The sequence below is a fragment of the Ochrovirga pacifica genome, assembly GCF_000220525.1.
GTDB classification, from domain to species: Bacteria; Bacteroidota; Bacteroidia; order Flavobacteriales; family Flavobacteriaceae; genus Ochrovirga; species Ochrovirga pacifica.
The window spans coordinates 1-55,741 of the sequence record NZ_AFPK01000074.1; the positions used below are offsets into that span (position 1 = coordinate 1).

General features: G+C 34.1%; 71 protein-coding genes and 2 tRNA genes (1 of these 73 cut by a window edge). 13 read left to right on the forward strand and 60 right to left on the reverse strand.

The window, feature by feature from the left end:
* Positions 1–566 (forward strand): glycosyltransferase family 4 protein (locus tag FS85_RS0114260; RefSeq protein WP_010137053.1); only part of this gene is annotated, 566 nt, incomplete at its 5' end.
* A 43-nt stretch (positions 567–609) separates the two neighbouring features.
* A complete protein-coding gene (locus tag FS85_RS0114265) occupies positions 610–1,170 on the forward strand; it encodes an acyl-CoA thioesterase (RefSeq protein WP_010137054.1) in 561 nt (186 codons plus the stop codon).
* 53 nt (positions 1,171–1,223) lie between these two features.
* On the opposite strand, the gene carA is transcribed toward FS85_RS0114265, so the two are convergent.
* The 33 genes from carA to rpsL form a co-directional block, all read right to left on the reverse strand.
* Complete coding sequence (carA, locus tag FS85_RS0114270; RefSeq protein WP_010137055.1) at positions 1,224–2,324, reverse strand: glutamine-hydrolyzing carbamoyl-phosphate synthase small subunit; 1,101 nt, start codon at positions 2,322–2,324, stop codon at positions 1,224–1,226.
* A 145-nt stretch (positions 2,325–2,469) separates the two neighbouring features.
* Positions 2,470–2,967, reverse strand: a complete 498-nt coding sequence (gene rplQ / locus FS85_RS0114280) for a 50S ribosomal protein L17 (RefSeq protein ID WP_010137056.1) — start codon at positions 2,965–2,967, stop codon at positions 2,470–2,472.
* 128 nt (positions 2,968–3,095) lie between these two features.
* The gene (locus FS85_RS0114290) at positions 3,096–4,088 is read right to left on the reverse strand and encodes a DNA-directed RNA polymerase subunit alpha (RefSeq protein ID WP_010137057.1); all 993 of its coding nucleotides are present in this window, start codon (positions 4,086–4,088) and stop codon (positions 3,096–3,098) included.
* 20 nt (positions 4,089–4,108) lie between these two features.
* Positions 4,109–4,714 (reverse strand): 30S ribosomal protein S4, encoded by a 606-nt coding sequence (rpsD, locus tag FS85_RS0114295; protein WP_010137058.1) that lies wholly within the window; start codon positions 4,712–4,714, stop codon positions 4,109–4,111.
* Between the two features lie 89 nt (positions 4,715–4,803).
* The gene (gene rpsK, locus FS85_RS0114300) at positions 4,804–5,196 is read right to left on the reverse strand and encodes a 30S ribosomal protein S11 (RefSeq protein ID WP_010137059.1); all 393 of its coding nucleotides are present in this window, start codon (positions 5,194–5,196) and stop codon (positions 4,804–4,806) included.
* 7 nt (positions 5,197–5,203) lie between these two features.
* Positions 5,204–5,569, reverse strand: a complete 366-nt coding sequence (rpsM, locus tag FS85_RS0114305) for a 30S ribosomal protein S13 (RefSeq protein ID WP_010137060.1) — start codon at positions 5,567–5,569, stop codon at positions 5,204–5,206.
* Between the two features lie 2 nt (positions 5,570–5,571).
* Positions 5,572–5,688 carry a type B 50S ribosomal protein L36 gene (ykgO, locus tag FS85_RS15870; protein ID WP_010137061.1) on the reverse strand — a complete coding sequence of 39 codons (117 nt, stop codon included), beginning with the start codon at positions 5,686–5,688 and terminating at the stop codon, positions 5,572–5,574.
* A gap of 88 nt (positions 5,689–5,776) precedes the next feature.
* A complete protein-coding gene (gene infA, locus FS85_RS0114310) occupies positions 5,777–5,992 on the reverse strand; it encodes a translation initiation factor IF-1 (protein ID WP_010137062.1) in 216 nt (71 codons plus the stop codon).
* Positions 5,993–5,994: 2 nt separating this feature from the next.
* Entirely contained in the window at positions 5,995–7,332 is a 1,338-nt protein-coding gene (gene secY / locus FS85_RS0114315) for a preprotein translocase subunit SecY (RefSeq protein ID WP_010137063.1), read from the reverse strand.
* A gap of 12 nt (positions 7,333–7,344) precedes the next feature.
* Positions 7,345–7,794, reverse strand: coding sequence for a 50S ribosomal protein L15 (gene rplO / locus FS85_RS0114320; protein WP_010137064.1), 450 nt, complete (start codon positions 7,792–7,794; stop codon positions 7,345–7,347).
* Between the two features lie 13 nt (positions 7,795–7,807).
* Positions 7,808–7,990: a 50S ribosomal protein L30 gene (gene rpmD / locus FS85_RS0114325; protein ID WP_010137065.1), complete on the reverse strand. Its 183-nt coding sequence runs from the start codon at positions 7,988–7,990 to the stop codon at positions 7,808–7,810.
* Positions 7,991–8,001: 11 nt separating this feature from the next.
* Positions 8,002–8,526, reverse strand: coding sequence for a 30S ribosomal protein S5 (gene rpsE / locus FS85_RS0114330; RefSeq protein WP_139062231.1), 525 nt, complete (start codon positions 8,524–8,526; stop codon positions 8,002–8,004).
* A gap of 9 nt (positions 8,527–8,535) precedes the next feature.
* Positions 8,536–8,889, reverse strand: a complete 354-nt coding sequence (rplR, locus tag FS85_RS0114335) for a 50S ribosomal protein L18 (protein WP_010137067.1) — start codon at positions 8,887–8,889, stop codon at positions 8,536–8,538.
* 112 nt (positions 8,890–9,001) lie between these two features.
* A complete protein-coding gene (gene rplF, locus FS85_RS0114340; protein ID WP_010137068.1) occupies positions 9,002–9,547 on the reverse strand; it encodes a 50S ribosomal protein L6 in 546 nt (181 codons plus the stop codon).
* 12 nt (positions 9,548–9,559) lie between these two features.
* The gene (gene rpsH / locus FS85_RS0114345; RefSeq protein ID WP_010137069.1) at positions 9,560–9,958 is read right to left on the reverse strand and encodes a 30S ribosomal protein S8; all 399 of its coding nucleotides are present in this window, start codon (positions 9,956–9,958) and stop codon (positions 9,560–9,562) included.
* Between the two features lie 136 nt (positions 9,959–10,094).
* Positions 10,095–10,364 carry a 30S ribosomal protein S14 gene (gene rpsN / locus FS85_RS0114350; RefSeq protein ID WP_010137070.1) on the reverse strand — a complete coding sequence of 90 codons (270 nt, stop codon included), beginning with the start codon at positions 10,362–10,364 and terminating at the stop codon, positions 10,095–10,097.
* 2 nt (positions 10,365–10,366) lie between these two features.
* Positions 10,367–10,918, reverse strand: coding sequence for a 50S ribosomal protein L5 (rplE, locus tag FS85_RS0114355; RefSeq protein ID WP_010137071.1), 552 nt, complete (start codon positions 10,916–10,918; stop codon positions 10,367–10,369).
* Between the two features lie 2 nt (positions 10,919–10,920).
* Positions 10,921–11,229, reverse strand: coding sequence for a 50S ribosomal protein L24 (rplX, locus tag FS85_RS0114360; protein WP_010137073.1), 309 nt, complete (start codon positions 11,227–11,229; stop codon positions 10,921–10,923).
* A 14-nt stretch (positions 11,230–11,243) separates the two neighbouring features.
* Positions 11,244–11,612, reverse strand: coding sequence for a 50S ribosomal protein L14 (gene rplN / locus FS85_RS0114365; RefSeq protein WP_010137074.1), 369 nt, complete (start codon positions 11,610–11,612; stop codon positions 11,244–11,246).
* A 1-nt stretch (position 11,613) separates the two neighbouring features.
* Entirely contained in the window at positions 11,614–11,871 is a 258-nt protein-coding gene (gene rpsQ / locus FS85_RS0114370; RefSeq protein ID WP_010137075.1) for a 30S ribosomal protein S17, read from the reverse strand.
* A 14-nt stretch (positions 11,872–11,885) separates the two neighbouring features.
* Entirely contained in the window at positions 11,886–12,071 is a 186-nt protein-coding gene (gene rpmC, locus FS85_RS0114375) for a 50S ribosomal protein L29 (RefSeq protein WP_010137076.1), read from the reverse strand.
* Between the two features lie 14 nt (positions 12,072–12,085).
* Complete coding sequence (gene rplP, locus FS85_RS0114380; RefSeq protein WP_010137077.1) at positions 12,086–12,514, reverse strand: 50S ribosomal protein L16; 429 nt, start codon at positions 12,512–12,514, stop codon at positions 12,086–12,088.
* Positions 12,515–12,540: 26 nt separating this feature from the next.
* A complete protein-coding gene (gene rpsC, locus FS85_RS0114385; RefSeq protein ID WP_010137078.1) occupies positions 12,541–13,260 on the reverse strand; it encodes a 30S ribosomal protein S3 in 720 nt (239 codons plus the stop codon).
* Between the two features lie 12 nt (positions 13,261–13,272).
* Positions 13,273–13,683 (reverse strand): 50S ribosomal protein L22, encoded by a 411-nt coding sequence (gene rplV / locus FS85_RS0114390; protein ID WP_010137080.1) that lies wholly within the window; start codon positions 13,681–13,683, stop codon positions 13,273–13,275.
* Positions 13,684–13,689: 6 nt separating this feature from the next.
* On the reverse strand, positions 13,690–13,971 hold the full coding sequence (rpsS, locus tag FS85_RS0114395; protein ID WP_010137082.1) for a 30S ribosomal protein S19: 282 nt from the start codon (positions 13,969–13,971) through the stop codon (positions 13,690–13,692).
* Positions 13,972–13,977: 6 nt separating this feature from the next.
* Positions 13,978–14,805: a 50S ribosomal protein L2 gene (rplB, locus tag FS85_RS0114400; protein WP_010137084.1), complete on the reverse strand. Its 828-nt coding sequence runs from the start codon at positions 14,803–14,805 to the stop codon at positions 13,978–13,980.
* Positions 14,806–14,831: 26 nt separating this feature from the next.
* Complete coding sequence (rplW, locus tag FS85_RS0114405) at positions 14,832–15,122, reverse strand: 50S ribosomal protein L23 (protein WP_010137085.1); 291 nt, start codon at positions 15,120–15,122, stop codon at positions 14,832–14,834.
* An 11-nt stretch (positions 15,123–15,133) separates the two neighbouring features.
* The gene (gene rplD / locus FS85_RS0114410) at positions 15,134–15,763 is read right to left on the reverse strand and encodes a 50S ribosomal protein L4 (RefSeq protein ID WP_010137086.1); all 630 of its coding nucleotides are present in this window, start codon (positions 15,761–15,763) and stop codon (positions 15,134–15,136) included.
* A complete protein-coding gene (gene rplC, locus FS85_RS0114415) occupies positions 15,763–16,380 on the reverse strand; it encodes a 50S ribosomal protein L3 (protein ID WP_010137087.1) in 618 nt (205 codons plus the stop codon). Before rplC ends, rplD begins: the two co-directional genes overlap by 1 nt.
* 475 nt (positions 16,381–16,855) lie before the next feature.
* Entirely contained in the window at positions 16,856–17,161 is a 306-nt protein-coding gene (gene rpsJ, locus FS85_RS0114425; protein ID WP_010137088.1) for a 30S ribosomal protein S10, read from the reverse strand.
* 17 nt (positions 17,162–17,178) lie between these two features.
* A complete protein-coding gene (gene fusA, locus FS85_RS0114430; protein ID WP_010137089.1) occupies positions 17,179–19,302 on the reverse strand; it encodes an elongation factor G in 2,124 nt (707 codons plus the stop codon).
* Between the two features lie 5 nt (positions 19,303–19,307).
* The gene (gene rpsG / locus FS85_RS0114435; RefSeq protein WP_010137090.1) at positions 19,308–19,787 is read right to left on the reverse strand and encodes a 30S ribosomal protein S7; all 480 of its coding nucleotides are present in this window, start codon (positions 19,785–19,787) and stop codon (positions 19,308–19,310) included.
* A 28-nt stretch (positions 19,788–19,815) separates the two neighbouring features.
* On the reverse strand, positions 19,816–20,190 hold the full coding sequence (gene rpsL / locus FS85_RS0114440; protein ID WP_010137091.1) for a 30S ribosomal protein S12: 375 nt from the start codon (positions 20,188–20,190) through the stop codon (positions 19,816–19,818).
* Positions 20,191–20,369: 179 nt separating this feature from the next.
* On the opposite strand from rpsL, the gene FS85_RS0114445 reads away from it, so the two are divergent.
* The 5 genes from FS85_RS0114445 to FS85_RS0114465 all read left to right on the forward strand — a co-directional run bounded on the left by FS85_RS0114445 (position 20,370) and on the right by FS85_RS0114465 (position 25,458).
* On the forward strand, positions 20,370–21,962 hold the full coding sequence (locus tag FS85_RS0114445) for a BamA/TamA family outer membrane protein (RefSeq protein ID WP_010137092.1): 1,593 nt from the start codon (positions 20,370–20,372) through the stop codon (positions 21,960–21,962).
* A 90-nt stretch (positions 21,963–22,052) separates the two neighbouring features.
* Positions 22,053–22,802: a 23S rRNA (guanosine(2251)-2'-O)-methyltransferase RlmB gene (gene rlmB, locus FS85_RS0114450; protein WP_010137093.1), complete on the forward strand. Its 750-nt coding sequence runs from the start codon at positions 22,053–22,055 to the stop codon at positions 22,800–22,802.
* Between the two features lie 102 nt (positions 22,803–22,904).
* Positions 22,905–23,504, forward strand: coding sequence for a PhnA domain-containing protein (locus FS85_RS0114455; protein WP_010137094.1), 600 nt, complete (start codon positions 22,905–22,907; stop codon positions 23,502–23,504).
* Positions 23,505–23,550: 46 nt separating this feature from the next.
* A complete protein-coding gene (locus tag FS85_RS0114460; protein WP_010137095.1) occupies positions 23,551–24,504 on the forward strand; it encodes an RluA family pseudouridine synthase in 954 nt (317 codons plus the stop codon).
* Positions 24,505–24,588: 84 nt separating this feature from the next.
* A complete protein-coding gene (locus FS85_RS0114465) occupies positions 24,589–25,458 on the forward strand; it encodes a cupin-like domain-containing protein (protein WP_010137096.1) in 870 nt (289 codons plus the stop codon).
* A gap of 21 nt (positions 25,459–25,479) precedes the next feature.
* Here FS85_RS0114465 and FS85_RS0114470 read toward each other — a convergent pair whose 3' ends face one another.
* The 8 genes from FS85_RS0114470 to purH all read right to left on the reverse strand — a co-directional run bounded on the left by FS85_RS0114470 (position 25,480) and on the right by purH (position 34,284).
* A complete protein-coding gene (locus tag FS85_RS0114470) occupies positions 25,480–26,286 on the reverse strand; it encodes an ABC transporter substrate-binding protein (RefSeq protein WP_010137097.1) in 807 nt (268 codons plus the stop codon).
* Complete coding sequence (pyrF, locus tag FS85_RS0114475) at positions 26,286–27,119, reverse strand: orotidine-5'-phosphate decarboxylase (RefSeq protein WP_010137098.1); 834 nt, start codon at positions 27,117–27,119, stop codon at positions 26,286–26,288. Before pyrF ends, FS85_RS0114470 begins: the two co-directional genes overlap by 1 nt.
* A gap of 64 nt (positions 27,120–27,183) precedes the next feature.
* Positions 27,184–28,461 carry a rod shape-determining protein RodA gene (gene rodA, locus FS85_RS0114480; protein WP_010137099.1) on the reverse strand — a complete coding sequence of 426 codons (1,278 nt, stop codon included), beginning with the start codon at positions 28,459–28,461 and terminating at the stop codon, positions 27,184–27,186.
* Between the two features lie 3 nt (positions 28,462–28,464).
* Positions 28,465–30,333 carry a penicillin-binding protein 2 gene (gene mrdA, locus FS85_RS0114485; protein ID WP_010137100.1) on the reverse strand — a complete coding sequence of 623 codons (1,869 nt, stop codon included), beginning with the start codon at positions 30,331–30,333 and terminating at the stop codon, positions 28,465–28,467.
* Positions 30,330–30,836, reverse strand: a complete 507-nt coding sequence (gene mreD / locus FS85_RS16285; RefSeq protein ID WP_010137101.1) for a rod shape-determining protein MreD — start codon at positions 30,834–30,836, stop codon at positions 30,330–30,332. The genes mrdA and mreD overlap by 4 nt, the downstream gene beginning before the upstream one ends.
* Complete coding sequence (mreC, locus tag FS85_RS0114495; protein WP_029489506.1) at positions 30,829–31,668, reverse strand: rod shape-determining protein MreC; 840 nt, start codon at positions 31,666–31,668, stop codon at positions 30,829–30,831. Before mreC ends, mreD begins: the two co-directional genes overlap by 8 nt.
* A gap of 12 nt (positions 31,669–31,680) precedes the next feature.
* Positions 31,681–32,709: a rod shape-determining protein gene (locus tag FS85_RS0114500; RefSeq protein ID WP_010137103.1), complete on the reverse strand. Its 1,029-nt coding sequence runs from the start codon at positions 32,707–32,709 to the stop codon at positions 31,681–31,683.
* Between the two features lie 48 nt (positions 32,710–32,757).
* Positions 32,758–34,284 (reverse strand): bifunctional phosphoribosylaminoimidazolecarboxamide formyltransferase/IMP cyclohydrolase, encoded by a 1,527-nt coding sequence (gene purH / locus FS85_RS0114505; protein ID WP_010137104.1) that lies wholly within the window; start codon positions 34,282–34,284, stop codon positions 32,758–32,760.
* 122 nt (positions 34,285–34,406) lie between these two features.
* On the opposite strand from purH, the gene FS85_RS0114510 reads away from it, so the two are divergent.
* The gene (locus FS85_RS0114510) at positions 34,407–35,309 is read left to right on the forward strand and encodes an EamA family transporter (protein ID WP_010137105.1); all 903 of its coding nucleotides are present in this window, start codon (positions 34,407–34,409) and stop codon (positions 35,307–35,309) included.
* A gap of 129 nt (positions 35,310–35,438) precedes the next feature.
* A protein-coding gene (locus FS85_RS0114520) for an IS3 family transposase (protein WP_139062232.1) occupies positions 35,439–36,613 on the forward strand; the annotation gives its coding sequence in 2 pieces (ribosomal slippage) (positions 35,439–35,682 and positions 35,682–36,613; 1,176 coding nt in all).
* Between the two features lie 59 nt (positions 36,614–36,672).
* On the opposite strand, the gene FS85_RS0114525 is transcribed toward FS85_RS0114520, so the two are convergent.
* From FS85_RS0114525 to FS85_RS16775, 4 genes are all read right to left on the reverse strand, one after another.
* A complete protein-coding gene (locus FS85_RS0114525) occupies positions 36,673–37,035 on the reverse strand; it encodes a cysteine peptidase family C39 domain-containing protein (RefSeq protein ID WP_010137109.1) in 363 nt (120 codons plus the stop codon).
* Positions 37,019–37,252: a hypothetical protein gene (locus tag FS85_RS0114530; protein WP_010137110.1), complete on the reverse strand. Its 234-nt coding sequence runs from the start codon at positions 37,250–37,252 to the stop codon at positions 37,019–37,021. Before FS85_RS0114530 ends, FS85_RS0114525 begins: the two co-directional genes overlap by 17 nt.
* A 4-nt stretch (positions 37,253–37,256) precedes the next feature.
* Positions 37,257–38,048 (reverse strand): CPBP family intramembrane glutamic endopeptidase, encoded by a 792-nt coding sequence (locus FS85_RS16290; RefSeq protein WP_160162402.1) that lies wholly within the window; start codon positions 38,046–38,048, stop codon positions 37,257–37,259.
* Positions 38,049–38,196: 148 nt separating this feature from the next.
* Positions 38,197–38,358 carry a hypothetical protein gene (locus tag FS85_RS16775; RefSeq protein WP_160162403.1) on the reverse strand — a complete coding sequence of 54 codons (162 nt, stop codon included), beginning with the start codon at positions 38,356–38,358 and terminating at the stop codon, positions 38,197–38,199.
* 325 nt (positions 38,359–38,683) lie between these two features.
* On the opposite strand from FS85_RS16775, the gene FS85_RS0114545 reads away from it, so the two are divergent.
* A complete protein-coding gene (locus FS85_RS0114545; protein WP_010137112.1) occupies positions 38,684–39,589 on the forward strand; it encodes a DMT family transporter in 906 nt (301 codons plus the stop codon).
* Between the two features lie 183 nt (positions 39,590–39,772).
* On the opposite strand, the gene FS85_RS16295 is transcribed toward FS85_RS0114545, so the two are convergent.
* From FS85_RS16295 to cyoE, 11 genes are all read right to left on the reverse strand, one after another.
* Positions 39,773–40,171, reverse strand: coding sequence for an EamA family transporter (locus FS85_RS16295; protein ID WP_010137113.1), 399 nt, complete (start codon positions 40,169–40,171; stop codon positions 39,773–39,775).
* Positions 40,172–40,181: 10 nt separating this feature from the next.
* On the reverse strand, positions 40,182–41,531 hold the full coding sequence (gene mgtE, locus FS85_RS0114555) for a magnesium transporter (RefSeq protein WP_010137114.1): 1,350 nt from the start codon (positions 41,529–41,531) through the stop codon (positions 40,182–40,184).
* On the reverse strand, positions 41,512–42,297 hold the full coding sequence (rsmA, locus tag FS85_RS0114560; RefSeq protein WP_010137116.1) for a 16S rRNA (adenine(1518)-N(6)/adenine(1519)-N(6))-dimethyltransferase RsmA: 786 nt from the start codon (positions 42,295–42,297) through the stop codon (positions 41,512–41,514). The genes mgtE and rsmA overlap by 20 nt, the downstream gene beginning before the upstream one ends.
* Before the next feature lie 52 nt (positions 42,298–42,349).
* Positions 42,350–42,568 (reverse strand): hypothetical protein, encoded by a 219-nt coding sequence (locus FS85_RS0114565; protein ID WP_010137118.1) that lies wholly within the window; start codon positions 42,566–42,568, stop codon positions 42,350–42,352.
* 35 nt (positions 42,569–42,603) lie between these two features.
* Positions 42,604–43,119: a DUF420 domain-containing protein gene (locus FS85_RS0114570; RefSeq protein WP_010137120.1), complete on the reverse strand. Its 516-nt coding sequence runs from the start codon at positions 43,117–43,119 to the stop codon at positions 42,604–42,606.
* 13 nt (positions 43,120–43,132) lie between these two features.
* A complete protein-coding gene (locus tag FS85_RS0114575; RefSeq protein WP_010137121.1) occupies positions 43,133–43,828 on the reverse strand; it encodes an SCO family protein in 696 nt (231 codons plus the stop codon).
* Complete coding sequence (locus FS85_RS0114580; RefSeq protein ID WP_010137122.1) at positions 43,818–44,507, reverse strand: hypothetical protein; 690 nt, start codon at positions 44,505–44,507, stop codon at positions 43,818–43,820. The genes FS85_RS0114575 and FS85_RS0114580 overlap by 11 nt, the downstream gene beginning before the upstream one ends.
* A 68-nt stretch (positions 44,508–44,575) precedes the next feature.
* On the reverse strand, positions 44,576–44,920 hold the full coding sequence (locus FS85_RS0114585; protein WP_010137123.1) for a cytochrome C oxidase subunit IV family protein: 345 nt from the start codon (positions 44,918–44,920) through the stop codon (positions 44,576–44,578).
* A 35-nt stretch (positions 44,921–44,955) separates the two neighbouring features.
* A complete protein-coding gene (locus tag FS85_RS0114590) occupies positions 44,956–45,930 on the reverse strand; it encodes a cytochrome c oxidase subunit 3 (protein ID WP_010137124.1) in 975 nt (324 codons plus the stop codon).
* 61 nt (positions 45,931–45,991) lie between these two features.
* Positions 45,992–46,579, reverse strand: a complete 588-nt coding sequence (locus FS85_RS0114595; protein WP_010137125.1) for a cytochrome c oxidase subunit 3 — start codon at positions 46,577–46,579, stop codon at positions 45,992–45,994.
* A gap of 2 nt (positions 46,580–46,581) precedes the next feature.
* Positions 46,582–47,481 (reverse strand): heme o synthase, encoded by a 900-nt coding sequence (gene cyoE / locus FS85_RS0114600; RefSeq protein WP_050809662.1) that lies wholly within the window; start codon positions 47,479–47,481, stop codon positions 46,582–46,584.
* 247 nt (positions 47,482–47,728) lie between these two features.
* Here cyoE and FS85_RS0114605 point away from each other — a divergent pair.
* Both FS85_RS0114605 and FS85_RS0114610 read left to right on the forward strand, forming a co-directional pair.
* Positions 47,729–47,814 (forward strand) — tRNA-Leu (locus FS85_RS0114605).
* A 33-nt stretch (positions 47,815–47,847) separates the two neighbouring features.
* A tRNA-Leu gene (locus tag FS85_RS0114610) sits at positions 47,848–47,933 on the forward strand.
* Positions 47,934–47,970: 37 nt separating this feature from the next.
* Here the strand turns inward: FS85_RS0114610 and FS85_RS0114615 are convergent.
* From FS85_RS0114615 to gyrA, 4 genes are all read right to left on the reverse strand, one after another.
* A complete protein-coding gene (locus FS85_RS0114615) occupies positions 47,971–48,624 on the reverse strand; it encodes a 3-oxoacid CoA-transferase subunit B (protein ID WP_010137127.1) in 654 nt (217 codons plus the stop codon).
* 1 nt (position 48,625) lies between these two features.
* Positions 48,626–49,321 carry a CoA transferase subunit A gene (locus tag FS85_RS0114620; RefSeq protein WP_010137129.1) on the reverse strand — a complete coding sequence of 232 codons (696 nt, stop codon included), beginning with the start codon at positions 49,319–49,321 and terminating at the stop codon, positions 48,626–48,628.
* Positions 49,322–49,947: 626 nt separating this feature from the next.
* The gene (locus FS85_RS0114625; RefSeq protein WP_010137130.1) at positions 49,948–51,168 is read right to left on the reverse strand and encodes a tetratricopeptide repeat protein; all 1,221 of its coding nucleotides are present in this window, start codon (positions 51,166–51,168) and stop codon (positions 49,948–49,950) included.
* Positions 51,169–51,178: 10 nt separating this feature from the next.
* A complete protein-coding gene (gene gyrA, locus FS85_RS0114630) occupies positions 51,179–53,698 on the reverse strand; it encodes a DNA gyrase subunit A (RefSeq protein WP_010137131.1) in 2,520 nt (839 codons plus the stop codon).
* A gap of 280 nt (positions 53,699–53,978) precedes the next feature.
* Between gyrA and FS85_RS0114635 the strand changes: the two genes are divergently transcribed.
* On the forward strand, positions 53,979–55,741 hold the 5' portion of the coding sequence (locus FS85_RS0114635; protein WP_010137132.1) for an ATP-dependent Clp protease ATP-binding subunit. The gene runs 802 nt beyond the window's last position; the window shows 1,763 of its 2,565 coding nt (coding positions 1–1,763); it begins with the start codon at positions 53,979–53,981; the stop codon falls past the right edge of the window.

Genomic DNA, 55,741 nt, shown 5'->3' on the forward strand with positions numbered 1-55,741 from the left:
GCGATTTGAATATTTCAGAAACAGCTATTGTAGTTACTTGTGTAGGTCATGTAAGACGTGTTAAAGCGATGGACTTGTTTGTTAAAGCTATTGAACATGTAGAATATATTATTGAAAAGGATCTTCATTTTTTATTGGTAGGTAAAGGAACACAAGATGAAACCATGCAAAACTACAAGAATAAAAGCTTATACTCCGACAGAATTCATTTATTGGGACACAGAACAGACATTAAGTCTATTTTAAAGCGAAGCGATATATACGTACAAACTTCTATCAAAGAAGGTTTAGGTAGGGCTATTACAGAAAGTATGTGCCTTGAAAAGCCTATTGTGGTTACAAATGCTGGAGGCTGTACGGAATTAATTAAGGAGGGAGTAAACGGGTATATTGCTGAAAATAAAAATGTAAAATCTATTGCACATAAAATCAGTTTGCTAAGCAATTCTCCTCAACAAAGAGAAGCCTTTGGAAAAGCTAGCATCCAAAGAATACATCAGATTTTTAATATCAATAGTACGGTAGATCAAACATTAGCTTTGTATCGAGAAATTTTAAAAAATTAAGTATAAATACGTAATTTTGTAGCTATACAAAAAACAAACAATTATGTCAGAAACCATTAAAAGTCCTTATGATTCTGCTGTAGAGATTACAGAATTGATGAAACCTGTGCATTCTAATTTTAGTGGAAAGATTCACGGAGGATATATTTTAAATCTAATGGATCAAATAGCTTTTGCTTGTGCCTCAAAATACTCTGGAAAATACGCTGTAACTGCTTCAGTAAATACCGTTAACTTTTTAAACCCTGTAAATGTAGGCGAGTTTTTAACGCTAAAGGCACGTGTAAATTATGTTGGAAATACGTCTATGACCGTTGGGATTAGAGTAGAGTCTGAAAACATACAAACAGGAGTCAAAAAACACTGTAATTCTTCTTATTTTGTAATGGTTGCCAAAGATGATGAAGGAAAAAATGCTGCTGTTCCAAAGCTACATTTAAGAAATTCTGAAGATGTTAGACGTTTTATACGATCTAAAAGTAGGTTAGAAACCAACAAGGCTAGAAGAAAAGCGTATAGTAAAGAAAGTTTTAACTATAAAGAACATTTAAATGAATTAAAGGATCATAATGTACATATAGATCCCTCTTTACAGATTCATTAAAAAACAAATAAGCCATTCTTTTAAGAATGGCTTATTTGTTATATAAATGTTGTCTATTTTTTCATGTTTTCTATAAACTGATCAAACAAATAAGTGGCATCGTTCGGTCCTGGTCCAGCCTCAGGATGGTATTGCACAGAAAAAACATTTTTATTCTTAATTCTAATTCCTGCTACCGTATTGTCATTAAGATGAACATGCGTAATTTCTACATTTTCATTAGTCTCTACATCATCTCTTTTTACAACAAAACCATGGTTTTGAGATGTAATTTCTCCTTTACCTGTAATTAAATTTTTTATTGGATGGTTGATACCTCTGTGACCATTGTGCATTTTGTAGGTAGAAATTCCTTGAGACAATGCAATAATCTGGTGTCCTAAACAAATTCCAAACAAAGGAAGATTTTTATCAATAATAGTTTTTGCAACTTCTTGTGCAGATACTAAAGGCTCTGGATCTCCAGGTCCGTTTGATAAAAAGTATCCATTTGGATTGAAAGCTTGCATATCTTCAAAGGTTGCAGTACAAGGAAATACTTTAATGTAACAATCTCTTTTTGCTAGGTTTCTTAAGATATTCGTCTTAATTCCTAAATCTAAAGCTGCTACCTTATAGGTTGCATTTTCATCACCATAAAAATAAGGTTCTTTTGTAGAGACAGAAGATGCCAACTCTAACCCTTTCATGCTAGGAGCTTCTGCTAGTTTAGCTTTTAGTCCATCTATATTATTTACATCAGTAGAAATTAAAGCATTCATTGCTCCGTTTTCTCTAATATAACTTACTACGGCTCTAGTATCCACATCAGTAATAGAAATCAATCCATGAGCTTCTAAATAAGCTTCTAAAGATCCATTAGAACGTTCTCTAGAGTACTCGTAGCTAAAGTTTCTACATACTAAACCAGCAATTTTAATGCTATTAGACTCTACTTCATCGTTATTTACACCATAGTTTCCAATATGAGCATTGGTAGTTACCATAATTTGACCAAAGTAAGAAGGATCTGTAAAAATTTCCTGGTAACCAGTCATACCTGTATTGTAACAAATTTCTCCAATGGTTGTTCCTTCTACACCTACTGCTTTTCCTTCAAATACAGTTCCGTCCTCTAATAATAAAATTGCTTTTTTTAATTCTTTGTACTTCATAAAAGGTTGTTTTTGTTGTTGGGTGGAGGTTGTTCACCTAAGCTTTCAACAAAGAATGTTTGTAAAAAATATTTGTGCAAATATAAAAAAAGGATAAACTATAAAATAGTTTATCCTTTTGATATTTTGATTTTTAAAAAATCATTTATTCTTCTGTTTGTTTTGGTGCTTCTGTAGCTTCAACTTGGTTATCTGCCGAAGTAGCTTCTGCAGTATCAGTTGTTGCTTTTCTTCTACTTCTACGAGTAGTTTTCTTTTTCTTAGCTCCGTTAGGGTTGTAGATTTCATTATAATCTACCAATTCTACCATTGCCATAGGTGCATTATCACCTTGACGATTCCCTAGCTTGATAATACGAACATATCCACCTGGTCTATCCGCAACTTTTACAGATACTTGCTGAAACAATTCTGTAACTGCATACTTGTTTTTTAACATAGAAAAAACAACTCTACGATTGTGTGTTGTGTCTTCTTTAGACTTTGTAATGATAGGCTCAACAAACTGACGCAAAGCTTTTGCTTTTGCAACTGTTGTGTTGATTCTTTTGTGCTCTATCAAAGAACAAGCCATGTTAGATAACATTGCATTTCTGTGTGCAGTTTTTCTTCCTAAGTGGTTGAATTTTTTTCCGTGTCTCATGATTTCATGATTTTTGCTTTCATCTTGCTTCTATACCCTTTTTGGGGAGCAAACTATGAAAGGATTAATAATTATAGATTGTTAAAGGTAGAAACTGATTTTTATTCAGCTTCTACCTTTTTGTCAAACTAGTCTTTGTCTAATTTGTATTTACTTAAATCCATTCCGAATTGTAAATTCTTTGCATGTACTAATTCGTCTAACTCTGTTAAAGATTTTTTACCAAAGTTTCTAAATTTCATTAAGTCGTTTTTATTAAAAGATACTAAATCTCCTAAAGTTTCAACTTCAGCAGCTTTTAAACAGTTTAATGCACGTACTGACAAGTCCATATCAACCAACTTGGTTTTTAACAACTGTCTCATGTGTAATGACTCTTCGTCATATGTTTCTGTTCTAGCAATTTCATCCGCCTCTAAAGTGATACGCTCATCTGAGAATAACATGAAGTGGTGAATTAAAATTTTAGCAGCTTCTGTTAATGCATCTTTTGGATTTATTGAACCGTCAGTAACAATATCAAAAACTAATTTTTCGTAGTCTGTTTTTTGTTCTACACGATAATTTTCAACAGCATATTTAACATTCTTTATAGGAGTGTAAATAGAGTCTGTAAAAATTGTTCCTAAAGGTACATTTACTTTTTTATTTTCTTCAGCAGGAACAAATCCTCTACCTTTTTCAATAGTAATATCGAAACTGATTGCTACAGAGCTATCTAAGTTACAGATTACTAAATCTGGGTTTAGTACTTGAAATCCTGAAGTAAATTTTTGAATATCACCAGCAGTGATTTGGTTTTGACCTGATACAGATACCGATACTGATTCTTTGTCTGTGTCTTCAATTTGTTGCTTAAAGCGAACTTGCTTTAAGTTCAAAATGATTTCGGTTACATCTTCAACAACACCTTCTACAGTTGAGAACTCATGCTCAACTCCTTCGATGCGTAAAGAAGTAATAGCGAAACCTTCTAAAGACGACAATAATACTCTTCTCAAAGCATTACCTACAGTTAAACCAAAACCTGGTTCTAACGGTCTGAATTCGAATTTACCTTCAAAATCGGTAGATTCGATCATAATAACTTTATCTGGTTTCTGAAAATTTAATATTGCCATAGCTAACTGGTGTCTATTGATTATTTCGAGTACAACTCGACGATTAATTGCTCCTTAATGTTTTCTGGAATTTGAATTCTTTCAGGTACAGCAACAAATGTACCAGTTTTAGTGTCAGAATTCCACGTTAACCACTCATAAACAGCAGAAGAAGCAGCCAAACTACTTTCAATTACTGCAAGTGATTTTGATTTCTCTCTTACACCTACAACATCACCTGGCTTTAATTGGTAAGATGGTATGTTAACGATATCTCCGTTAACAGTAATATGTCTATGAGATACTAATTGACGAGCTCCTCTTCTAGAGTTTGCCAATCCCATTCTAAATACAGTATTGTCTAAACGTGATTCACATAACTGTAACAAAACCTCACCCGTAATTCCTTTACTAGCTGATGCTTTTTTAAACAAGTTAGAAAACTGACGTTCTAAGATTCCGTAAGTGTACTTTGCTTTTTGTTTTTCTTGTAACTGTAAAGAGTATTCAGAACGTTTTGCTCTTTTCTTAGCCTGACCATGTTGCCCTGGAGGATAGTTACGTTTTTCGAAAGACTTGTCATCACCAAAAATTGCTTCTCCAAACTTACGAGCAATTTTAGTTTTTGGTCCGTTGTATCTTGCCATAATAAAAAAATTAAAAACTGACAGTTATGAATTAAGGCGTGTTCCTTCGATAACTTTTGTTGTCAGTCTATTGTTAATAAATATAAAAATTAGATTCTTCTTCTTTTAGGAGGACGACATCCGTTGTGTGGTAATGGAGTTACATCGATGATCTCTGAAACTTCAATTCCTGCATTGTGAATGGTACGAATAGCAGATTCTCTTCCGTTTCCTGGTCCTTTTACATAAACTTTTACTTTACGCAACCCTAATTCATGTGCTACTGCAGCACAATCTTCAGCGGCTGTTTGTGCAGCATAAGGAGTGTTCTTTTTAGAACCACGGAATCCCATTTTACCAGCAGATGACCAAGAAATTACATCTCCTTTTTTATTGGTTAAAGAAATGATGATGTTGTTAAATGAAGCGGTAATGTGAGCTTCTCCAACAGCTTCAACGATAACTTTACGTTTTTTAGCGGTCTTTGTATTAGATTTAGCCATAACTTAATTATTTCTTTTTGTTCGCTACAGTTTTACGTTTTCCTTTTCTTGTTCTAGAGTTGTTTTTGGTTCTTTGACCTCTTAACGGTAATCCAGCTCTGTGACGGATTCCTCTAAAACATCCAATATCCATTAAACGCTTAATGTTCATTTGGATTTCTGAACGCAATTCACCTTCAATAGTAAAAGTTCCTGCTTGTTCACGAATTGCTCCAATTTGATCATCTGTCCAATCTTGAACTTTGATGTTCTCATCTACTCCAGCGTTTGCTAAAATCTCTTTAGCTCTTGTTTTTCCGATTCCAAAAATGTAAGTTAATGCGATAACTCCTCTTTTGTTTTTTGGAATGTCAATACCTGAAATTCTTGCCATAACTAACCTTGTCTTTGTTTGAATCTAGGATTCTTTTTATTGATTACATATAATCTGCCTTTTCTACGCACAATTTTGCACTCGGCACTTCTTTTTTTAATTGATGTTCTTACTTTCATCTTTATAATAGTTTCTAAAGTTTGTAAAGTTGAAAGTTTATAAAGTTGATCCTTTCAACTTTTAACTTTAAACTTTTTAACTCTTATGTTAATATCTATAAGTTATACGAGCCTTTGATAAATCATAAGGACTCATTTCTAACTTAACCTTATCTCCTGGTAACAACTTAATATAATGCATACGCATTTTACCTGATATGTGAGCAGTAACGATATGCCCATTTTCTAATTCAACACGAAACATTGCATTAGACAAAGCTTCTGTAATGGTTCCGTCTTGTTGGATGGATGCTTGTTTTGCCATAGTTAAACTGTCGTTTTTCTTTTAGTTCCGGTTTTCATTAACCCATCGTAATGTCTGTTTAGCAAATACGAATTAATTTGTTGGATAGTATCGATTGCAACACCTACCATAATAATTAATGAAGTACCTCCATAAAACAATGCCCAGTTTTGTTGAACACCAAAATGAACTACAATCGCTGGGAAAACAGCCAGCAAAGCTAAGAAAATAGATCCAGGTAACGTAATTTTTGACAAAATACTATCTAATTTTTCTGCAGTTTCTTCTCCAGGTCTTACTCCAGGTATGAATCCTCCACTCTTTTTTAGATCATCGGCCATTTTATTTGTAGGAATTGTAATTGCTGTATAGAAATAACTAAATACAATAATCAATACACAAAACAAAATATTATAACCCCATCCATTAAAATCAGATAATGCATTGAATACTGTTTGCAACGTACCATCAGTGTTTCTTGCAATTAATCCAGGAACAAACATAATAGCTTGTGCAAAGATAATTGGCATTACTCCGGCTGAATTTAATTTTAAAGGAATATACTGTCTTGCTCCTTGAGCATCATCTATAGTTCCTACAACAGTACGTCTTGCGTATTGCACTGCAATTTTTCTTACAGCTGTTACCAATAATATACTCGCCAAAATAATGGCAAACCATACAATAATTTCTAATAAAATCATCATCAATCCTCCAGCTGCATCTCCTGATACTTTAGAAATTACCTCTTGAGCAAATGCTCCTGGGAAACGAGCTATAATTCCAATCATAATTAACAACGAAATTCCGTTACCAATTCCTTTTTCAGTTATACGCTCTCCCAACCACATTGCAAAAATGGTTCCTGCTGTTAACAAAATCATTGAAGAAATCCAGAACATACCTCCTTGACCTAACAAATATGCTTCTGCCGGAATTCCCAAAGTTGGCAAACTTGTCAAATAAGCTCCCCCTTGTACAATGGTAATAGCAATGGTCAACCAACGTGTAATTTGGTTGATTTTATTTCTACCGCTTTCACCATCTTTTTGTAATTTTTGTAAATAAGGAACAGCAATTCCCATTAACTGAACCACAATAGATGCTGATATATACGGCATAATCCCAAGAGCCATAATAGAAGCTCTTGAGAATGCACCACCTGTAAATGCGCTTAATAAACCTAAAAGTCCATCTGATGTTGAATTACCTAAGGCTGTTAATTGTTGTGGATCTATTCCTGGCAAAGTTACTTGAGCCATAAATCTATATACAATCATTAAACCAATGGTTAATTTGATTTTTCCTTTTAATTCATCAATAGACCAAATGTCTTTTAGTGTTTGGATAAATTTCTTCATCTACTTATGTAATTATAAAGCTACAGCTTCTCCTCCAGCAGCTTCGATAGCAGCTTTTGCAGATCCTGTAAATTTGTGAGCAGTTACGTTTAATTTAGCTTTTAGCTCTCCACCGCCCAAAATCTTTACTAAGTCATTTTTACTAGCCAAACCGTTTTCAACCAATACAGTTAAATCTACTGTATCTGTAACTTTACCATTGTCTACCAATGCTTGTAATTTATCTAAGTTAATCCCCTGGTATTCCTTACGGTTTACGTTGGTAAATCCAAACTTAGGTACTCTTCTTTGCAATGGCATCTGACCTCCTTCGAATCCTACTTTTCTAGAATAACCCGAACGAGACTTTGCTCCTTTATGTCCTCTTGTAGCAGTTCCACCGTGTCCAGAACCTTCACCTCTTGCGATACGTTTGCTGCTTTTTACAGAACCTTTAGCAGGTTTTAAATTATTTAAACTCATAATTTTCTATATCTTATTTAATTTCTTCTACAGAAATTAAGTGTTTAACTTTACTAACCATTCCACTAATTGATGGAGTTGCTTCGTGTTCTACAACTTTACCAATTCTTGTTAAACCTAACGCTTCTAAAGTTCTCTTCTGAGTTTGCGTACGATTAATTTGGCTTTTTACTTGTGTTATCTTTAATTTTCCCATGGTATTCAATATTAACCGTTAAAAACTTTGTCTAAAGAAATACCTCTTTCCGCAGCTACTTGTTGTGGACTTCTTAACTGTAATAGTGCATCAAAAGTTGCTTTTACTACGTTATGAGGGTTTGATGATCCTTGAGACTTTGATAATACATCGTGTACTCCTACTGATTCTAATACTGCACGCACAGCACCACCAGCAATAACTCCAGTACCGTGAGCAGCTGGTAGTAATAATACCTTAGACCCACCAAACTTACCTTTTTGTTCATGAGGTAAAGTTGCGTTTAATAATGGAATACGAACTAAGTTTTTCTTAGCTTCTTCTACAGCCTTAGCAATTGCAGATGCAACATCTAAAGATTTACCAGATCCGTAACCTACAACTCCTTCTCCGTTTCCTACAACTACAATTGCAGAAAATCCAAAAGTACGTCCTCCTTTTGTAACCTTAGTTACACGGTTTACAGCTACTAAGCGATCTACTAATTCTAATCCGCTTGGCTTAACTCTTTCTACGTTTTTATATCCTTGCATAATATAACTTTCTTAAAATTTTAAACCAGCTTCTCTAGCTGCTTCAGCTAATGCTTTTACTCTACCATGGTATAAGTAACCATTTCTATCAAATGCAACAGTTTCAACTCCTGCTGTAGCAGCTTTTTCAGCAATTGCTTTACCTACCAAGGCAGCTACTTCAATTTTAGTTCCTTTTGCATCGATTCCTTTATCTCTTGATGATACAGAAGCTAATGTTACTCCTGCGTTGTCATCTACTAATTGAGCGTAAATTTCTTTATTACTTCTAAACACAGATAATCTTGGTCTAGCAGCTGTTCCTTCAGAAATCTTTCTAATTCTACGCTTAATTCTTTGTCTTCTTTCAAGCTTTGATAATGCCATAATTTATTAGATTTTAGAATTTAGATTTTTAGATTTTAGATTTTAGAACTTGTCTCAATACAATAATTGTTACTTGTTTCTAATTTCTTACATCTGTCATCTAATATCTTAATTACGCAGATTTACCTGCTTTTCTTCTTAATTCTTCACCTACAAACTTAATTCCTTTTCCTTTGTACGGTTCAGGTTTACGGAAAGAACGAATCTTTGCAGCTACTTGACCTACCAATTGCTTATCGAAAGAAGTAAGTTTTACGATTGGGTTTTTCCCTTTTTCTGAAACTGTTTCTACTTTTACTTCTGGTGCAATACTCAACACAATGTTGTGAGAGAAACCAATAGCTAAGTCTAAAACATTTCCTTGATTAGAAGCTCTATATCCTACACCGACCAACTCTAATTCTTTAGTCCATCCTGTAGAAACTCCTTGTATCATATTGTTGATCAAAGCTCTATACAAACCATGTTTAGCTCTGTGTGCTTTGGATTCTGAAGGTCTATCCAAAACAATAGATCCATCTTCTTCTTTTACAGAGATACCATCTGTAAGCTCTTGAGATAATTCTCCTAATTTTCCTTTTACTGTAACTGTGTCTCCGTTAATAGAAACGGTTACACCAGCTGGAATTGCGATTGGGCTTTTTCCTATTCTTGACATACCTTTCTAATTTTAATAAACGTGACAAATTACTTCTCCACCAACGTTTTCACGTTTCGCTTGCTTAGACGTCATTACTCCTTTAGAAGTAGAAACGATAGCAATACCTAATCCGTTTAAAACTCTTGGCAAATCCTCAACACCTACGTACTGACGTAAACCTGGAGTTGAGATTCTTTCAATCTTCTTGATTACTGATTCGTTTGTTTCAGGATTGTATTTTAAAGCGATTTTGATAGAACCTTGTACTTCGTTCTCTTCAAATTTATAGCTTAAAATATATCCTTGATCAAAAAGAATTTCTGTAATTGCTTTTTTGATTTTTGATGCAGGTACTTCAACTACTCTGTGTCCTGCTAAATAAGCGTTTCTTACTCTTGTTAAGAAATCTGCTATTGGATCTGTATACATAATATTTGTATTGGTTTAGATTATCGCCGAGTTAGGTATTAGTGTTTAAATTTTAGTAATCAGATATATGCATGCTGATTACTAAAATCTAATACCTACTTTCAGGTTAGCATCTAAAATTTAATTCTTAAAAATTTTACCAACTTGCTTTTGTAACACCTGGAATTAATCCTTTGTTTGCCATTTCACGGAACGTTACACGAGAAATACCAAATTGTCTCATGTATCCTTTTGGTCTTCCTGTTAACTTACAACGATTGTGTTTACGGATTGGCGATGCATTTTTTGGTAATTTTTGCAACGCTTCGTAATCACCAGCTTCTTTTAAAGCTTTTCGTTTTTCAGCATATTTGGCAACTGTTTTAGCTCTTTTTCTTTCACGAGCTTTCATTGATTCTTTAGCCATGATTAGTTCTTTTTAAATGGTAAACCTAATTCTGTTAATAAAGACTTTGCTTCTTTATCGGTTGCTGCAGTAGTTACAAAAGTAATGTCCATACCTCCGATTTTTTTCACTTGGTCAATATTGATTTCAGGGAAAATAATTTGTTCTGTTATACCTAAATTATAGTTTCCACGTCCATCGAATCCAGTAGCTTTGATACCATTAAAATCTCTTACACGAGGTAAAGATGCTGTAATCAAACGGTCTAAAAATTCATACATTTTTATTCCACGTAAAGTTACTTTTGCACCAATAGGCATTCCTTTACGTAATTTAAAAGATGCAACGTCTTTTTTAGACAAAGTTGCTACTGCTTTTTGTCCTGAAATAGTAGTCAACTCTTCTACAGCGTATTCTACTAGTTTTTTATCTGCAATTGCTGCTCCAACTCCTTTAGAGATTACTATTTTCTCTAATTTAGGAACCTGCATTACATTGCTATATCCGTACTCCTCTGTTAAGGCTGCCTTAACTCTATCGTTGTACTCTTGCTTAAGTCTTGGAATATAACTCATGATTAAATTGCTTTATCTGTTTTTTTAGAAAAACGCACTTTTTTCCCATCTTCAAATCTGTACCCTACTCTAGTAACTTCTCCGTTTTCTACAATAGCTAAATTTGATATTGGTAAAGCTGCTTCTTTCTCTATAATTCCACCTTGAGGGTTCTGAGCACTTGGCTTTGTGTGTTTCTTAACTAAGTTTACACCTTCAACAATCGCTTTGTTATCCTTCGTTAAAATCTTAACGATTTTTCCCTCTTTTCCTTTTTGATCTCCAGCAATAACTCTTACTGTATCTCCTGATTTTAATTTAAACTTTGCCATTTGAATTTCAAATTTTAAAGCACCTCAGGTGCTAATGATACAATTTTCATGAATTGCTTATCACGAAGTTCTCTTGCAACAGGTCCAAAAACACGAGTTCCTGACATTTCTCCTGCAGCGTTTAACAATACACATGCATTGTCATCAAAACGAATGTATGATCCGTCTTTTCTTCTTACCTCTTTAGAAGTACGAACTACTACTGCTTTAAAAACTTGACCTTTCTTAGCGTTACCATTAGGAGTAGAAGATTTTACACTTACTACGATTTTATCACCTAAAGATGCATAACGCTTTCCTGTACCTCCTAAAACACGGATCACTAAAACTTCTTTAGCTCCAGTGTTGTCTGCTACGTTTAATCTTGATTCTGTTTGTAACATATTATTTCGCTCTTTCTAGGATTTCTACTAATCTCCAACGCTTAGATTTACTTAAAGGTCGTGTTTCCATGATTCTTACAGTATCTCCAATGTTGCAGTCGTTTGTTTCATCGTGTGCAACGTACTTCTTAGTGTTCAATACGAACTTTCCGTACATTGGGTGTTTTACCTTCTTAACTTCAGATACAACAATAGACTTGTCCATTTTATTGCTAGATACAACACCAATTCTTTCTTTTCTAAGATTTCTATTTTCCATCTTGTAAAATTCTATTATTGTCTGTTATTTAACTCAGTTGCTACTCTTGCCACAGTTCTTCTAAGCGTTCTTAACTCTAATGGATTCTCTAATGGAGAGATAGCATGAGCCATTTTAAGATCTGAATAGTTCTTTTTAAGAGTTGCTAATTTTTCTTGTAAATCAGCTACTGATAATTGTTTAATTTCTGCTTGTTTCATTACTCTTTTAGATATTAAGCGTTATCATAATCTCTCGCAACAATGAACTTAGTTTTCACTGGCATTTTTTGAGCTGCTAAACGTAATGCTTCTTTAGCAACAGCAAAAGGAACACCTCCGATTTCAAACAATATTCTACCAGGCTTTACTACAGCTACGAAATATTCTGGGGCACCTTTACCTTTACCCATACGTACTTCTAAAGGCTTTTTAGTAATAGGCTTGTCTGGAAATATTTTAATCCATAACTGACCTTCCCTTTTCATATAACGAGTTGCTGCAATACGCGCTGCTTCTATTTGTCTTGAAGTAATTAAAGCTTGCTCCAATGATTTGATACCAAACATCCCGTAGGCTAATTGGTTTCCTCTCATGGCATTCCCCTTTAAATTACCTTTACCTTTCTGTACCTTACGATACTTTACTCTTTTAGGCTGTAACATTTCTAAATTCTAATTTTTGTGAAAAATTATTTTCTTTTACGAGGTCCTCTTTTAGCACCAGTGTTACCACCTTTACCTCCAGATTTTTTAGCCATTCCTACTAAAGGAGACAACTCACGTTTTCCGTATACCTCGCCTTTCATAATCCATACTTTAACTCCCAGTCTCCCGTAAGTAGTATGAGCTTCAACCAAAGCATAATCAATATCAGCTCTAAAAGTAGATAAAGGAATTCTACCTTCTTTGTAGTGCTCTGAACGTGCCATTTCAGCACCATTTAAACGTCCAGAAATCTGAATCTTGATTCCTTCTGCGTTCATACGCATAGTTCCCGCAATAGCCATTTTGATTGCTCTTCTGTAAGAGATTCTGTTCTCAATTTGACGAGCAATACTTGCAGCAACCAACTGAGCATCTAACTCAGGACGCTTAATTTCAAAAATATTGATCTGTACCTCGTTTCCAGTTAACTTCTTAAGCTCTTCTTTTAACTTGTCTACCTCTTGTCCGCCTTTTCCGATAATAATACCAGGTCTAGCAGTAGTGATAGTAACGGTTACAAGTTTCAAAGTACGCTCTATAATAATTCTAGAAACACTAGCTTTGTATAATCTTGCGTTAAGGTACTTTCTTATCTTATCGTCTTCAGCAATTTTATCTCCGTAGTCATTACCTCCGTACCAGTTTGAGTCCCATCCTCTGATGATTCCTAAACGATTTCCTATTGGATTAGTCTTTTGTCCCATTTCTACTTATGATTATTTGCTTTCTTCAACGTTTTTACTTCCCAACACAATTGTTACGTGATTAGAACGCTTACGAATTCTATGTGCACGACCTTGTGGTGCTGGTCTTAATCTCTTTAACATTGCTGCAGAATCTACAGTAATTGTCTTTACATATAAATTAGCTTCTTCAATGCTAGCATCTTCATTTTTTTGTTGCCAGTTTGCAATTGCAGATAACAACAATTTCTCAACGTTTACAGATGCTTCTTTAGAGCTAAACTTCAAGATTTGTAAAGCTTTTTCAACCTCTACTCCTCTTACTAAATCTGCCACCAATCTCATTTTTCTTGGTGATGTAGGACAACCAGTCAATTTAGCGAAAGCAACACCTTTCTTAGCTTCCTTGATCTGTTTTGCCATATTGTGTTTACGAACTCCCATATCCTACTATTTTTTTCCTTTATTTTTCTTGTCTGCACCATGTCCTCTAAAGGTACGTGTTGGCGAAAACTCTCCTAATTTATGACCTACCATGTTTTCTGTAACATATACCGGTACAAATGTTCTTCCGTTGTGAACTCCTATTGTTTGCCCAACGAAATCTGGAGTAATCATCGAAGCTCTTGACCATGTTTTGATCACATTTTTACTTCCTGACTCTGCATTTGCAATTACTCTCTTCTCAAGTTTATGAAAAATGTAAGGTCCTTTTTTTAATGAACGTGCCATGTCTTCTTATTTTTTTCTACGTTCTAAAATATACTTATTACTCGCTTTTGTCTTAGATCTTGTCTTGTATCCTTTTGCTGGAATACCATTTCTAGATCTTGGATGACCTCCTGAAGAACGTCCTTCTCCACCTCCCATTGGGTGATCAACTGGGTTCATTCTTACAGCGTTAGTTCTTGGTCTTCTACCTAACCATCTAGATCTACCTGCTTTACCAGAAACTAGTAATTGGTGATCTGAGTTTGAAACAACCCCGATAGTTGCGATACAAGTCAACAAGATCAATCTTGTTTCACCCGACGGTAACTTTACAGTAGCATACTTTCCTTCTTTTGCCATTAACTGTGCAAAAGATCCTGCAGAACGAGCCATTACAGCTCCTTGACCTGGTCTTAACTCAATACAACAAATAGTTGTACCTAAAGGAATGTTTGCCAAAGGCATTGCATTACCTACATCCGGAGTAACTCCCTCTTGCCCGCTTACGATAGTTTGTCCTACCTGTAATCCTGCCTGAGCAATAACGTATCTTTTTTCTCCATCAGTATACTCTACTAATGCAATAAATGCAGTACGGTTTGGATCGTACTCAATTGTTTTCACAGTAGCTTCAACACCAAACTTATCTCTATTAAAATCGATAAGACGGTATCTTTTCTTATGACCACCACCTACGTAGCGCATTGTCATTCTACCACTGTTGTTTCGACCTCCAGATCTTTTTTTCGGTGCCAATAATGACTTTTCCGGCTTATCAGTAGTAATAGCGTCGAACCCATTTACTACTCTAAAACGCTGACCTGGTGTGATTGGTTTTAATTTTCTAACTGACATGTTAAAACTTAAAATTATTTAATTAATTAAATATTGCTGTAAAAGTCAATATTCTCTCCTTCAGCTACCTCTACGATAGCTTTTTTATATGCAGATATCTTAGATTCAACTACACCTTTTTTAGTGTATTTTGTTGAACGCTTTACTGGATATATCATTGTTCTTACCTTCTCTACTGAAACTCCGTAAGCTGCTTCAACAGCCTCTTTAATCTCAATTTTATTGGCTCTCTTATCCACAACAAATGTATAACGGTTTAACAACTCGCTATCTTTGGTTGCTTTCTCTGTAATAATAGGTTTTACTAAAATACTCATAACTGACCTCCCTATTTACTTAAATTAGATTCAATACCTGCAATTGCTCCTTCTAACAAAACAACTTTGTTTGCGTTTAATACTTTATAAGTATTTAACTCATCAGAAGTTACAACCTCAGAACCTTTTAAATTTCTTGATGACAAGTACACGTTGTTATTAGCTTCTCCTAACACAAAAAGTGTTTTTTGGTTATCCAACTCTAAAGCTTTTAATACGTTTACGAATTCTTTCGTTTTTGGAGCTTCAAAATTAAAGTCTTCAACTACGATAATGTTAGCATCTTTTGCTTGCAAACTAAAGGCAGACTTTCTAGCCAAACGCTTTAAGTTTTTATTCAATTTAAAAGAGTAATCTCTGTTTCTAGGTCCAAAAATCCTACCTCCTCCTCTAAATACAGGAGACTTGATAGATCCTGCACGTGCAGTACCTGTACCTTTTTGCTTTTTAATTTTTCTTGTAGAACCAGCTATCTCACCTCTTTCTTTTGCTTTGTGAGTTCCTTGTCTTTTATTTGCCAAGTGTTGCTTTACATCTAAGTAAATTGCATGATCATTTGGCTCTATAGCAAACACAGCATCAGATAACTCTACCTCACGCCCTGTGTTTTTTCCTGTATAATCTAAAACTGCTACTTTCATTATTTCTCGATAGTTAAGTAAGAGTTCTTAGCTCCAGGAACACATCCTTTTACTACGATTAAGTTCTTGTCTGCAACAACTTTTAAAACTCTTAAGTTTTCAACTTTTACTCTGTCTCCACCCATTCTTCCTGCCATACGCATTCCTTTGAATACACGTGCAGGGTAAGATGCAGCACCAATAGAACCAGGAGCTCTTAAACGGTTGTGTTGACCATGTGTTTGCTGACCAACTCCTCCAAACCCATGACGTTTTACCACACCTTGGAAACCTTTACCTTTAGAGATCCCTGTAATATCTACAAACTCTCCCTCTACAAACAAGTCAACACCTACAGTGTCTCCTAAATTTAACTCCTCATCAAAACCTTTAAACTCAACAACTTTCTTCTTAGAAGCAGTACCTGCTTTTGCAAAGTGACCTTGCAATGCTTTGGTAGTGTTCTTATCAGACTTGTCATCGAAACCTAATTGGATAGCTTCATAACCATCTACCTCTTCGGTTCTGACTTGGGTAACTACACATGGACCAGCTTGAATCACAGTACAAGGAATATTCTTCCCGTTCTCGTCAAAAATGCTAGTCATTCCGATTTTTTTTCCTATTAACCCAGACATTATTTAAAATTAATTATTAATTGATTTATTTTCCTTTTAACGACTTAACACCTTGGTTTTTAGCCAAAAAAATGAGCGAAAAACACAGATTATTCATAGATAAATCTACATTCTCGCAACACCCTTCTATCCTAACATCACAAAATATCCCCCGAAAAAGGACTGCAAAGATAAGGTTTTTTATTTAACTCACTAATTTTCAGCACAAAACTTTTAACTTTTTTTATCAATTCGTATTGTTTGTAATTATGATTTTATTCCTGTAAACTTTAAGCTTTTGTGAATTCTTTTTTTGTTTTTTAAAAATTCATCATTTTCCACCCTAGATAGCTCCTTTTGAAACACTTTAAGAATTTAGTAGCATTGTAAAATAACACCTATTTTTTATTTATCTTACTAAATAAAAAACCCTATCAGCTAAAACTGATAGGGTTTCTATTTTCTAATGTGTTGCTAAAACTAGTTCAGCAATTTATCACACCTTAATTTCTACTTCAACTCCAGAAGGTAATTCTAACTTCATCAAAGCATCAATAGTCTTAGAAGAAGAACTATAGATATCTAATAATCTTTTATACGAAGATAATTGGAATTGCTCTCTAGATTTCTTGTTTACGTGTGGAGAACGTAATACAGTAAAAATCTTTTTGTTGGTTGGCAAAGGAATAGGACCGTTAACTACAGCTCCTGTTGACTTTACCGTCTTAACGATCTTCTCAGCTGATTTATCAACCAAGTTGTAGTCGTAAGACTTTAATTTTATTCTGATTTTTTGACTCATTTTCTAAATGTTTTAAATTAAGCTTTAGAAGCTGCGATTACCTCTTCAGATACGTTTGATGGAGTTTCTGCATAGTGAGAGAACGACATTGTAGACGTTGCTCTACCCGAAGATAACGTACGCAACGTAGTTACATAACCAAACATTTCTGACAATGGCACATCAGCTTTTACAACTTTAGCTCCTCCTCTATCACTCATATCGTTAACTTGACCTCTACGTCTGTTTAAGTCTCCTACGATATCTCCCATGTTTTCTTCTGGAGTAATTACTTCTAATTTCATGATTGGCTCTAAGATTACAGCCCCTGCAGATTTTGCAGCAGCTTTGTATCCTAATTTAGCAGCCAATTCGAAAGATAAAGCATCAGAATCTACTGGGTGGAAAGAACCATCAATCAATCTTACTTTTAAAGTATCCATAACGAAACCGGCTAATGGTCCGTTTTTCATTGCCTCTTCAAAACCTTTTTGCACAGCTGGGATAAATTCTTTTGGAATACGTCCTCCTTTGATTTCATCAACAAACTGCAAGCCATCTCCTTCAAAATCAGCATCTACAGGTCCCATTTCAAATACAATATCACCAAACTTACCACGTCCTCCAGATTGCTTTTTATAAGTTTCTCTGTGCTCTGCAGCTCTAGTTACAGTTTCTTTGTATTCTACTTGTGGTTCTCCTTGACTTACTTCTACTTTAAATTCACGCTTCAAACGGTCGATTAGTACCTCTAAGTGCAATTCTCCCATTCCTGAGATTACTGTTTGCCCTGAAGCTTCATCCGTTTTTACAGTAAATGTTGGATCTTCTTCTGCCAATTTACCTAAAGCAATACCCATTTTATCAACATCTGCTTTTGTTTTAGGCTCAATAGCGATACCAATTACAGGATCTGGGAAATCCATAGATTCCAAAATAATCGGTGCTTCTAATGAAGACATCGTATCACCTGTTTTGATATCTTTAAATCCTACTGCAGCACCAATATCTCCTGCTTCAATAAAGTCAATCGCTTTTTGAGAGTTTGCATGCATTTGGTAAATACGTGAAATACGTTCTTTTTTACCTGAGCGGTTATTTAAAATATAAGAACCCGCATCCAAACGACCAGAGTATGCACGGAAGAAAGCCAAACGACCTACAAATGGGTCTGTAGCAATCTTAAATGCCAATGCAGAAAAATTATCTTTTGCATCTGGTTTTCTAGAGGTTTCGTTACCCGTGTTAGGATCTGTACCTACAATGTTATCTCTATCTAATGGAGAAGGCAAGTAACGACATACAGCATCTAACAAGAATTGTACTCCTTTGTTTTTAAAAGATGAACCACAAATCATTGGAATAATTGCCATATCCATTACAGCAGCACGCAAAGCAGCGTGTACTTCTTCTTCTGTAATAGAGTTTTCATCTTCCATAAACTTCTCTAACAAGTTTTCATCGTAAGAAGCTACTTCTTCAATTAATCTTGCACGAGCCTCAGATGCTTCGTCTACCAAATCCTCAGGAATATCTACTACGTCAAAAGTAGCACCTTGTGTTTCTTCGTGCCAGATTATTGCTCTGTTTTTCACCAAGTCAACAATCCCTTTAAAATCCGCTTCTTCACCAATTGGCAATACGATTTCAACAGCATTTGAACCTAACATTTCCTTTACTTGGTTACATACGTTTGCAAAATTAGATCCTTGACGATCCATTTTGTTTACGAAACCAATACGTGGCACTTTATAGTTATCTGCTAATCTCCAGTTTGTTTCTGATTGCGGTTCAACACCATCAACAGCACTAAATAAGAAAACCAACCCGTCTAATACACGTAAAGATCTGTTTACCTCTACTGTAAAATCAACGTGACCAGGAGTATCAATAATGTTAAAATGATATCCTTTAGTATCTGGCGTTGGTTGTCCGTTTTCTACAGGGAACTGCCAAGTACAAGTGGTTGCAGCAGAAGTAATTGTAATTCCTCTTTCCTGCTCTTGCTCCATCCAGTCCATCGTAGCTGCACCGTCATGAACTTCTCCAATCTTATGAGAAACCCCTGTGTAGTACAAGATACGTTCTGTTGTTGTTGTTTTTCCTGCATCAATATGAGCAGCAATACCAATGTTTCTAGTTAATTTTAAATCTCTAGCCATTTTTATTAAAATCTAAAGTGTGAAAATGCTTTGTTAGCTTCTGCCATTTTATGTACATCAACTCTCTTCTTAACAGCAGCTCCTTCTTCTTTAGCAGCAGCTAAAATTTCTGCAGCTAATTTTTGAGCCATTGTTTTTTCATTACGATTTCTTGAGTAAGAAATCAACCACTTCATCGCCATAGAAACCTTACGGTCTGGTCTAATCGGCATAGGGATTTGAAACGTAGCACCTCCTACACGACGGCTACGAACTTCTACTTGAGGCATTACGTTAGATAATGCATCTTTCCATATTTCTAAAGAAGTCTTCTCTTCAGAATCTCCTTTTTTTGTTTCTACAATTTCTAATGCATCGTAAAAAATCTTAAATGCAACAGATTTTTTTCCATCCCACATTAAATTGTTTACGAAACGTGTTACCAACTGATCGTTAAACTTTGGATCTGGTAAAAGAACTCTTTTTTTCGCTCTTCTTTTTCTCATGTCTTTCTATGATTTTAAGTTTAACAGTTTATTTCTTTGGTCTCTTAGCTCCGTACTTAGATCTACGTTGAGTTCTTCCTTCTACACCTGCGGTATCTAAGGCACCACGTACTACGTGGTACTTAACTCCTGGTAAATCTTTTACTCTTCCTCCCCTTACTAATACTATCGAGTGCTCTTGTAGGTTATGTCCTTCTCCTGGGATGTAAGCGTTTATCTCGTTACCGTTTGTTAACCTAACACGAGCAACTTTACGCATTGCCGAGTTTGGTTTTTTAGGTGTTGTAGTATAAACACGTGTACATACTCCACGACGTTGTGGACATGCCTTCAAAGCAGCCGATTTACTCTTCTTAGTAACTTGGGCTCTTCCTTTTCTAACTAATTGTTGAATAGTTGGCATAAATAATTATATATAAACGTTTTAATTAACTCCTTGAAATAGGTTCAAGGGTGTGCAAAAGTACAATTATTTTATAATTAATCAAATATCAGCAAGTTAATTTTATTTAACAGAGATTTTTATTTTAATTTGAATAACGTTTTTTTCTCTTTTTTTCGAAAATTTGTGATGTTATTCTTATGCGATGTATTTTATTTTTTTTCCTTATTTCTTTACATCTTTTAGCACAGGAGAAAACCAACAATAATTCTACTTTTTTTTATTTAACGGACTCTTTAAACAGTAAAATTCAACTAGGTCATTTAAAAAGTTACGAACAAGTTCAGAAAAAACTATACAAAGAAGGTTATTTTTATTTTACATCTGAGCTAAAATCTTCTAAGAGTGTAGATAGTATTGCCATCGACTTAGGAAAAAGAACAGACATACTGGCTATACAAATCTCTTCTAAAGAGCTTCAAAAATATTTAAAAACTAAAAAAACAGAAATTTGTATCATTCCCAAAGATTTAGATGTTTGGATTGAGCAACTCAGTTCCTATTTTGATGAAAAAGGAGAAAACTTTTCAGAAATTAAACTTACCCATCAAATTACAAAAAACGACACTTTGTTCTGCAATATAAATATCAATCGTTCTGCCAAAAGAAAAGTAGACAAGGTGGTGATAAAAGGCTATCATCGATTTCCAAAAAAATTTATTAAACACTATCTCCATCAAAAAAAAACATTTAGTAAAACTTTACTTAGAGAAACTGAAAAAAAAATAAACCAACTAGCTTTTGTTAAAAACAAACAGAAACCTGCCGTCCTTTTTACAAAAGACTCTACCCATTTATACCTATACCTAGAAAGAGTAAAAGCCAATAAATTAGATGCTTTACTTGGTTTTAGCAATCAGGGAGAGAGCGGAGATTTTCAGTTTAACGGCCATATAGACATTGCTTTAACCAATACTTTACACAAAGGAGAATCTTTTTCATTTTCATGGAAAAACAACGGACAAGAGCAAGAGGAAATTTTATTAAACCTAGAAAGCCCTTATGTTTTTAACAGTCCTTTATTTGTAGGTTACAGCTTAAATATTTATAAACAAGATAGTAGCTTTGTAAATACGCAAAACAAATTTCTGTTGGGATACCAACCTCATTTTAAACACAAAATAAGCACCTATTTCCTTGCAGAAAGTTCGGCCAATATTAGCGAAACAAAAAATATTGAAGCCTATAAAAAGAAGCATATAGGATTTATTTACTCTTACAAAGAGATGAATGAATGGAAAATACCTAAAAAATTACTTTTTATTGACATTGCGTATGGCGTAAAAGAAACAGAACAAAACACACCTCAACAAACTATTAAAACGGAACTAATTTACAATATTCCCATTAGCAACACACATTTTTTATATCTACAAAACCGAAATGCATGGCTTGGTTCTAACAACAAAACTTTTAATGAGCTATACAGAACCGGAGGAGCTACAACAATGAGAGGTTTTTTAGAACAAAGCATAGTAGCACACCTATATAACTATAGTAATATTGAATATAGACTGTTTACCAACAGTAATAGTTATTTATATGGTTTTGGTGATGTTGGTTATTTTAAAAACTTAACACAGGAAAACAACCTCCTTAGTTTGGGTTTAGGATATACTTTTGGCACGCGTGGTGGATTGTTAAAAATAAGCTATGCTGTAGGAAAAAGCAACCATTCCAATTTTGATTTAAACACTGGATTATTCCATGTAAATTTTGTGACTTTATTTTAATTTTCAAAAAATAAAATCGTTGTAAGCACAACCTTTATTTTTTACATTTTAGATTCTAACTTCTAGCATTCAAAATAGTACCTTTGCAAAATGGAAGAAAAACAAACCTCTAAGATATTCGGAATTCGTGCTATTATAGAAGCTATTCATGCAGGGAGTTCCATAGACAAAGTCTTTTTGCAAAAAGATGTAAGCGGAACTTTAATAAATGAGTTAAAGCAACTGATTAAAAACAACAACATTACTTCTAGCATTGTTCCTGTAGAAAAGCTAGATAGAATGTCTAGAAACAACAACCATCAGGGAGCAGCAGCATTAATAGCCCCTATTTCTTTTTACGATTTAGACAGTTTGATTACCAAAACCCTAGAAAAAAAAGAAACTCCTTTGTTTATTCTCTTAGACCAAATTTCGGACGTTCGTAATTTTGGTGCTATTATCCGTACTGCAGAATGTACTGGAGCACATGGTGTTATTATTCCTAAAAGCGGGAATGCTCCTGTTAACGGAGAAACTGTAAAAACATCAGCAGGTGCTGCTTTTAATGTACCTATATGCAAAGTAGACCATATTAAGGATGCTATTTTTATGCTACAAGCAGCAGACATCCAAATAGTTTGTGCTACAGAAAAAACAGAAGACACCATTTACGATGTAGATCTAAAACAGCCTACTGCCCTAGTTATGGGATCAGAAGACAGAGGTATCAATCCATCGATCTTAAAACTAGCTAATGCCAAAGCAAAACTGCCATTATTAGGTAGAATTGGTTCTTTAAACGTGTCCGTAGCTTGTGGAGCGTTTTTGTACGAAGCAGTAAGACAGCGAAGCAACTTATAACCATTCGTAAAAAATCTGGTTTACTTAAACAATAAGAGTTTTTAACCCATATTTTAAACAAAAAAACGAAAGCTAATAGTTAACAGCGAACGATCAATTAGAATGAATATAACCGAAGAACTGATTCAACGAAGCGGAAATAAATGTGAACTATGTGGAGCTTCACATAATTTAAATGACTTAAAGTTGCCACCTAGCTTAAACGACACCTTAGACACCAACATTTTAGTTTGTGGTACTTGTCATGATCAGATTGAAAATCCTGAAAACATGGATGCCAACCACTGGAGGTGTTTAAACGATGCTATGTGGAGCGAGCACAAAGCAGTACAAATTACAGCTTGGCGAATGTTACAACGATTACGTAATGAAGGATGGCCTCAAGATTTATTAGACATGATGTACTTAGAAGATGCAGACCTACGCTTTGCCGAAGCAACAGGAGAACATTTAAGTGATGATGAGAAAATAATTCACAGAGACTGCAATGGTGCTCTTTTAGAAACAGGTGATTCGGTAACCATGACTAAAGACAAAGATTTAAAAGGAGCTGGAAGCTTTACCATCAAAAGAGGAACTGTTATTAGAAACATTTCTTTAGTACACGACAATGCCAATCAAATTGAAGGAAAAGTTAACGGAACCAGCGTAGTGATTTTAACAAAATACTTAAAGAAAATAGGAGCCGATCAACAAGGATAATTACAGCAAACTCATAGCTTGTAACACCAATAACGCCCTATAAATAATGAACTGCAATAAAGAATCTTTTCAAAAACAAATTCAAAAAACATGTACTCCTCTACCAGGCAGCATTGCTTACCCTACTACATACAAACTGCCTGTTAAAAAAAAATACGAAGGACGTACTATTATTGATTTTTTTTTAGAAGTTGTTCCTAGATCATCAAAAGAACTATGGTTGTCAAAAATCCGCAACAAGACCTTACTAATTAATGGAAAGCCTGCTAACGAAAACACTATTGTTAAAGGAGGAGACATTACCCAACACACTTCTGAACCCAAAATAGAACCAGATGTTTCTATAAAAATCGATTTGCTATACAACGATGATAAGCTACTAATTGTAAACAAACCCGCTCCACTACCCATGCATCCAAGTGGTCGATTTAATAAAAATTCTTTAACAGAGATTCTAAAATTGGCTTTTCCAGAAGAAGACTTTAAAATTATTCATCGATTGGATGCCAATACTACAGGAATTGTTGTTTTCGGAAAAAACAAAGAGATAGCAACCGCTATTGGCACACAGTTTGAGCAGAAATTAACTACAAAAAAGTACATTGCTTTGGTAGAGGGGATTGTAGAAAAAGAAGAGTTTGCCATGAACTCTAAAATAGGTACAAAAAAAACAATTGGAGGAGGTAGAGCTTCCGATCAAAATGGACAAGAAGCCTATACAGAGTTTAAAGTTTTGGAAAGAAGACAAAACACCAAACAAACTTTGTTAGAAGTTACCCCACATACTGGGAGAACAAATCAAATTAGGCTGCATTTGGCACAGTTAAAACACGCTATTGTTGGAGACTGGGGATACAAAGACCCTAACTATTTTAAAAACCACCCGCTAACCTATCCAACAGACAGTTTGTACTTACATGCTTGGCAGTTAGAATTTAAGTATCAAAATCAAAATTTAAAAATTCAAACAGCCATTCCAACAAAATTTGAAATCCAATAATATTCTGCCTATTTAATTTTTAAACCACTAAATTCTTGTAATTTTACACTTGAAATTCTTTTATAAACCTAAATATAAATCGTTATGAATTTACAGCTCAAATCAGTTGATGTGGTAGAAAACATAAGTAAAGACGATTTTTATAACAACTACTACAAAAAGCAAAAACCTGTTGTTATAAAGCAGTTCTCTAAGGAATGGCCTGCTTTTGACAAGTGGAGTTTGGAGTACATGAAAGAAGTTGCTGGGAACAAAACCGTTCCTTTATATGATAATAGACCTTTAAATGCCAAGACTAAATTTAACAGCCCACATGCTCATATGAAAATGAGTGAATACATTGATTTGTTAAAAAAAGGCCCTACTAAATATCGAATTTTTTTATGGAATATTTTAAAAGAAATTCCCTCATTACAGAGTGATTTCTCTTATCCTGATTTAGGATTTCGTTTTTTTAAAGTACTTCCTACCTTGTTTTTTGGAGGTGAGAATTCTTATACATTTATGCATTACGATATAGATTTGGCGAATATTTTTCATTTTCACTTTGAAGGGAAAAAAGAATGCATCCTTTTTGATCAAGACCAAACACCATACTTATACAAGTTACCCAATTCGTTGATGACACATAAGGATATTGATTTTTCGAACCCTGATTTTGATAAATTCCCTGCTTTAAAAAATGCCAAAGGCTTTATTGCCAATTTAGAACATGGTGATGTACTTTACATTCCAGAAGGATACTGGCACTATATGAAATACATTACCGCAGGTTTTTCTATGAGCTTGAGAAGTATTGCCAAAAAACCAAAGCACTTGGCAGAAACCTTTTATAATTTTGCCGTAATGATTCCTGTAGAAAACTTAATGAGAAAAACCTTAGGAAACAAATGGTTAAACTGGAAATACAAAAGATCTTTAGACAATACTAAAAAATACGAAGAAGCTTCTTAAAAGCTTCTTTTTTTATACTATCTAAAACGATGCTCCCTCTAGTTTTTGTCTAAGAGCTTTAAAGTAATCAAAAGACTTAAGTAACCTAGAACCAAACCAACTAAACATTTCTCCATCTACAAAAACAGCACTAGAACGATTGGTGTATTCACTAATTTCAAAAGCATGTTTGTCTTGAAATGGAAAAGGTTCCGATGAAAAAAATAACACTTCAGGATCTCCGTCATAACGTATTCTTTTAGGGTCTATTTCTGGATATTGTGTTAAGTTTTGATAAATGTTTTCGTATTTGCACAAGTCTAATAGGTGATTGATGTAAGTTCCCTCTGCAGCCACCATCCAGGGTTTGTACCAAATAAAGTACGCTACTTTTTTGGGCTGATACTGCTGCATAAAGTTGATAAATTCTTTTTGCTTTAATTCTATTTTTCTAATAAGCAAATCTCCCTCAGTTCTTCTGTTTAGAATAACACCTATGTTCTGAATCATACGTATGGTATCTTCAACACTTTCTATTTGTGTTACAAAAACCTGCGTAAACGTTTTTAATTGCTCTACTATTTCTGGTGTGTTTTCTTCTTTGTTACAAAACACCAAATCGGGTTTTAGTGCTTTTATTTTTTCTATGTCCGCATCTTTTGTTCCTCCAACAATATTTTTTACATGTTTAAAATGTGGTGGAGAAATACAAAACTTTGTAACCCCTACAATAAATTCTTCTAGGTTTAAATCGTACAAAGTTTCTGTAATAGAAGGAACCAACGAAACAATTTTTGTATTTCGTCTTTCAAAGGAAAGTACATTTCCTAAATCGTCTATAAAGGTCATCAAATTATATTTTTCACTTGTAAAATTTTAGCCATTTGCTCTTGTAACTTTTTGGCTTCTTGTCTTGCAGCTTTTGCAAAATCTTTTTCTTTACTAGCATATATAATTCCTCTTGACGAGTTAATTAACAAACCAATGTTTTGTGTATTAATTCCATGTTCACAAACATCTTGCAAACTTCCTCCTTGTGCTCCTACCCCAGGAACCAACAAAAAATTATCGGGTGCTATGGCTCTTATATCTTTAAAATAAGATGCTTTGGTCGCTCCTACAACAAACATTAAATTCTGAGCGTTGTTCCATGTCATAGCCGTTTGCAATACTTCTTGATACATTTTTACTCCGTCCTTTAATTCTTTTCCCTGAAAGTCCAAACCTCCTTTATTAGACGTTAAAGCTAATAAAATGGTAAACTTATCCTTAAAGGCCAAAAAAGGCTCTACAGAATCACTTCCCATATAAGGTGCCACTGTAACAGAATCAAAGTTTAAATCTTCAAAAAAAGCTTTTGCATACATTGTTGATGTATTTCCGATATCTCCTCTTTTAGCATCGGCAATAGTAAAGATTCTAGGATAATTCTGGTTTATGTACTTGATTGTTTTATCTAAGGATTGCCATCCTTTTATTCCGTAAGCCTCGTAAAACGCTGTATTGGGCTTATATGCTACGGCAAAGTGATGCGTTTCGTCAATAATTTGCTTATTGAATTCAAAAATTGGGTCTTCTGTTTCTAATAAATATGGTGGAATTTTATCTAAATCTACATCTAACCCAACACATAAAAAAGATTTTTTTCTTTTAATTTCCGAAACTAGCTCCTGAATATTCATGACAAATCACTAAAAAATAATATTTGGCAAAAGTAATCAATCACTATAAAATAATCAGTTTAAATTACAAAATGTAATTCTTAGATGCATCTAGCTTGATAAAAATAAACAGCATGATGGTAAATCCCCACAAAGATGATCCTCCGTAGCTAAAAAAGGGCAATGGAATTCCGATGGTTGGAAACAATCCTATAACCATACCTATATTGATGAGCACGTGAAAAAAGAAAACCGAAGCAACTCCATAACCAAAAGCACGACTAAATTTTGATTTTTGTTTTTCAGACAAATACAAAAGTCTTAAGATTAAAAACAAAAAAAGACCAATAACCAAACAACTTCCCAAAAAACCCCATTCTTCTCCTACAGTACTAAATATATAATCGGTATCTTGTTCTGGCACAAATTTACCTTGGGTTCTATCACCCTGTAGATATCCTTTTCCTGTTAATCCTCCAGACACAATGGTTTTTATAGATTGATATGTATTGTAGCCAATATCGCTAGTATCTTCACTAAGTCCTAACAAAACATTAAATCGATCTCTATGCCTTTGTTTAAATATGTAGTGAAACAAATAATACACACTAAAAACATAAACTTGTGCAGCCGAAAAAACAGCCAGCATTTTTCCCCAATCAAAACGTAAAGACATTTTTTTTGTTCTTACCAAATAGAGCACCAATAAAATAGTGATTAAACTTACTGCTACCATAACCGTTATGTAACCAAATACTAGTGTGGTTAAAAAAAGGACAATAGCTAAAGTACCTATTACCATAATTCTAGGATGCAATCCTTCTCTGTAAAAAAGTAATATTAAAGACACATAAACCAAGGCAGAACCAGGGTCTGGTTGTAGTGTGATTAAAACAGCAGGAACACAAATAATTACAAAAGCTTTTGCTTTGTCTTTTATTAAAGAAAAATTAAACTGTTTATCGCTTAAGAGTCTTGCCAAAGCCAATAAAGTTCCTGTTTTTGCAAATTCCGTGGGTTGTAGTCCTAAACCACCAATGTTATACCAAGAGGTTGCTCCATTAATGTTTTTACCAAATACAAACAAGCCCATTAAACTAAGCATACAGCCTATGTAAATAAAAGCTGCAAATTTTTCGTAAAAAAAACTATCTACAAACAAGATAAAAACCCCCATAACAAGTCCCAAACCTATCCATAAGATTTGCTTACCGTAACGCATTCCAAAATCTAATACTTCTTGATGATTTTCTGTTTGAGAAGCAGCATAGATGTTCATCCACCCAAAAAGTACTAAAAATAGATAAAGTATTACCAATGTAACATCTACCTGTGCAAAAATATTTAATCTCTGATTTCTCAACGTTTAATTTGTTTCTTGGATTAGTTGTTTTTTATATTCTGCTTCTAAACTTGTTTTTAAAATACGCTCTTCCCACCAACCTAAACTATGAGTTCCTAAAAGATATTTTTCTATCATTAAACTAGCAATTGGTGCTGCAATGGTAGAGCCATACCCTCCGTTTTCAACAAAAATGGCTAAGGCAATCTTAGGATCTTCTTTAGGAGCAAAAGCTACAAAAATGGAATGATCTGTTAATGCTACTTTTTTTCCATTTTTACGCATGTAGTTTTGCACTGTTCCTGTTTTCCCACAAATATCTAAACCTTTTATTTGCACGTGCTTTGCTGTTCCTTTTTTATACACATCATGCATTCCTTCTATTACAGGAGCAAAATATTTAGCTGCTACTGTTGTATTTCTTTTTTTTGTATATTTTTTTATTCCGTGTGGTCTGTTGTTTATTTTTTTAATGACATGTGGTGTATAAAAATACCCTCTATTGGCTATAGCCGCAGTAAGATTGGCTAATTGTATAGGAGTTGTAATGATTTCTCCTTGACCAATTGCATTGGAAATAATGGTAGATGATCTCCAACTTTTTCTCGGATAATACCTATCGTAATAACTAGAAGTAGGTATCAATCCTTTTCTTCCTGTAGGCAAATCATATCCTAAATATTGTCCCAGTCCAAAACTTCGTAAATGTGCTGCCCAATTGTCTACTCCTTCTTGTGCTGTTTTTTTCTTTTCTATAATCCTCTTAAACACATTGGAAAAATAGCTATTACAAGATTTTGCTATGGCTGTTTGTAAATGAATTGGACTTCCGTAAATTCCACAATGACATCCCATAAAATCTTTAGGATGCCTTCCGTATCGATATCCTCCGTAACAATAAAAACTAGAATATTCGTTAATCACCCCTTCTTGCATTCCTATCAGCCCCTCTACCAACTTAAAAGGGGAACCTGGTGCGTATGCAGCCATCAATCCTCTATCAAACATAGGTTGATTAATGGTGTCTTTAAACAAACGAACTGAATTTTTTGACTTTTGTCGTCCTACCATCAAATTAGGATCGTAAGATGGTGCAGTAATTAAAGCTAAAATCTCTCCTGTTTTGGGTTCTATAGCAACAATTCCTCCTCGCTTTCCACTCATCAACTGTTCACCGTACTGCTGTAACTCTAAGTCTATGGTTAGTGTAAGATCTTTTCCTGCAACAGGCAAGGTATCGTAAAGACCTTCTTTATAAGGCCCTAAAATTTTGTTTAGTCTATTTCTTTGTATGTAAGCTACTCCTTTTTTTCCTCGGAGTTCTTTTTCGTATTGTTTTTCTATTCCTGTGGTTCCAATCAATTCTCCTTGCTCGTAATAATCACTTTTTTTTGCAAGTTCTTCATTCACTTCATTAATATAGCCCAAGACGTTTGCTGCCGATTGATGTGGATACGATCGCATATTTTTTTTCTGAACACTAAATCCTTTAAACTTGTGTATTTTCTCCTGAAAAAAAGCGTAATCTTCTTTAGATAGTTGATTTAAAAAAACGGAAGGCAACCATGGAGAATAATTCATGGCTCTTTCGTATTTTTTGTAAAAATAATCTTTATCTATTTTTAACAATCGACAAAATTCAAGCGTATCAAAAGGCTTTACTTCGTTGGGAACAATTTTTACATCATAAGTGTGCTCGTTGGCTATTAGTAATTTTCCGTTTCTATCGTACACAAATCCTCTGGGGGGATATGTATATATTTTTTTTATACTAGAACCCGTAAGTTTGGTTTCGGTTTTGTCGTGCACTAGCACCTGTAAGTAGTAAAGTCTAACTATAAAAATAACACTCGTTAAGATAACAAGAATTGGAAAAAGTTGACTTTTCTTCATTGGGGATTTGGGCTAAATATCGATAAAACTACAAGTGTTACAAAGGTAGTAAAAATACTACTTACAGCGGCTTTCCACAACACAGTCCCTATTGTTGAAATATCAAAATAAGAGAGTCCAAATTGCACAAAATGAAACAGGAAAGAAAGCACAAAAATCATCACCAATTTTGTGGATGTTCGGTACAAATTGTATTCAAAGTTTTTTTCGAATACTTCTTTTTTGTTTAAGATTTTTTTAAACACAGGCATTCTTAAAAAAGCAACAAACGTAAAAGCTGCTGCATGAATTCCTCCCGAATTGGAAAAAAAATCCAAAGACAAACCAAAGAAAAAACTGGTGATTAAAAACAAGGTTGTTTCAACCTTTATAGGAAACCACAAAACAAACAACAAGCTCCATTGCGGATTTACAAAGCCAAAAATTCGCATCTTATTTCCAATTAACACCTGTGTTAACAACAACAGTATTGCCCTTAATATAAGTTTTAAAGTATCATTCATACGAGTTGTTTTCTAGGTTTATAATTTCTTCTCTATGCAGATTTTCTATCACCTGTACATTGTTTAATTTTCTAAAGTCATTAAACAACTGTATGTCTATTTTATGATGCCTTTTGTTGTAGAATTCAATATTTTTTACAGAACCAATCAAAACACCCTTAGGAAAAATAGCAGATTTACCTCCAGTAACTATTGTATCTCCTACCTGTATGTTGGCTTGCCTAGGAATGTCTTGTAACTGAACGATGTTGACTTGCTTTCCGTCCCAAGAAATGGTACCAAAATAATTGCTTTTTTTAAACCTTGCATTGGTTTTAAAGTACTTGTTTAAGACAGAAATTGCCACACTGTAGTTAGAAGAGGTTTGAGTTACAATCCCTACTATGCCTTTGGAGTTTACAACCGCCATATCCGATTTAACTCCTGATTTTTCTCCTTCAGAAAGTGTGATAAAATTATCCTTGTGATGGTATTCATTATTGATAACCGAAGCCGAAATGTAATGATATTTTACAGAATCTTTATTTTGCAAAAAAACAGCTGTTGTAGCTAAGCCCTCAAGTTTTTCTAGCTCTGTTTTGTATCGCTCAATCTGATTATACAACTGTTCATTTTCTTTATTCAACAGCGTATTTTCTTCTTTTAATCCAATAAAGTCTTCTATAGATACAAAGTTTTCATAAATACTTCCAGTAATAAAATTGGAGGAATTGATGAATTTACTTCTATGATAAGAATGTAATTGAATGGTAAACAAAAGTGCAATCAATTCTAAAATAAAAAACAACAGAAAGTTTTTGTACCTCTGGATTAAATCAAGAATAAATTGCATTGGTAACTATTGTTAACTTAATAATACGGATTTGTATTTTTCCAATTCTTTTAGTGCAATACCTGTTCCTCTTACAACGGCTCTTAACGGATCTTCTGCAATGTATACAGGCAAGTCGGTTTTTCTAGACAATCTTTTGTCTAAGCCTCGTAACATAGATCCACCTCCTGCTAAATAAATTCCAGTAGTATAAATATCCGCAGCCAACTCTGGTGGCGTAGAAGACAAACATTCCATTACTGCATCTTCAATTCTTAAAATAGACTTGTCTAGTGCTTTGGCAATTTCTCTATAAGAAACTTGTACTTGCTTCGGTTTACCACTTAACAAATCTCGTCCTTGCACTAACATATCGTCTGGCGGAGTTTCTAAATCTTCGGTTGCAGCACCAATTTGGATTTTAATTCTCTCTGCCGTAGTTTCTCCTACGTGCAAGTTGTGTTGCGTTCTCATGTAATACATAATATCAGAAGTAAACAAGTCTCCAGCTACTTTTACTGACTTATCACAAACAATACCAGCCAAAGCAATCACAGCAATTTCTGTAGTACCTCCTCCGATATCAATAATCATGTTCCCTCTAGGTTCCATGATATCAATCCCGACCCCAATAGCCGCAGCCATGGGTTCGTAGATCAAATATATTTCTCTTGCGTTCATGTGAATGGCAGAGTCTCTAACGGCTCTTTTTTCTACTTCTGTAATTCCTGAAGGGATACAAATTACCATTCGCAATGAGGGAGCAAAAATTTTCTTTTTAAAATTAGGAATACTTTTTACAAACTGCTTGATCATTTCTTCTGATGCCTGAAAATCTGCAATTACTCCGTCTTTTAACGGACGAATGGTCTTGATGTTTTCGTGTGTTTTACCCTGCATCAAATTAGCCTCATGACCTGTAGCAATAATCTTACCCGAAGTTCTATCTCTTGCAACAATGGACGGTGCATCAATCACCACTTTTCCTTCGTGTATAATTAATGTATTTGCAGTTCCTAAATCGACTGCAATATCCTCGCTCCAAAAGTCAAAAAATCCCATACTTTGTTTGTTTTTTTATCGTATCCCTATAGTACAAAAGTACTAAAATTAGTGTTTAAAGTGTCTAGTTCCTGTAAATACCATTCCTATTCCATTTTCGTTACAGTAATCAATAGACAACTGGTCTTTGATAGAACCTCCTGGTTGAATGACAGCTTCAATTCCTGCTTTATGAGCAATCTCTACACAATCTGGAAATGGAAAAAATGCATCACTTGCCATTACCGCTCCTTTTAAGTCAAAATTAAAATGGTTTGCTTTTGCAATGGCTTGCTCTAAAGCATCTACACGAGAAGTTTGACCTGTACCTCCAGCACATAATGTTTTATCTTTTACTAAGATAATAGTGTTAGATTTAGTGTGCTTACAGATTTTAGAAGCAAACAATAAGTCGTCTATCTGAGCCTCTGTTACTTGCTTTTCTGTAACGTTCTTTAAATCTTCTTTTTTATCAGTAATTAAGTTTGCATCTTGAAATAATACTCCGTTTAATGCAGTACGGTAAGAAATTTTAGGTAACTCAATATCTTTTAAGATTAAGAGTACTCTGTTTTTCTTTCCTTTTAATACTTCCAAAGCATCTGCATCGTATCCTGGAGCAATTACTACCTCGCAGAATAATTTGTGAATTTCTTCAGCAGTTTCTAAGTCAATAACTTTGTTAGCAATCAATACTCCACCAAAAGCAGAAGTAGGATCTCCAGCTAAAGCATCTACATAAGCTTGCTTGATAGTCTCTCTTTGAGCAAACCCACAAGCGTTGTTGTGCTTTAAGATCGCAAAAGTAGGAGCTTCTCCTTTAAATTCGTTGATTAAGTTTACAGCAGCATCTACATCTAATAAGTTGTTAAAACTTAATTCTTTTCCGTGTAACTTATCAAACATAGCCTCTAGGTCTCCGTAGAAAGCTCCTTTTTGGTGTGGGTTTTCTCCGTAACGCAATACTGTTGCTTTGTCAAAAGACTGACGGAAGTTGGTTTCTTCCTGATTCATGTAATTGTAAATAGCAGTATCGTAATGAGAAGAAACCGCAAAAGCTTTTGCAGAAAAACGCTTACGATCTTCAATAGAAGTAGCTCCGTTGTTTTCAGAAATAATCGTCAAAAACTCATCATACTGCTCCATCGACGAAACACAAATTACATCTTTAAAGTTTTTAGCAGCTGCACGGATTAATGAAATTCCTCCAATGTCAATTTTTTCAATAATATCTTGCTCAGAAGCTCCGCTAGCAACTGTTTTTTCAAATGGATACAAATCCACAATTACAATGTCCATTTCTGGAATTTCGTATTGTTCCAATTGTGCCACATCTCCATCGTTATCACGTCTACTTAAAATTCCTCCAAATACTTTTGGGTGCAATGTTTTTACACGTCCACCCAAAATAGATGGATATGATGTTATGTCTTCTACAGCAACGCAGTCAATTCCTAAATCTCTAATAAACTTTTCGGTTCCTCCCGTGGTATAAATGGTGATTCCTAAGTCATTAAATTTTCTTACTATGGGTTCTAAACCATCTTTGTGAAAAACCGAAATTAAAGCCGATTTGGCTTGTTTTGTAGTGCTCATTATTGTGAAATTCAATTAAAAACGCAAAATTAGAAAAAAAGTATAGGATTGCTAAAAATTCTTAACCAAAGAACAACATAAAAACTACTTTTTTTTAAATTCTATAGGCCTACATTTATTCTATGTGGGTATATTATGGATTATTTGCTGCTTTTTTTCTCAGTTTGTACAACTTGTGCAAAAAATGGAGTGTTAGAAACAACGCTGTTTTGCCTGTGTTGATTGTTGCCAATGGAATTAGTGCTTTGTTGTTATTGCCTGTTTATTTCCTGCCTAGATTTTCTCCTGATACATTAGCGAATACCACTTTCTTTATTCTAGAATTAGAATTAATGGATCACGTGTGGATTGCACTAAAAGCGTTGTTAATGACTTGCTCTTGGATTTTGGCCTATTCCGCATTAAAGCATTTGCCCATTTCTATAGTCAGTCCCATTAGGGCCTCTAGCCCCTTTTTTACTTTACTAGGTGCTATATTTTTGTTTGGTGAGAATCCAATTCCTTTGCAGTGGGTAGGTTTTATACTCATTATTCTTTCCATTGTAGCTTATTCCTATATTGGAAGAAAAGAAGGAATCAGCTTTAAAACCAATAGATGGTTCTTTGCGGTAGTTTTAGCCATGTTTTTTGGAGCATGTAGTGGCTTATATGATAAGTTTTTGTTGCAAATGAGAGATTACTCAGCACTCACATTACTATGGTGTTTTTTTGTGTACATCACAATTTTTATGTCTATTTCTTTCTTGTTTATAAAACGATTTACCAATTTATCCAAAGCCAAGTTCCAATGGAGATGGTCCATTTTTGGAATTGCCTCTTTATTACTTTTTGCAGACTACTTTTATTTTACCGGATTAAGAGATCCTGAAGCTTTGGTCATGTTGATGTCTGCAGTAAAAAGGAGTCAATTATTATTTACCATTGTGATTGGTGGTATCTTGTTTAAAGAACGAAATTTAGGACTAAAACTATTGCCGTTGTTTGGGGTGTTGATTGGTGTTTTTTTGATTTTGTTTAGTTATTAAGTTGAAAATCAACTTTGGAATAAATGAGACTCAACTTCATTAAACTCATCTTTTTTAAATTGTTTTATTGGAATGTCTAGTTTAGTTGGTAGTTTTTTTTAAAGAGAATAATCCTTAAATTAACTTATTATGACCAGACCGAAGTACGACAAAGAATTCAAGCAAACGATTGTAGATTTACTTTCGCTAGAGACCCCTAAATCTATTGATGAGATTTGCAAAGAGTATAACTTGAAAAAGCCTACAGTATATAGATGGCTCAAAGAGTTTAAAAGTGAAACAGGAGCTTTTAAAGACGAAGCTACTCTAGCTTATGAAAAAGAGATTAGACAACTTAAAAAGCAATTAAAAGATGCCCAAATGGAGAGAGATATCTTAAAAAAGGCCGTAAGCATCTTCTCCGTGAGCGACAAGTAAAGTATAAGTTTATAGAACAAAACTCTACAACTTATATGGTTGAGAAGATGTGTAAGTGTATGAAAGTAAGTGTCAACTCCTATTATACATGGTTAAGAACTAAGGATATACCCAAGGCTACATCACAGACTGTTTTTTACAAAAAGCATATCCAACAAATTTGGGAATCGAGTAAACAAGTCTATGGTTCTGTTCGTATTCAAAAACAATTAGAAAGAGAAGGTATTATTTTACACCGTTCTTATGTGGCTTATTTAATGCGAGAATTAAATATTAAAAGCGTTCATCCTAAGAAGTTTAGAGTGGTTACCACTGACTCTAATCACCAGTTACCTATAGCTGAAAATGTGCTAAATAGAGATTTCAAAAGTCTTGAATTAGGTGAAAAATGGGTTTCTGACATTACATATATCCTAGTGAGAGGTAAGTGGCATTACTTAACTACTATTCTAGACTTAGCCGATAGAAAAATTATTGCATGGACTTTAAGTGAAGATATGACCACAGAAAACACTGTTTACAAAACATGGTTAAAAGCTATACAGATTAGACAAGTAACGATCAATCATATTTTTCATTCAGATAGAGGTGTACAATATGCTTCAACTAAAATCAAAGGCTTATTCTTAACCAATTTAAAGATGACTCAATCTATGAGTAGAAAAGGGAATTGTTGGGATAATGCTGTAGCTGAATCGTTCTTTAAAACAATCAAATATGAATGTACCAACAGATACACGTTTAAAAGTATCATACAAGCTCACAAAATTATCGATGAGTATATCAAATGGTATAATTATGAAAGATTACACTCTAGTTTAGACTACTTAACTCCTGCTGAAATGGAACTTAAAATCAGAACAAATAATAACATAATTGTCGCTTAAAAATTTATACCAAATTTACTAGGAACTCCATTTTTCTATGTATATTGAAGTTGAGAGTCCTAGGATAGTAAATACCAGGCTCCTATAAAATCTTGTGTTAGGATACTTCTATGTGGAAAAAGTAAATCTTTAAATCTTTTAGCAATACTTGTTTTTTCATTTTTAGCTTCAAAACTTTCAGATGGTTCTAATAAAACATAAACATTGGACCAGATATCTAAAAAATCTTTATAACTATATTTCATAAGTTCCCCTGGACCTGGATCCATTATTTCAATATAATCTTTGGTTACTTTGTAAATAACTACAAAATGATGTAGAGGTCTTTGTTTGTCTCCCATAATAACATGTGCAATAGCAGGAAGAGGAACTAAACTAAGAGAATTCTCCCCTCCTTTAACACCTTTAGCGTTGAAAACCACTAGTTAAACCATTGTTGATCTCTGATTTTACAATCGGCAAACGTTCATTTTTCTTATATTTAATTTCTTTGGACTGAATTTTTTCATCGATTAATAATTCTTTTAGGTCTAAATTATTTTCTAAACCATATGAAATGCATTTTTCTAAACTCCATTTTTGTTGTGAGAAAAAAATAGAAGAGTTTAGAAAAGCAACAATAAAACAGAACTTTTTCATGATCTTATGTAGTCTTAAGTTTTTTATTGATCCAATAAAGGATAGAAATCAATAGAAATATTGAAGTAAAGTAGACCATGAAGCTATTAGAAATACTAGTCAGAAATTTACTGAGACTACGTCCATCTGAGTATGTAAAGAGAAGAAATCCAATAAAATTATTTGTAAAATGAATTACAATACCAGGGATAATAGAATCTGTTCTAAAGTAAATCCACGCAATTAATATTCCAATGAATATTCCTCCTATCATCTGCCATGGATTTAAATGAGCAGTTCCAAATATAATTGCAGACCAAATAATTGACTTCCAAGGAGAGTAGTTTTTAAGAAAACCTTCGAAAATAATGCTTCTAAAAAGTACTTCTTCCAATATAGGTGCCGCTATTACAACTGTTAAAAATGAGAAAATATCAGGGCGAATTAGATCCTCAAAAATCTTTGCGAATTCCTCAGGCATAGGGATTAATTCTGATAAGGGCTCAATTAAAATCCCTAAACAAAGAGTAATTATCACAAGTAGGAAATAAAAATACAAAGGAATAGGTTCTTTTTTTATTAGGATGTTTTGTCCTCTTTTATTTATTTTCCTTTTAGCAATCCAAATTGTCCACAAAAAAGTAATTAGGTAAGATAATAACACTCCAATTGAAATAAATTCAGGATTTGTTTTTATAAAATCTGGAAATAAAGAAACTAGTATGATTGGAATACTCGCAGGTATTGATACTAAGCATAATATTAGTATTAATATAAAAGATTGATTGATGTTTGGATAAAATAGATTTTTTTTCAAAATGATAAGATTTATTGGTAATACTATCGGATTCCTTCCGTTTAGATGTTTTGCATAGCAAAAGCCCATAGAGTGTCAAACATTGAACAGTTTGAATCTCTTGACTAATAAGTCAATTAATAAGTTGTTTTATATTTTTGCTTAGTGCTTAAGCTCTTAAAGCAAGCGAAGAATAGCCACCATAAATAGTGATGATTTCATTTTTTTTGAGAGCTTTGATAGAAACACGTACTTCTAAGTCGAAATCATCAGTATAGTAATAAGTAAATGATTTTTTATCATAGTTGATGGGAGCATCAATTTCTTTCATATAGTTCAAAAGATCAAAAGAGTCCTCTTGCTAATATTTAATTTTGAAGCAAACTCTTAAAGGAGTTCCTGTGCTTTCTTGTTTTATAGAAATATTGATTCTGTTGAGTAACTCAATTCTTTTTAAATTAATCATATTTTAGTGCAATTTTTAATCTAAGATAGAAATACTTCAACTATCAAAAAGTGTTTTTTGACAGTTAAAGAAGTGTTATTACATCCTCACACTTTAGTTTTTAATAAAGTTTTATATGAATAAACACAACAAAGAAAAACGACCTTACCTCTAAAATGATTTGTACTTTTGCAGCCCAAACCAACAAATTATGTGGATTTATTTAGGATTGCTTGCTGCTTTATTTTTAAGCTTTAATGCCTTGTGTAGAAAAATGAGTGTTAGTGGAAATGCTGTTTTCCCTGTACTTTTGGTTTCTAACGCTACTAGTTTGTTGCTTTTATTCCCATTTTTTTTAGGATCTCTTTTTTGGATGGATGAGCTTAAAGCACTAGGTCTGTACATCCCTTCTATAAAAGCAGAAGACCATATGTATATTGGGATTAAGGCCTTGCTAATGACTGTATCTTGGACACTTAACTTTTACGCGCTAAAATACTTACCCATTACCATTGTTACGCCCATACGAGGTTCGGGGCCATTTTTCACCTTTTTAGGAGCCATATGTATTTATAATGAAAGCCCTGTACTGTTGCAGTGGATTGGTTTTTTTCTGATTGTAATCTCCATGATTTTTTATTCAAGACTTGGCAAAAAAGAAGGCATCAATTTTAAAAAGAATAAATGGATTTTGGCCATTGTAGGAGCCACCTTTTTTGGATCGTGTAGTGGTTTGTACGATAAGTTTTTGTTTCAATACAAAACCTACGAGGTGCTTACAGTACAATGGTGGTTCTTTTTTTATGTTACCCTATTTATGTTTTTATTGGTTTGGTTTTTCTATCGCCCCAACAAAGAAAAAATGGGTGCTTTTAAATTCCATTGGTCCATTCCTGCTAGTGGTGTGCTTATTTTTTTAGCCGATTATTTTTATTTCAAAGCATTAAGTCAACCCGAAGCTTTGGTGATGATTTTATCTGCCGTTAAAAGAAGTCAAATTTTATTTACAGTGATTATTGGCGGAATTCTATTTAAGGAACGCAACAAAAAAATGAAACTCATTCCCTTACTAGGTGTACTAATTGGTGTCTTTTTAATTTTGTTTAGTGCTGATTAATTTTTGCTTACTAAGCAAAAAAACTAAAAACAAAACGGATAAGATAAAACCCCAGAACAAGTACTACAACAAAACCCAGCAAGTAAACGCCTGTTTTTTTGATACTATTTGAGTTGATTTCATCGCTTTTGTTATCAAAAAATAAAAAAACTCCTTTTTAAAAAGTGTTTTTTGTCAGTTTTGCTAAAGTGTTACTAAAATTACAGACACAATACCTAAAAGAATTCCTATCACCTTTATGGGTGTTAGCTGTTCCCCTAAAAAAACACCCCCCAAACCAATGGTGATTAACAAAGCTAAATTACGTATTGGTACCACAGTACTTAACTTTCCGTGTTTCATAGCTAAGAAAAAACAAACTTGAGCCAATCCTCCTAAAAAACCACCCAAAGCGATGAATTTAAAATGTTTGGCATCATATTTTGTTTTTTCTACCAGTGATAGCACCCCTAATACCAGCATGTGGCTTAGAATAAAAATAGTAGCTCCCAAACCTGTTGAAAAAAAAGGAGTTCCTTGTTTGTAAAAAAACACAGCTACCCCAAAAAATAACATCGCTAATAGCGCATAAACTACAGACATATACTTGCTATTAAATAGGTAAAATCATCTTAGCTATTAGGAAATATATAAAAATCCCAAAAATATCATTACTGGTTGTAATAAAAGGGCCGGTGGCCAACGCTGGGTCTATTCCTTTTTTGTGTAATATAATAGGTACAAAGGTTCCTATCAATGCTGCAATAATGATAACAATAATAAGTGATATGGCAATGGTTACCGCAGTAAGTATTTCAAAATCTTGTACAAAACCATACACCATCACCAAACAGCCCAATACCGTTCCGTTGATTAAACTCAAACCAATTTCTTTAAACAAACGATCCCATAAACTACCCTTAATATTGTCGTTCGCTAAACCTTGCACTATAATTGCAGAAGATTGAACCCCTACATTCCCCGCCATGGCTGCAATTAGTGGAGTAAAGAAAAATAAAATAGGGAATTTGCTTAGCGTTTCTTCAAAACTTCCCATGATAGCCGCTGCACCTAAGCCACCAAACAAGCCCAAAATTAACCATGGTAAACGTGCCTTGGTAAGCTCTAGTACAGAGTCACTAGCCTCTACATCATCGGTAATACCTGCTGCTATTTGGTAATCTCTTTCTGCTTCGTCTTTGATGAAATCTACAATATCATCAATGGTAATTTGTCCTACCAATCTATTCATTTCATCAACTACAGCTACTACCACCAAATCATACTTTTGCATAATTTTGGCTACATCTTCTGCTTTGTCATGTACCTTTACCGATGTAATTGATGGTGAATATACATCGTTTACCAAGCTTTTGGTAGAGGTTGTTAACAGGCTTTTAAGAGACAACCGTCCTTTTAACACATCGTTGTCATCTACAACATAAATGGTATAAACACGTTCTATATCTTCTGCTTGCAAACGCATTTCTTTTATGCTACGCATGTTGGTCCAAAAGTTACGGACTTTAACCAGCTCTTTTCCCATCAACCCCCCTGCAGTATCTTCGTCATAACGCAAAAGGTCTACAATGTCTTTGGCGTGCTCTACATCTTCAATTTTAGAGATGACTTCCTCTTTTTGTGCTTCGGAAAGTTCCGACAAAACATCGGCAGCATCGTCAGATTCTAGCTCGTTTAATTCTTGTGCAATTTCTTCAGAAGAAAGTCCCTTAAAGATATCAATACGTACATCTTCGTCTAGCTCAGCAATCGCATCTGATGTTTTATCTGAATCTAATATTTTTACAATCTCAACGGCCAGTTCTTGTTCAGCCTCTTCAAAAAACTCAGCCAAATCGGCATAGTGCACCTCTTCAAATGTTTCTTTGATTTCGGTTTCTTTGTTTTGAGCTACGAGTTCGGAAATGTGGTTGACAAACTCTTTATTGATTTGAAATTCCATCTTGTTCGATTAAAGCTGTTAGTTCTATAAACCCGTCCACAGATATTTGTTCGGGACGCATTCCAAAGATAGCTTTTGTTCTTAGATCATCGGACAAGTTTAGACTTTTTAAACTATTTCTTAACGTTTTTCTACGTTGACCGAAAGCTGTTTTTACTACGTGTTTAAACAAACGGTCTGGTACTGAAAGAGATAATGATTCTTTACGTTTCATAATCATTACACCAGAATCTACTTTTGGTGGTGGGTTGAATACGGTTGGTGGCACTGTAAATAAATATTCAGTATCATAATAAGCTTGTGTTATTACCGATATAATTCCATAGGTTTTGCTGCCAGGTGCCGCACAGATACGCTGAGCTACTTCTTTTTGAAACATCCCTCCAAATTCTGGAATAAAACCTCTGTTTTCTATGGTTTTAAATACAATTTGACTGGAAATATTGTAAGGAAAGTTTCCTACAATGGCAAATTGCTCTTCTTTAAAAATTGAATTTAAATCTATTTTTAAAAAATCTGCTCCATAAATTCTAGGTGCCAAATGTAAGTAGTGTGCTTGTAGATATTCTACAGATTCCGTATCTATCTCAATAACGTGCGTGGTATATTCTTTTTGCAGCAAATATTTGGTCATTACTCCCATACCAGGACCAATTTCTAACACGTGATTATATCCTTTTTCTGATAAAATAGCAGCAATATCCTTGGCTATAGATTCGTCTGTTAAAAAATGTTGTCCTAAATGTTTCTTTGCTCTTACTGACATGGAGTAGAATTTGATGAGTAATAATTAAATAGACAATGCTACGTATAACAAACTAAACTTGCTCTTTATTTGCTTTAAAATATCGATACAAAACAAAAGCAACAATAGCGACTAAAATGTAAGGAATAATCATAAGTGTAACAATACCATCATTCAATCCTTCGGCCAAGCCTGAATCTCCGTTTTCTACCACTGCTTTGCACATAGCACATTGAGCAAAAGACAATTGCTGAATTAAAAAAAAGCTAAAAAATAGAATACAGTGTTTCATCGGATATTTAAAATACAAAAACTAAAAAATTATTTTTAATAGTAAGGCTGTATCATTACATACACAACAACTCCGGTAACAGCTACATACAGCCACAACGGAAAAGCTATTTTAGCAATCTTACGGTGTTTTTCTACCTCTCTATTTATTCCTCTTACAAAAGTAATCAACACAAAAGGAATTACTGCAATAGATAAAATGATATGAGAAATTAACACAAAATAGTAAATAGGTCTAATTACTCCCTCTCCTTCAAATTCCGTTGAATCACTAGTCATGTGGTACAGTACATACATAACCAAAAACAATGCAGAACACAACATAGCTAGTTTGATAAGCCTTTCGTGCACACGTATGTTTCCTTTTTTTACAGACACGACTGCTAAAACTAGCAGAACAGCTGTAATGGCATTGATAGTAGCGTAAATAGGGGGCAAAAACACCGGGAGTTCTATTTCTAATTTTACCTTAAACAATACGGCCACAGCTACAGGAATAGCAATAGAAAGTACTGTGATTAGCTTGTTGTATTTTTTTGTAGGAGTTTCCATACTCTTTTCTGATTTATTCTTTTTCTAATAATAATTGAATGTCTTCTATCAACATTTGAACCTCTGCTTCTTCGGTTCCTTGATAAAATATTTTAGGATTTCCGTGGGTGTCTTTTCTAGATCGCAAAAATCCATTTTTATCGACCAACGCAAAAAAACCTTGATGTTCAAAGCCACCTGCTACATCGGGATTAATTCCAGCAAAGATATTCAATCCTTTGTTGGCCATTTCAAACAACTGATCCTGATCTCCTGTTAAAAAATGCCAATTAAGACTTGTAACCCCATAACGTTCTGCATATTCTTTTAACTTGATGGGCGTGTCGGTTGTTGGGTCTATCGTAAAAGAAGCAATTCCAAAATCAGTCCTGTCTCCAAAAACCTTTTCTATTTTTAACATATTCTGATTCATGATTGGACAAATAGATGGGCAACTGGTAAAGAAAAATTCAGCTACATAGACTTTGCCAGCATAATCTGCATTAGATATGGTTTGATTGTTTTGATCTGTAAACACAAAATCTGGCATTTTACGAGTTACGTTGTTTACTTCAAAATACATAAGTCCACTAGGGTTTACTTCTTCTTCTTTTTGTTGTTGTGTAACACGATCTCTAGGCTCTATATGATGTTTGTAATTTCTTACCACATAAATTCCAAAAAGGAGAATTACAAATACAATTCCTATGTATGAATATTTACTCTTCATCTTTTTTCAATCTTTCTTTTCTAGAGGTGGTAGCAACCTCTTGTTCGTAAAACACGTTTTTTGTATCGGGCAACAATTTATTTTTTAAATCATCAACAGAACCCATAAAATAAGCAAATACATCATCTCCTATTTTATCATCATCTGTTCTTCCTCTCTGCTGTATTTTTTTATCTACTATAAACGCATCATCCGAAGCAAAATTATGATCTAAAGGTGTTTTTATTTTTAACGATTGATATATCTCTTTGGTTTGTATTGAGTCTAAACAAACAAACTTCCACTTGTATAATTTAGTAACTCCTTTGTTTTTTAACCTGCTTTTAATGGTTTCAATTTCTGGATTGTCTTTGCCTACATAAAAAGAAACCATTTGAAATTTTTGATATTTAGCAATGGCTTCGAACACTACTTCGTTTAAATTAAAAATCTGAGTTGCTTTGCTATTGGGATGTTTTCCTAAAAAGTTAACAATATTGATACGATCTTTAAATACTACCTTATTTTGCGTGTATTGGCCTACTTCTACTACATTTTCAGAAAAAACTTCACAGGGCTTAAAGTTGACCTCTCCTGTAGACAAAAAAATAAAAAAAGCTAATGGACCAATAAACAACAAACTTAAAATAATTCTTTTGGTTTGTTGTGCCTTCTTATCTGAAGTAGTTGTGTGTTTCATTTTAAACTATTTGATACTAAAAAAGGTGGAAAAAATCCACCTTTTGTATGTCTTTATAAAAAAAGATATTAATATTTCCAGTTTACGTAGGGTGCTAATGTTTCGTGCAAGTAATTACCTTCAATTAACAACAGAGTTACCAAGTAAGGAATTAAGATAACCAAAGGAATAATAATAGATCCTACAAAGTTTTTACGTTCGTGATTTAAGTGCATAAAGTACCACATAATTCCCCATGCTTTTACGATGGTTAAAATAATAAACACCCAGTTTAGGATTGAAGTACCAAAAAAGTTAGAATAATGCATCCAGTGAGGCTTAATAATACCTAAGATCACCTCTATAATTGTTACAATAGATAAAAATCCGAATACTTTCCAGATTAATTTTGTGTTTGATTCGTGTTGTCCCATAATACAATCAGCTTGTTTGTTTCTTTAAAATTTGATTAAACTAAGTAGAAGAATGTAAATACAAAAACCCACACTAAATCTACAAAGTGCCAATACAATCCTACTTTTTCTACCATTTCGTAGTGTCCTCTTTTCTCGTAAGTACCTAAAAGTACGTTAATAAAGATAATGATATTTAGGACAATCCCCGAGGATACGTGAAAACCATGAAATCCTGTAATAAAGAAAAAGAAATCTGCAAACTGACTCGTACCGTATTCGTTTACCTCTAAGTTTGCTCCTCTTACTACTCTTCTAGATTCTTCTAAGTATTTTAAAGCAACATCTTTGTTTAAGATTACTTTCTTTTGTTTTGTTTCTGGATTGATTTGTTCCAAACGAATTCCAATTTCAGGAGTGTTCTTAAACCCTTCTATTACACCTGCTGTTGTATATTCGTAAGTAGTTTCTCCTTTTTCAAACCACAAACCATTTTTACGTGTGTGCTCTACTTTTGGATTGTTAGCAATCGCAAATTTTTCTAAAGCAATTTGTTTTCCGTCTTTTCCTACAAACTGCACAATTTTACCATCGTTTAATTGTACTGCACCAAATTCTCCATTGATAAAGTTTTTCCACTCCCAAGCCTGAGAACCAACGAAAACCAAACCTCCAATAATTGTTAAGAACATGTATGTAATTACTTTGTTCTTCTTCATTTGATGACCAGCATCTACGGCCAACACCATAGTAACCGAAGAAAAAATCAAAATAAAAGTCATCAATGCTACGTAGTACATTGGATAAGTACCATGTATAAAAGGAAAGTGAGTAAACACCTCATCGGCGATAGGCCATACATCAATAAATTTAAAACGAGTCAACCCGTAAGCGGCTAAGAAACCAGCAAAAGTTAAGGCATCAGAAACGATGAAGAACCACATCATCATTTTACCATAACTTGCTCCTAAAGGTCTTGTAGTTCCGCCTTCCCATACATTCGAAACTTGATCAGCAGTTGTTGCTTTCATAAGATTTATTTATAGTTGTTTTTTTCGGTTTTTATTTGAATCGCAAATTTATAAATTTACATTAAGTATTAAAATAAAAGAATAAAAATAGTGCTATCCAAAGTAAGTCTAAAAAATGCCAGAAAATTGTCCCCAACTCTAGCCCTAATGTATTTCCATCATCGTACTTTCCTAGCAACTGTTTTATCAACATTACTATTAACACCACTACGGCTACAAAAATATGCAATAAGTGTGCAAAAACGATAACCATCATCATAGATGATGAAATTAAACTTTTGGGTCCTGTAAAAAACAATCCTGATTGTCTTAGTTCATCAAACCCTTGAAATTGCGACACCACAAAGCCAATTCCCAGCCCTAAGGTAAGTAACAATAGCAAACTAGCTATGTTCTTGTTTTCTTTTTTTGCAAAATACAAAGCTGCATGTACCGTAATACTGCTAATTACAATTAACACAGTACTTGTTACTAAGGCATTGGGAAGCTGAAAGGTAACCCAATCTTCTCTGTTACTACTAATTACGTAAGCACTTACCAATCCTGCAAACATCATGGTCATACTTATCAAAGAAATCCATAACATTGGTTTGGCTGCTTTTTTTCTAGCCACTTTTAGTTCTTGATTTACGTTTATTGATGTTTCCATAATTAATGAAGAAATTTATCGATGATGTATATAATTTGAATCACAGTGATATAAAACACACTTGCTAACATTAACTTACGAGCTGTGTCTTTGCTTAAGTCTTTGTACAATTGAACTCCATAATATAAAATGGTAGCTCCACATAAAAAAATAACAACAGCCGTAATTGGATAAATATAAAAAGTTCCTGTTTTGTGAAATACGGGAATAATAGAAGCAAAAATTAACATGACTGTATAAATTAGAATTTGCACAACCGCTTTTCGATCTCTTTTTCCCATAGGCAACAAGTTATATCCTGCTTTTAGATACTCGTCGTGCCCTAGCCAGCCGATAGCCCAAAAATGAGGGAATTGCCAAAAAAACTGAATCATAAACAATACTCCTGCTTCTATTCCAAACTGATTGGTTGCTGCTACCCATCCTAACATAAAAGGGATAGCACCAGGAAAAGCTCCCACAAAAACAGCTAAAGGAGTAACTCCTTTTAACGGTGTATAAGCACAAGTGTATAAAAAAATAGAGATGGCCCCAAACAAGGCACTTTTTTCGTTAATATAATAGAGAATTCCCAAACCGAACACCGCAAAACTTACAGCAATAATCATGGCTGTTTGCACTGTAAACCTGCCTGTTGGCAGGGGTCTATTTTGGGTGCGTTTCATTAATTTATCAATGTCTTTTTCTATAATTTGATTAAAAGCATTAGATGCTCCTACCATCAAGTATCCTCCTATAGCCAATAAGGCAACAGTTGTGTAGTTAATAGTGTCTACTGCCAACAAATACCCAGCAATAGCCGAAAATACAACACTTAAAGACAATCCTACTTTTGTAAGCTGTTTAAAATCGCTAACAAAGGTATTTTTTGAGGGAAGAGTTGAAGTGACGGTTTTGGACATCAGCGAAAAAAATTGATTGTAAAATTTTGGCAAAGATAGAGAAAGTTTTTACTTAGAAATTGAACTTATAGATTTAATTCTCACCTCTTTTATAAGTGTGTTTATTTTAGATTGAAAAAAAACTAAAAAAATACGCTTATAAATTTTCCACAAAAGAAATATCTCTTATATTTGCACTCGCGTTTGCAAAAAACGAATTTGTTCTTTAGAAAATTAAAGCATACCAAATATTTAGTGTAAACTAAATGCTGAAGTGGTGGAATTGGTAGACACGCTGGACTTAAAATCCAGTGGGCAGAAATGCCCGTATGGGTTCAAGTCCCATCTTCAGTACAAAAGTTATTAGAATATATTTAGTTTACACACGCTGAAGTGGTGGAATTGGTAGACACGCTGGACTTAAAATCCAGTGGGCAGAAATGCCCGTATGGGTTCAAGTCCCATCTTCAGTACAAAAGCCTTATCTTTTTTAGATAAGGCTTTTTTGTTTTAAAACTCCATAACTTTACAGTTGTTTGAAATCACCAACTCTCCTTCTGTAACCCCCTTAACATAATCTATACTAACACCAGGGGCTAGTTCTTGCAACACAAACTGATGTTTTTCTATTGTTAACATCGCCAAATTGGTTACTATTTTGGTAACACAATTTACGCCTGTTAAGGGCAAACGACATTGTTTTAACAATTTGGACTCTCCTGCACGATTGGTATGCATCATAGCCACAATAATATTCTCAGCACTAGCCACTAAATCCATTGCACCTCCCATGCCTTTTACCATTTTACCCGGAATTTTCCAATTGGCAATATCTCCGCTCTGAGAAACTTCCATAGCTCCCAAAACGGTTAAATTTATATGTTGCCCTCTAATCATTCCAAAACTTAATTCCGAATCAAAAAAAGAAGCACCAGGTAAAGTTGTGATGGTTTGTTTTCCTGCATTGATTAAATCTGCATCTACCTGTTCTTTGGTTGGGAAAGGCCCCATTCCCAAAACTCCATTTTCACTTTGAAACTCTACATTGATCCCTTCAGGAACATAATTGGCTACCAACGTAGGAATACCAATCCCTAAGTTTACATAAAAACCATCTTCTAACTCTTTAGAAATACGCTGTGCTATTTGTTCTTTAGTTAGCATACTATTCCGATAAGGTTAATTTCTCAATTCTTTTCTCGTATTTTTCTCCTTTAAAAATTCGCTGTACAAAAACCCCAGGTACATGAATCTCGTTAGGGTCTAGTGCACCCAAAGGAACCAATTCCTCCACCTCAACAACATTTATTTTGGCCGCACCACACATTGACTGATTAAAGTTCCTAGCAGTCCCTTTAAAAACAATGTTCCCTGCTTCGTCTCCTTTCCAAGCTTTGGTAAGTGAAAAATCTGCATCTGCAGCATATTCTAACAAATACTGCTTGTTATTGAAAGTTCTAACTTCTTTTCCAACAGCTACTTCGGTTCCAACCCCTGCAGGTGTAAAAAAAGCTGGAATTCCCATTTTTGCAGACCTACAACGCTCTACCAAAGTTCCCTGCGGAATTAAATCCACTTCTAAATCACCGCTCAACATTTGTCTTTCAAACTCAGCATTTTCTCCTACATAAGAGGCTATCATTTTTTTTATTTGATGTTTTTGCAACAGCAGTCCCAATCCAAAATTATCTACGCCAGCATTATTAGAAAGACAGGTAAGGTTTTTTACGTTTAACCGAACCAATTCTGCAATAGCATTTTCTGGAATACCACACAGACCAAAACCTCCAACCAATAAAGTCATATAATCGGTAATGCCTTCTAAAGCTTGTTGCACAGAATTTACTTTTTTGGAAATCATCGTTTGAAAAAATTGAATTCTATTAAAGATACAAAAAAACATCGGTTTTATGCAGCTTACAAGCTATAATAAGTCTGTCGATACATCCCGAGAGTTCACAGGTAGCTCTTATACTTTGTTTTTTTTGTTTAGCATACGTTCTTACAAATAGAGACCTTATTTTTTTCTGATAGAAACATCTAATTCTTCAACTATATCTATCATCATATCAAACAGAACTAACTTTTTGTGCAATTCTTTTTATTCATGCTATAAACGAATTTGTTCTTTTTTAGCCAAACATAACCCTTCCTCAAGCTCTCGAATTCTTTGTTATGGGGTTTTATTCATCTTTTATTTTAATTTACTCTATAATTGCAATCAACATCATCATATTTCTTCCAAATTCGAATCGTTGAATTTATCTGTATATCATATTTTTCCTAAGTACGAACTCGTGCTAAATGCCCTAAGTTTAATTCCCTGAAAACCTGTAAAACTACAATCTTTTTGAGTACATTTTTCTGAACTATTTTATATAAATAATAATGTTAGTTTTTATTATTATTTTAGAACAGTACAGTATACAAACAAAAAACTCAATCTATTAAGATTGAGTTTTCTTGTTAAAAGTATTTTTCTCACAATTACTGCAAGGCAGCAGCTTTATCATTTTGACCTACAGTTTTGTACAAATTAATTAAAGTCGATTTGATTCCCTCATCAGCTTTTAGCTCATTTGCTTTTTCAAAAGCAGGAATTGCTCTTAAATACATCGCTTTGATTTTAGCATCAATTTCGTTGTACTTCTCTTTATTTCTTAAGTTTTCATTCAACTCATTAATCAAAGCTTGTTCGTTTGCCAAAATAGTCAACCCTTTGTTAATGTACGCACCTCTGTAAGACGGATCTATTTCAATTACTTTATCGTAAGCAGTTACTGCTTTTTCAGTTTCTCCTAATTCTTGACTTACCACTCCGTAATTAAACCATAAATCTTTGTTGTTAGGCACTAATTTTAATGCTTGATCTAAAGATTTTAAATATCCTTGCTTATCTCCTGTTTTGTACACTACAGCTGCGTGATCTTGAAAAAACTTAGCATTTTTAGGAAATTCCTTTTTTGCTCTTTCCAAAGTTGCAATGGTTTTATCGTTCTTTCCTTGTTGATCATACAATCTTACTAACAAGTTGAAATACTCTACTCTAGTTTTAGCCTCCATTTTTTCATCTTTTGGATTCTCATGAGTATTGTATTTTACAGCTAAATCTCTAGCTTCTTTAGTAAAAAACTCATCAACTCTTTTGTTGTGCTTGTTTTTTGCTGTGTACACAAAAGGTGCTCTATCTTTGTTTAGCAACTTCTGGATAATTTCAATCATTTTGCCATTGTTCTTTGCTTCTTGATAACTTAACAAAGCATATCTTAAAACATCTCTTCGTTGAGGTACAATTTCATAATACCTTTCGTAAGCCTTTCCTGCCTCTTCGTAGTTAGACTTTTTTACTGCATCTGTTACTTGAGAAAAAAAGTAATCTTCAATAATATCGATATAACTAATGGCCTTTTCAGAATAATCATCCTCTCCAGACTTTGCTTCAATCTCTAAAACCTTTTTAAACTCTACCAGAGCTTTTCCATAATTCTTTTTTACGTTTTTCCCAAAGAAATTTTTACCTCTTAAAAAGTAGTATTTTGCTTCATATTCTGTTCCTACTACACTTTCTTTAAGCGCATCTAATGCCTGGAAAGCTGCTCCTGTTTTGAATGATTTGACTAACTTTTCTGCCTTTTTTAATTCTTTTTTCTGAGCCATTACGGAAAACGAAATTCCCAAACTCAAAACCATGATGATAATTTTTTTCATTTTTGGTTGTTTATGATTCTTGATTAGTTTCAGTACTATTTTCAGTGGCATCTATATTAGTAACCGTTCCTGCTTCTTCAGCAACCTCTTCGTCATCTTTCATCACTTTAGCAACAGCAGCAATGGAATCTGAATCTTTGATATTGATCAACTTAACACCTTGCGTTGCACGCCCCATCACTCTTAACTGATCTACCGCCAAACGAATGGTAATACCCGATTTGTTAATTATCATTAAATCATCATGGTCTGAAACGTTCTTAATTGCTACTAATTCACCTGTCTTTTCAGAAATATTTAAGGTTTTTACTCCTTTTCCTCCACGATTGGTAATACGATAATCTTCTAACTTAGAACGTTTTCCGTATCCTTTTTCAGAAACTACTAAGATATCACTATCCATATCTTGTACAGAAACCATACCAATTGCTTCATCATCATCATGAGCCAAGGTAATTCCTCTCACTCCAGATGCAGTTCTACCCATTGGTCTTGTTTTTTCTTCCTCAAAACGAATGGTTTTCCCAGATTTTAAGGCCAACATTACCTGACTATCTCCATTGGTTAATCTTGCTTCTAGCAGCTCATCTCCTTCTTTAATTGTAATTGCCTGTACCCCGTTGGTTCTAGGTCTAGAATACTGCTCTAAAGATGTTTTTTTAACTTGACCTTTTTTGGTTGCCATTATTACATAATGGCTGTTAATATAGTCTTCATCTTTTAAGTCTTGGGTTACCAAGAAAGCTTTTACCTTATCGTCGTTTTCTATATTGATTAAGTTTTGTAAGGCTCTACCTTTAGAAACTTTGGTTCCTTCAGGAATTTCGTACACTCGCATCCAGAATACTTTCCCTTTTTGAGTAAAGAACATCATGTATTGGTGATTGGTTCCAACAAACAAATGTTCCAAAAAGTCTTCATTTCTAGTGGCCACACCTTTTTGCCCTTTTCCTCCTCTGTTTTGAGTTTTATACTCAGACAATGGTGTTCTTTTTACATAACCTGCATGCGATATTGTAACTACTACTTTAGAGTTTGGAATAATATCTTCTATTCTCATATCACCTCCTGCGTACTCAATCACAGAACGTCTTTCGTCTCCGTATTTATCTCTAATTTCAATCAGTTCGTTTCTGATGATTTCCATTCTTCTAGACTCGTTTGCCAGAATATCTTTTAAATCGGCAATCAACACCATTAAATCGTCGTACTCTGCACGTAGTTTGTCTTGTTCCAATCCTGTTAACTGTCCCAAACGCATTGCTACAATAGCTTTGGCTTGCACTTCTGTTAACTCAAATCGAGTCATTAATTTTTCACGAGCTTCGTCTTGACTTTTAGAACCACGAATCAACTGAATCACCTCATCAATATTGTCTGATGCGATAATCAAACCTTCTAAGATATGTGCTCTGTCTTCTGCTTTCTTTAAGTCGAATTCTGTTCTACGTGTTACGACTTCATGTCTATGTTCTACAAAGTGATGTATTAAATCTTTTAAGTTCAACATCTCTGGCTTTCCATTAACCAAAGCGATATTGTTAATACTAAAAGAGGTTTGTAAAGCAGTGTATTTAAATAGCTTGTTTAGAACTATATTAGGAATCGCATCTTTTTTAAGCACATAAACTACTCGCATTCCTTTTCGGTCAGATTCGTCTCTTATATTAGCAATTCCCTCTAACTTTTTCTCGTTGACCAACTCCGCAGTTTTCTTAATCATTTCTGCTTTGTTTACCAAATAAGGAATCTCGGTAACCACAATGCAATCTCTACCTTTTACCTCTTCAAAAGAAGCTTTAGCACGCATTACAATCTTACCTCTACCTGTGTGAAATGCATCCTTTACACCATCGTACCCGTAAATAATTCCACCTGTAGGAAAGTCCGGAGCTTTAATGTGCTCCATCAAACCATCTACGTCAATTTCTCTATCCTCTATGTACGCCACAATTCCGTTAATAACTTCGGTAAGGTTATGCGGTGCCATGTTAGTAGCCATCCCTACTGCAATACCCGAAGCTCCGTTTACCAATAAGTTTGGAATTCTTGTTGGCAATACTGTAGGTTCGTTTAAAGTATCATCAAAGTTTAATTTGTAGTCTATGGTTTCTTTTTCAATATCAGATAGCATTTCTTCTGATATTTTTTGCATTCTTACCTCGGTATAACGCATTGCTGCTGGGCTATCTCCATCTACCGATCCAAAGTTCCCTTGCCCATCTACCATCATGTAACGAACACTCCACTCTTGTGCCATACGCACCATAGAGTCATATACAGAAGTATCTCCGTGTGGGTGATACTTTCCTAGAACCTCCCCAACAACTCTCGCAGACTTTTTATAAGCCCCTGTTGATTTGATTCCCAACTCATGCATTCCATACAGAACACGTCTGTGAACTGGCTTTAACCCATCTCTAACATCTGGCAGTGCACGTGACACTATTACAGACATTGAGTAATCAATATAAGCAGACTTCATCTGCTCTTCTATATTAATCGGGATCAGCTTTTCTCCTTCTACCATGTATATTAATCTTAAGTTATTTTTTTATTATCAACATAGCAATTTACAGCTTTTGGTTGATTTTGCAAGGCGAAATATACGAGAATTTACTTATAAGTTATCAACATATCAACTGATATTTTTCAAGTTTTTGTTTGCATACAAAACAGAAATAAAACTGATTTTCAACACTTTGAAACCTTGACATTTTGTCTTATTTTAACAATGGCAGGTAATTTGTAAATTATCTAAAAAATTTCTACTAAATTTACGTAGAACCTAATCAAAAAACCGATAGAATATGGATGATAATTTCTCACAAGAAGTAAAAGATGTGATTGGTTTCAGTAAAGAAGAAGCGATCAGACTAGGTCATGATTTTATTGGTACTGAGCATTTGTTGTTAGGTATCATTAGAAATCAAACTAGCAAAGCGAATGACATGTTGTTGGCTTTAGATGTGAACCTTGACTTTTTAAAACGCAAGGTGGAAGCATTACATCCTATTTCTAGCTTACCTATTTCTTCTAGCGATAGAAAGAATTTACACCTTACAAAGCAAGCAGAAAAAGCATTAAAATCTACTTTTTTAGAAGCTCGTTTGTACAACAGTACCACTGTAGATACTGCTTTATTGCTACTATGTATATTGCGTAACGAAAATGACCCAATTACCAAAATACTTGATAAATTGAGCATTAATTACAACGATGTAAAATCTCTATACAAGCAATTAAACAATGGAGAGTCTGAAGAGTTAAGCGAAGAAATACAAGACACCTTTTCTGAACCTAGCAACGAAAGTTCTCAAGATTTTTCTACAGGATCAGGAAATTCTGGGTCTTTTGAAAGAAGCCAATCGCAAGGAGGGAGCAACAAAAAATCTAAAACACCTGTATTAGACAACTTTGGTAGAGACCTAACCTATTTAGCAGAAACGGATAAGTTAGATCCCGTAGTGGGTAGAACCGAAGAAATAGAACGTGTTTCTCAAATCTTAAGCCGTAGAAAAAAGAACAACCCGATGTTGATAGGTGAACCAGGAGTTGGTAAATCTGCCATCGCAGAGGGCTTGGCTCTAAGAATTGTTGAACGCAAAGTTTCTAGAATTTTATTTAACAAACGTGTCGTTTCTCTAGATCTAGCTAGTTTGGTTGCTGGAACAAAGTATAGAGGTCAGTTTGAAGAACGAATGAAAGCCTTGATGAACGAATTGGAAAAGAATGACGACATTATTCTTTTTATTGATGAAATTCACACGATTGTGGGTGCCGGAGGTGCTACAGGGTCATTAGATGCTTCTAACATGTTAAAACCAGCCTTAGCCAGAGGTGAAATTCAATGTATTGGTGCCACCACCTTAGACGAGTACCGTCAGAACATTGAAAAAGATGGTGCGTTAGAAAGACGTTTTCAAAAGGTAATTGTAGAGCCAACTTCAGAAGAAGAAACCATACAAATACTAAACAACATTAAAGGAAAATACGAAGATCATCACAATGTAAACTTTACAGAAGGTGCAATAGAAGCCTGTGTAAAATTAACCAATCGTTATATGACTGATCGTTTTTTACCAGACAAAGCGATTGATGCTTTAGACGAAGCTGGATCTAGAATTCACATCACCAACATTGTTGTTCCAAAGCAAATTATAAAATTAGAGGCCGAACTAGAAAACATCAGAGAAAAGAAAAACAAAGCTGTAAACGGCCAAAAATATGAAGAAGCAGCAAAACTTCGAGATGATGAAAAAAATATGGAAGCTGCCTTGGTATCAGCCCAACAACAATGGGAAGAAAATGCCAAAGCAAATAGAGAAACAGTAACAGAAGAAAATGTTGCAGAAGTAGTTTCTATGATGACTGGAATTCCTGTAAACCGTGTTGCTGAAGCTGAAAGTCATAAATTAAAAGAATTACCAAATACCATTAAAGGTAGGGTAATTGGACAAGATGATGCTGTTACCAAAGTTATAAAAGCCATACAACGTAACAGAGTTGGACTAAAAGACCCTAACAAACCCATAGGTTCGTTTATCTTTTTAGGACAAACAGGAGTTGGTAA

Excerpts from the sequence above, each read along its gene's own strand:
- rpsC (WP_010137078.1), bottom strand. The coding sequence starts at position 13,260 with ATGGGACAAAAGACTAATCCAATAGGAAATCGTTTAGGAATCATCAGA.
- rpmD (WP_010137065.1), bottom strand. The coding sequence starts at position 7,990 with ATGGGAAAATTAAAGATAACACAAGTAAAAAGCCAAATTAATCGTACG.
- FS85_RS0114565 (WP_010137118.1), bottom strand. The coding sequence starts at position 42,568 with ATGAAACACTGTATTCTATTTTTTAGCTTTTTTTTAATTCAGCAATTG.
- rpsL (WP_010137091.1), bottom strand. The coding sequence starts at position 20,190 with ATGCCAACTATTCAACAATTAGTTAGAAAAGGAAGAGCCCAAGTTACT.
- rplB (WP_010137084.1), bottom strand. The coding sequence starts at position 14,805 with ATGTCAGTTAGAAAATTAAAACCAATCACACCAGGTCAGCGTTTTAGA.
- rplF (WP_010137068.1), bottom strand. The coding sequence starts at position 9,547 with ATGTCAAGAATAGGAAAAAGCCCAATCGCAATTCCAGCTGGTGTAACC.
- FS85_RS0114615 (WP_010137127.1), bottom strand. The coding sequence starts at position 48,624 with ATGCTAACTAAAGAACAAATAGCACAGCGTATTTCTAAAGAGTTAGAA.
- rplN (WP_010137074.1), bottom strand. The coding sequence starts at position 11,612 with ATGTTACAAACAGAATCAAGATTAAACGTAGCAGACAACACTGGAGCT.
- FS85_RS0114595 (WP_010137125.1), bottom strand. The coding sequence starts at position 46,579 with ATGGAAACATCAATAAACGTAAATCAAGAACTAAAAGTGGCTAGAAAA.
- FS85_RS0114290 (WP_010137057.1), bottom strand. The coding sequence starts at position 4,088 with ATGGCAATATTAAATTTTCAGAAACCAGATAAAGTTATTATGATCGAA.
- rplV (WP_010137080.1), bottom strand. The coding sequence starts at position 13,683 with ATGGGAGTTCGTAAACACAATATGGCAAAACAGATCAAGGAAGCTAAG.
- purH (WP_010137104.1), bottom strand. The coding sequence starts at position 34,284 with ATGAGCACTACAAAACAAGCCAAATCGGCTTTAATTTCGGTTTTTCAC.
- rpsK (WP_010137059.1), bottom strand. The coding sequence starts at position 5,196 with ATGGCTAAATCTAATACAAAGACCGCTAAAAAACGTAAAGTTATCGTT.
- rplD (WP_010137086.1), bottom strand. The coding sequence starts at position 15,763 with ATGAAAGTAGCAGTTTTAGATTATACAGGAAAAAACACAGGGCGTGAG.
- carA (WP_010137055.1), bottom strand. The coding sequence starts at position 2,324 with ATGAAGTACAAAGAATTAAAAAAAGCAATTTTATTATTAGAGGACGGA.
- mreD (WP_010137101.1), bottom strand. The coding sequence starts at position 30,836 with ATGAATGATACTTTAAAACTTATATTAAGGGCAATACTGTTGTTGTTA.
- rplE (WP_010137071.1), bottom strand. The coding sequence starts at position 10,918 with ATGAGTTATATTCCAAGACTTAAGCAAGAGTACAACGATAGAGTTAAG.
- FS85_RS0114585 (WP_010137123.1), bottom strand. The coding sequence starts at position 44,920 with ATGGGACAACACGAATCAAACACAAAATTAATCTGGAAAGTATTCGGA.
- FS85_RS0114265 (WP_010137054.1), top strand. The coding sequence starts at position 610 with ATGTCAGAAACCATTAAAAGTCCTTATGATTCTGCTGTAGAGATTACA.
- rpsN (WP_010137070.1), bottom strand. The coding sequence starts at position 10,364 with ATGGCTAAAGAATCAATGAAAGCTCGTGAAAGAAAAAGAGCTAAAACA.
- FS85_RS0114455 (WP_010137094.1), top strand. The coding sequence starts at position 22,905 with ATGAATATAACCGAAGAACTGATTCAACGAAGCGGAAATAAATGTGAA.
- infA (WP_010137062.1), bottom strand. The coding sequence starts at position 5,992 with ATGGCAAAACAAGCATCCATCCAACAAGACGGAACCATTACAGAAGCT.
- FS85_RS0114510 (WP_010137105.1), top strand. The coding sequence starts at position 34,407 with ATGTGGGTATATTATGGATTATTTGCTGCTTTTTTTCTCAGTTTGTAC.
- ykgO (WP_010137061.1), bottom strand. The coding sequence starts at position 5,688 with ATGAAAGTAAGAACATCAATTAAAAAAAGAAGTGCCGAGTGCAAAATT.
- rpsD (WP_010137058.1), bottom strand. The coding sequence starts at position 4,714 with ATGGCAAGATACAACGGACCAAAAACTAAAATTGCTCGTAAGTTTGGA.
- gyrA (WP_010137131.1), bottom strand. The coding sequence starts at position 53,698 with ATGGTAGAAGGAGAAAAGCTGATCCCGATTAATATAGAAGAGCAGATG.
- FS85_RS0114545 (WP_010137112.1), top strand. The coding sequence starts at position 38,684 with ATGTGGATTTATTTAGGATTGCTTGCTGCTTTATTTTTAAGCTTTAAT.
- rpsH (WP_010137069.1), bottom strand. The coding sequence starts at position 9,958 with ATGTATACAGATCCAATAGCAGATTTCTTAACAAGAGTAAGAAACGCT.
- FS85_RS0114445 (WP_010137092.1), top strand. The coding sequence starts at position 20,370 with ATGCGATGTATTTTATTTTTTTTCCTTATTTCTTTACATCTTTTAGCA.
- FS85_RS16775 (WP_160162403.1), bottom strand. The coding sequence starts at position 38,358 with ATGAAAGAAATTGATGCTCCCATCAACTATGATAAAAAATCATTTACT.
- rplO (WP_010137064.1), bottom strand. The coding sequence starts at position 7,794 with ATGAGTTTAAATAATTTAAAACCTGCTAAAGGTTCTGTAAAAAGCAGC.
- rpsJ (WP_010137088.1), bottom strand. The coding sequence starts at position 17,161 with ATGAGTCAAAAAATCAGAATAAAATTAAAGTCTTACGACTACAACTTG.
- rpsG (WP_010137090.1), bottom strand. The coding sequence starts at position 19,787 with ATGAGAAAAAGAAGAGCGAAAAAAAGAGTTCTTTTACCAGATCCAAAG.
- rpsM (WP_010137060.1), bottom strand. The coding sequence starts at position 5,569 with ATGGCAAGAATTTCAGGTATTGACATTCCAAAAAACAAAAGAGGAGTT.
- pyrF (WP_010137098.1), bottom strand. The coding sequence starts at position 27,119 with ATGAATATTCAGGAGCTAGTTTCGGAAATTAAAAGAAAAAAATCTTTT.
- FS85_RS16295 (WP_010137113.1), bottom strand. The coding sequence starts at position 40,171 with ATGTCTGTAGTTTATGCGCTATTAGCGATGTTATTTTTTGGGGTAGCT.
- FS85_RS0114470 (WP_010137097.1), bottom strand. The coding sequence starts at position 26,286 with ATGACCTTTATAGACGATTTAGGAAATGTACTTTCCTTTGAAAGACGA.
- FS85_RS0114530 (WP_010137110.1), bottom strand. The coding sequence starts at position 37,252 with ATGAAAAAGTTCTGTTTTATTGTTGCTTTTCTAAACTCTTCTATTTTT.
- rpmC (WP_010137076.1), bottom strand. The coding sequence starts at position 12,071 with ATGAAACAAGCAGAAATTAAACAATTATCAGTAGCTGATTTACAAGAA.
- rplC (WP_010137087.1), bottom strand. The coding sequence starts at position 16,380 with ATGTCTGGGTTAATAGGAAAAAAAATCGGAATGACTAGCATTTTTGAC.
- FS85_RS0114580 (WP_010137122.1), bottom strand. The coding sequence starts at position 44,507 with ATGAAACACACAACTACTTCAGATAAGAAGGCACAACAAACCAAAAGA.
- FS85_RS0114620 (WP_010137129.1), bottom strand. The coding sequence starts at position 49,321 with ATGATTTCCAAAAAAGTAAATTCTGTGCAACAAGCTTTAGAAGGCATT.
- FS85_RS0114465 (WP_010137096.1), top strand. The coding sequence starts at position 24,589 with ATGAATTTACAGCTCAAATCAGTTGATGTGGTAGAAAACATAAGTAAA.
- FS85_RS0114575 (WP_010137121.1), bottom strand. The coding sequence starts at position 43,828 with ATGAAGAGTAAATATTCATACATAGGAATTGTATTTGTAATTCTCCTT.
- fusA (WP_010137089.1), bottom strand. The coding sequence starts at position 19,302 with ATGGCTAGAGATTTAAAATTAACTAGAAACATTGGTATTGCTGCTCAT.
- mreC (WP_029489506.1), bottom strand. The coding sequence starts at position 31,668 with ATGCAATTTATTCTTGATTTAATCCAGAGGTACAAAAACTTTCTGTTG.
- rpsQ (WP_010137075.1), bottom strand. The coding sequence starts at position 11,871 with ATGGAAAATAGAAATCTTAGAAAAGAAAGAATTGGTGTTGTATCTAGC.
- rsmA (WP_010137116.1), bottom strand. The coding sequence starts at position 42,297 with ATGTCAGTAAGAGCAAAGAAACATTTAGGACAACATTTTTTAACAGAC.
- rlmB (WP_010137093.1), top strand. The coding sequence starts at position 22,053 with ATGGAAGAAAAACAAACCTCTAAGATATTCGGAATTCGTGCTATTATA.
- rplW (WP_010137085.1), bottom strand. The coding sequence starts at position 15,122 with ATGAGTATTTTAGTAAAACCTATTATTACAGAGAAAGCAACCAAAGAT.
- FS85_RS0114625 (WP_010137130.1), bottom strand. The coding sequence starts at position 51,168 with ATGAAAAAAATTATCATCATGGTTTTGAGTTTGGGAATTTCGTTTTCC.
- rplQ (WP_010137056.1), bottom strand. The coding sequence starts at position 2,967 with ATGAGACACGGAAAAAAATTCAACCACTTAGGAAGAAAAACTGCACAC.
- FS85_RS0114460 (WP_010137095.1), top strand. The coding sequence starts at position 23,551 with ATGAACTGCAATAAAGAATCTTTTCAAAAACAAATTCAAAAAACATGT.
- secY (WP_010137063.1), bottom strand. The coding sequence starts at position 7,332 with ATGAAGAAATTTATCCAAACACTAAAAGACATTTGGTCTATTGATGAA.
- FS85_RS0114500 (WP_010137103.1), bottom strand. The coding sequence starts at position 32,709 with ATGGGATTTTTTGACTTTTGGAGCGAGGATATTGCAGTCGATTTAGGA.
- rplX (WP_010137073.1), bottom strand. The coding sequence starts at position 11,229 with ATGGCAAAGTTTAAATTAAAATCAGGAGATACAGTAAGAGTTATTGCT.
- rplR (WP_010137067.1), bottom strand. The coding sequence starts at position 8,889 with ATGGCATTATCAAAGCTTGAAAGAAGACAAAGAATTAAGCGTAGAATT.
- cyoE (WP_050809662.1), bottom strand. The coding sequence starts at position 47,481 with ATGTCCAAAACCGTCACTTCAACTCTTCCCTCAAAAAATACCTTTGTT.
- FS85_RS0114590 (WP_010137124.1), bottom strand. The coding sequence starts at position 45,930 with ATGAAAGCAACAACTGCTGATCAAGTTTCGAATGTATGGGAAGGCGGA.
- FS85_RS0114570 (WP_010137120.1), bottom strand. The coding sequence starts at position 43,119 with ATGGAAACTCCTACAAAAAAATACAACAAGCTAATCACAGTACTTTCT.
- mgtE (WP_010137114.1), bottom strand. The coding sequence starts at position 41,531 with ATGGAATTTCAAATCAATAAAGAGTTTGTCAACCACATTTCCGAACTC.
- rpsS (WP_010137082.1), bottom strand. The coding sequence starts at position 13,971 with ATGGCACGTTCATTAAAAAAAGGACCTTACATTTTTCATAAACTTGAG.
- mrdA (WP_010137100.1), bottom strand. The coding sequence starts at position 30,333 with ATGAAGAAAAGTCAACTTTTTCCAATTCTTGTTATCTTAACGAGTGTT.
- rplP (WP_010137077.1), bottom strand. The coding sequence starts at position 12,514 with ATGTTACAGCCTAAAAGAGTAAAGTATCGTAAGGTACAGAAAGGTAAA.